The sequence below is a fragment of the Facklamia sp. 7083-14-GEN3 genome (assembly GCF_024742075.1).
Lineage (GTDB): Bacteria > Bacillota > Bacilli > Lactobacillales > Aerococcaceae > Facklamia.
In genome coordinates, this window is record NZ_JANSGD010000001.1 from 57672 (window position 1) to 115342 (window position 57671).

General features: G+C 34.4%; 52 protein-coding genes and 1 riboswitch. Of the genes, 38 read left to right on the plus strand and 14 right to left on the minus strand.

Annotated features, from left to right (window positions below):
- Positions 1 to 63 precede the first annotated feature (63 nt).
- On the minus strand, positions 64 to 1401 hold the full coding sequence (locus tag NW240_RS00225) for an MATE family efflux transporter (RefSeq protein WP_258435415.1): 1338 nt from the start codon (positions 1399 to 1401) through the stop codon (positions 64 to 66).
- A gap of 182 nt (positions 1402 to 1583) precedes the next feature.
- On the opposite strand from NW240_RS00225, the gene NW240_RS00230 reads away from it, so the two are divergent.
- The 17 genes from NW240_RS00230 (at position 1584) to NW240_RS00310 (ending at position 21562) form a co-directional block, all read left to right on the plus strand.
- A complete protein-coding gene (locus tag NW240_RS00230; RefSeq protein ID WP_258435416.1) occupies positions 1584 to 2822 on the plus strand; it encodes a peptidoglycan bridge formation glycyltransferase FemA/FemB family protein in 1239 nt (412 codons plus the stop codon).
- 100 nt (positions 2823 to 2922) lie between these two features.
- Positions 2923 to 4308, plus strand: coding sequence for a L,D-transpeptidase family protein (locus NW240_RS00235; RefSeq protein ID WP_258435417.1), 1386 nt, complete (start codon positions 2923 to 2925; stop codon positions 4306 to 4308).
- Positions 4309 to 4684: 376 nt separating this feature from the next.
- A complete protein-coding gene (locus NW240_RS00240) occupies positions 4685 to 5374 on the plus strand; it encodes a LysR family transcriptional regulator substrate-binding protein (RefSeq protein WP_258435418.1) in 690 nt (229 codons plus the stop codon).
- Positions 5375 to 5701: 327 nt separating this feature from the next.
- Positions 5702 to 6634: a nitronate monooxygenase family protein gene (locus NW240_RS00245; RefSeq protein ID WP_258435419.1), complete on the plus strand. Its 933-nt coding sequence runs from the start codon at positions 5702 to 5704 to the stop codon at positions 6632 to 6634.
- Between the two features lie 215 nt (positions 6635 to 6849).
- Entirely contained in the window at positions 6850 to 7479 is a 630-nt protein-coding gene (locus NW240_RS00250; protein ID WP_258435420.1) for a GNAT family N-acetyltransferase, read from the plus strand.
- A 181-nt stretch (positions 7480 to 7660) separates the two neighbouring features.
- Positions 7661 to 8611, plus strand: coding sequence for a metal ABC transporter solute-binding protein, Zn/Mn family (locus NW240_RS00255; protein ID WP_258435421.1), 951 nt, complete (start codon positions 7661 to 7663; stop codon positions 8609 to 8611).
- A complete protein-coding gene (locus NW240_RS00260; protein ID WP_258435422.1) occupies positions 8612 to 11845 on the plus strand; it encodes a pneumococcal-type histidine triad protein in 3234 nt (1077 codons plus the stop codon).
- A gap of 178 nt (positions 11846 to 12023) precedes the next feature.
- Positions 12024 to 12230: a hypothetical protein gene (locus tag NW240_RS00265; RefSeq protein WP_258435423.1), complete on the plus strand. Its 207-nt coding sequence runs from the start codon at positions 12024 to 12026 to the stop codon at positions 12228 to 12230.
- 177 nt (positions 12231 to 12407) lie between these two features.
- A complete protein-coding gene (locus tag NW240_RS00270; protein WP_258435424.1) occupies positions 12408 to 13235 on the plus strand; it encodes a sulfurtransferase in 828 nt (275 codons plus the stop codon).
- 13 nt (positions 13236 to 13248) lie between these two features.
- On the plus strand, positions 13249 to 14658 hold the full coding sequence (gene rlmD, locus NW240_RS00275) for a 23S rRNA (uracil(1939)-C(5))-methyltransferase RlmD (RefSeq protein WP_258435425.1): 1410 nt from the start codon (positions 13249 to 13251) through the stop codon (positions 14656 to 14658).
- A gap of 478 nt (positions 14659 to 15136) precedes the next feature.
- The gene (locus NW240_RS00280) at positions 15137 to 15883 is read left to right on the plus strand and encodes a GntR family transcriptional regulator (protein WP_258435426.1); all 747 of its coding nucleotides are present in this window, start codon (positions 15137 to 15139) and stop codon (positions 15881 to 15883) included.
- A 19-nt stretch (positions 15884 to 15902) separates the two neighbouring features.
- Positions 15903 to 16886, plus strand: coding sequence for a siderophore ABC transporter substrate-binding protein (locus NW240_RS00285; protein ID WP_258435427.1), 984 nt, complete (start codon positions 15903 to 15905; stop codon positions 16884 to 16886).
- 28 nt (positions 16887 to 16914) lie between these two features.
- Positions 16915 to 17877 (plus strand): ABC transporter permease, encoded by a 963-nt coding sequence (locus NW240_RS00290; RefSeq protein ID WP_258435428.1) that lies wholly within the window; start codon positions 16915 to 16917, stop codon positions 17875 to 17877.
- Positions 17877 to 18908, plus strand: a complete 1032-nt coding sequence (locus NW240_RS00295) for an iron chelate uptake ABC transporter family permease subunit (protein ID WP_258435429.1) — start codon at positions 17877 to 17879, stop codon at positions 18906 to 18908. The genes NW240_RS00290 and NW240_RS00295 overlap by 1 nt, the downstream gene beginning before the upstream one ends.
- Positions 18905 to 19657, plus strand: a complete 753-nt coding sequence (locus NW240_RS00300; protein ID WP_258435430.1) for an ABC transporter ATP-binding protein — start codon at positions 18905 to 18907, stop codon at positions 19655 to 19657. Before NW240_RS00295 ends, NW240_RS00300 begins: the two co-directional genes overlap by 4 nt.
- Before the next feature lie 702 nt (positions 19658 to 20359).
- Positions 20360 to 20809, plus strand: coding sequence for a GNAT family N-acetyltransferase (locus NW240_RS00305; RefSeq protein ID WP_258435431.1), 450 nt, complete (start codon positions 20360 to 20362; stop codon positions 20807 to 20809).
- Between the two features lie 237 nt (positions 20810 to 21046).
- Entirely contained in the window at positions 21047 to 21562 is a 516-nt protein-coding gene (locus tag NW240_RS00310; protein ID WP_258435432.1) for a hypothetical protein, read from the plus strand.
- Positions 21563 to 22099: 537 nt separating this feature from the next.
- Here the strand turns inward: NW240_RS00310 and NW240_RS00315 are convergent.
- Positions 22100 to 22711, minus strand: a complete 612-nt coding sequence (locus tag NW240_RS00315) for a hypothetical protein (RefSeq protein ID WP_258435433.1) — start codon at positions 22709 to 22711, stop codon at positions 22100 to 22102.
- Positions 22712 to 22809: 98 nt separating this feature from the next.
- Positions 22810 to 23556, minus strand: coding sequence for a metallophosphoesterase (locus NW240_RS00320; RefSeq protein WP_258435434.1), 747 nt, complete (start codon positions 23554 to 23556; stop codon positions 22810 to 22812).
- Positions 23557 to 23801: 245 nt separating this feature from the next.
- On the opposite strand from NW240_RS00320, the gene NW240_RS00325 reads away from it, so the two are divergent.
- Positions 23802 to 24713, plus strand: a complete 912-nt coding sequence (locus NW240_RS00325) for an EamA family transporter (protein ID WP_258435435.1) — start codon at positions 23802 to 23804, stop codon at positions 24711 to 24713.
- Positions 24714 to 24776: 63 nt separating this feature from the next.
- Here the strand turns inward: NW240_RS00325 and NW240_RS00330 are convergent, their stop codons facing one another.
- On the minus strand, positions 24777 to 25679 hold the full coding sequence (locus tag NW240_RS00330) for a haloacid dehalogenase-like hydrolase (RefSeq protein ID WP_258435436.1): 903 nt from the start codon (positions 25677 to 25679) through the stop codon (positions 24777 to 24779).
- Positions 25680 to 26084: 405 nt separating this feature from the next.
- On the opposite strand from NW240_RS00330, the gene NW240_RS00335 reads away from it, so the two are divergent.
- From NW240_RS00335 to NW240_RS00365, 7 genes are all read left to right on the plus strand, one after another.
- Positions 26085 to 27527, plus strand: a complete 1443-nt coding sequence (locus NW240_RS00335; protein ID WP_258435437.1) for a hypothetical protein — start codon at positions 26085 to 26087, stop codon at positions 27525 to 27527.
- 111 nt (positions 27528 to 27638) lie between these two features.
- Complete coding sequence (locus tag NW240_RS00340) at positions 27639 to 28535, plus strand: AbaSI family restriction endonuclease (RefSeq protein WP_258435438.1); 897 nt, start codon at positions 27639 to 27641, stop codon at positions 28533 to 28535.
- Between the two features lie 70 nt (positions 28536 to 28605).
- Entirely contained in the window at positions 28606 to 29019 is a 414-nt protein-coding gene (locus NW240_RS00345) for a GNAT family N-acetyltransferase (protein ID WP_258435439.1), read from the plus strand.
- Positions 29020 to 29186: 167 nt separating this feature from the next.
- Positions 29187 to 29687 carry an AAA family ATPase gene (locus NW240_RS00350; protein ID WP_258435440.1) on the plus strand — a complete coding sequence of 167 codons (501 nt, stop codon included), beginning with the start codon at positions 29187 to 29189 and terminating at the stop codon, positions 29685 to 29687.
- Between the two features lie 207 nt (positions 29688 to 29894).
- Positions 29895 to 31754 carry a hypothetical protein gene (locus NW240_RS00355; RefSeq protein WP_258435441.1) on the plus strand — a complete coding sequence of 620 codons (1860 nt, stop codon included), beginning with the start codon at positions 29895 to 29897 and terminating at the stop codon, positions 31752 to 31754.
- 13 nt (positions 31755 to 31767) lie between these two features.
- Entirely contained in the window at positions 31768 to 32985 is a 1218-nt protein-coding gene (locus NW240_RS00360) for an HNH/ENDO VII family nuclease (RefSeq protein ID WP_258435442.1), read from the plus strand.
- Positions 32986 to 33153: 168 nt separating this feature from the next.
- The gene (locus NW240_RS00365; protein WP_258435443.1) at positions 33154 to 33954 is read left to right on the plus strand and encodes a hypothetical protein; all 801 of its coding nucleotides are present in this window, start codon (positions 33154 to 33156) and stop codon (positions 33952 to 33954) included.
- A 101-nt stretch (positions 33955 to 34055) separates the two neighbouring features.
- On the opposite strand, the gene NW240_RS00370 is transcribed toward NW240_RS00365, so the two are convergent.
- On the minus strand, positions 34056 to 35450 hold the full coding sequence (locus NW240_RS00370) for a sodium:alanine symporter family protein (RefSeq protein ID WP_258435444.1): 1395 nt from the start codon (positions 35448 to 35450) through the stop codon (positions 34056 to 34058).
- A gap of 337 nt (positions 35451 to 35787) precedes the next feature.
- Between NW240_RS00370 and NW240_RS00375 the strand changes: the two genes are divergently transcribed.
- Positions 35788 to 36321 carry a GNAT family N-acetyltransferase gene (locus NW240_RS00375; RefSeq protein ID WP_258435445.1) on the plus strand — a complete coding sequence of 178 codons (534 nt, stop codon included), beginning with the start codon at positions 35788 to 35790 and terminating at the stop codon, positions 36319 to 36321.
- Between the two features lie 85 nt (positions 36322 to 36406).
- Positions 36407 to 36829: an 8-oxo-dGTP diphosphatase gene (locus NW240_RS00380; protein WP_396134551.1), complete on the plus strand. Its 423-nt coding sequence runs from the start codon at positions 36407 to 36409 to the stop codon at positions 36827 to 36829.
- Positions 36830 to 36889: 60 nt separating this feature from the next.
- Here NW240_RS00380 and NW240_RS00385 read toward each other — a convergent pair whose 3' ends face one another.
- Together NW240_RS00385 and NW240_RS00390 are read right to left on the minus strand one after the other, a co-directional pair.
- Positions 36890 to 37315 carry a DUF2871 domain-containing protein gene (locus NW240_RS00385; protein WP_258435446.1) on the minus strand — a complete coding sequence of 142 codons (426 nt, stop codon included), beginning with the start codon at positions 37313 to 37315 and terminating at the stop codon, positions 36890 to 36892.
- An 18-nt stretch (positions 37316 to 37333) separates the two neighbouring features.
- Entirely contained in the window at positions 37334 to 37756 is a 423-nt protein-coding gene (locus NW240_RS00390; RefSeq protein ID WP_258435447.1) for a hypothetical protein, read from the minus strand.
- 255 nt (positions 37757 to 38011) lie between these two features.
- On the opposite strand from NW240_RS00390, the gene NW240_RS00395 reads away from it, so the two are divergent.
- From NW240_RS00395 to NW240_RS00415, 5 genes are all read left to right on the plus strand, one after another.
- The gene (locus NW240_RS00395) at positions 38012 to 38662 is read left to right on the plus strand and encodes a DsbA family oxidoreductase (RefSeq protein WP_258435448.1); all 651 of its coding nucleotides are present in this window, start codon (positions 38012 to 38014) and stop codon (positions 38660 to 38662) included.
- A 14-nt stretch (positions 38663 to 38676) separates the two neighbouring features.
- Positions 38677 to 39120 carry a GNAT family N-acetyltransferase gene (locus NW240_RS00400; protein ID WP_258435449.1) on the plus strand — a complete coding sequence of 148 codons (444 nt, stop codon included), beginning with the start codon at positions 38677 to 38679 and terminating at the stop codon, positions 39118 to 39120.
- A 104-nt stretch (positions 39121 to 39224) separates the two neighbouring features.
- Positions 39225 to 39521 carry a DUF6110 family protein gene (locus NW240_RS00405; protein ID WP_258435450.1) on the plus strand — a complete coding sequence of 99 codons (297 nt, stop codon included), beginning with the start codon at positions 39225 to 39227 and terminating at the stop codon, positions 39519 to 39521.
- Positions 39511 to 41580 (plus strand): heavy metal translocating P-type ATPase, encoded by a 2070-nt coding sequence (locus tag NW240_RS00410; RefSeq protein WP_258435451.1) that lies wholly within the window; start codon positions 39511 to 39513, stop codon positions 41578 to 41580. The genes NW240_RS00405 and NW240_RS00410 overlap by 11 nt, the downstream gene beginning before the upstream one ends.
- A 183-nt stretch (positions 41581 to 41763) precedes the next feature.
- Positions 41764 to 42294: a GNAT family N-acetyltransferase gene (locus tag NW240_RS00415; protein ID WP_258435452.1), complete on the plus strand. Its 531-nt coding sequence runs from the start codon at positions 41764 to 41766 to the stop codon at positions 42292 to 42294.
- 78 nt (positions 42295 to 42372) lie between these two features.
- On the opposite strand, the gene rbsB is transcribed toward NW240_RS00415, so the two are convergent.
- Genes rbsB through NW240_RS00445 form a run of 6 tightly spaced genes read right to left on the minus strand, consistent with a single transcriptional unit; the run spans position 42373 to position 48020 of the window.
- Complete coding sequence (gene rbsB, locus NW240_RS00420; RefSeq protein WP_258435453.1) at positions 42373 to 43299, minus strand: ribose ABC transporter substrate-binding protein RbsB; 927 nt, start codon at positions 43297 to 43299, stop codon at positions 42373 to 42375.
- A gap of 13 nt (positions 43300 to 43312) precedes the next feature.
- Positions 43313 to 44266 (minus strand): ABC transporter permease subunit, encoded by a 954-nt coding sequence (gene rbsC, locus NW240_RS00425; protein WP_258435454.1) that lies wholly within the window; start codon positions 44264 to 44266, stop codon positions 43313 to 43315.
- On the minus strand, positions 44266 to 45747 hold the full coding sequence (locus tag NW240_RS00430; protein ID WP_258435455.1) for a sugar ABC transporter ATP-binding protein: 1482 nt from the start codon (positions 45745 to 45747) through the stop codon (positions 44266 to 44268). Before NW240_RS00430 ends, rbsC begins: the two co-directional genes overlap by 1 nt.
- 11 nt (positions 45748 to 45758) lie before the next feature.
- The gene (rbsD, locus tag NW240_RS00435; RefSeq protein WP_258435456.1) at positions 45759 to 46157 is read right to left on the minus strand and encodes a D-ribose pyranase; all 399 of its coding nucleotides are present in this window, start codon (positions 46155 to 46157) and stop codon (positions 45759 to 45761) included.
- Entirely contained in the window at positions 46132 to 47040 is a 909-nt protein-coding gene (gene rbsK / locus NW240_RS00440) for a ribokinase (RefSeq protein ID WP_258435457.1), read from the minus strand. Before rbsK ends, rbsD begins: the two co-directional genes overlap by 26 nt.
- Complete coding sequence (locus NW240_RS00445; protein ID WP_258435458.1) at positions 47040 to 48020, minus strand: LacI family DNA-binding transcriptional regulator; 981 nt, start codon at positions 48018 to 48020, stop codon at positions 47040 to 47042. Before NW240_RS00445 ends, rbsK begins: the two co-directional genes overlap by 1 nt.
- Positions 48021 to 48398: 378 nt before the next feature.
- Between NW240_RS00445 and NW240_RS00450 the strand changes: the two genes are divergently transcribed.
- Genes NW240_RS00450 through dcm form a run of 6 tightly spaced genes read left to right on the plus strand, consistent with a single transcriptional unit; the run spans position 48399 to position 57006 of the window.
- A complete protein-coding gene (locus tag NW240_RS00450; protein WP_258435459.1) occupies positions 48399 to 51146 on the plus strand; it encodes a Z1 domain-containing protein in 2748 nt (915 codons plus the stop codon).
- Complete coding sequence (locus NW240_RS00455; protein ID WP_258435460.1) at positions 51136 to 53136, plus strand: hypothetical protein; 2001 nt, start codon at positions 51136 to 51138, stop codon at positions 53134 to 53136. Before NW240_RS00450 ends, NW240_RS00455 begins: the two co-directional genes overlap by 11 nt.
- 2 nt (positions 53137 to 53138) lie before the next feature.
- Positions 53139 to 54065: a hypothetical protein gene (locus tag NW240_RS00460; RefSeq protein WP_258435461.1), complete on the plus strand. Its 927-nt coding sequence runs from the start codon at positions 53139 to 53141 to the stop codon at positions 54063 to 54065.
- A gap of 13 nt (positions 54066 to 54078) precedes the next feature.
- Positions 54079 to 54747: a hypothetical protein gene (locus tag NW240_RS00465; protein ID WP_258435462.1), complete on the plus strand. Its 669-nt coding sequence runs from the start codon at positions 54079 to 54081 to the stop codon at positions 54745 to 54747.
- The gene (locus NW240_RS00470; RefSeq protein WP_258435463.1) at positions 54744 to 55745 is read left to right on the plus strand and encodes a restriction endonuclease PLD domain-containing protein; all 1002 of its coding nucleotides are present in this window, start codon (positions 54744 to 54746) and stop codon (positions 55743 to 55745) included. Before NW240_RS00465 ends, NW240_RS00470 begins: the two co-directional genes overlap by 4 nt.
- A gap of 13 nt (positions 55746 to 55758) precedes the next feature.
- Positions 55759 to 57006: a DNA (cytosine-5-)-methyltransferase gene (dcm, locus tag NW240_RS00475; protein WP_258435464.1), complete on the plus strand. Its 1248-nt coding sequence runs from the start codon at positions 55759 to 55761 to the stop codon at positions 57004 to 57006.
- Between the two features lie 139 nt (positions 57007 to 57145).
- Here dcm and NW240_RS00480 read toward each other — a convergent pair whose 3' ends face one another.
- The gene (locus NW240_RS00480) at positions 57146 to 57454 is read right to left on the minus strand and encodes a hypothetical protein (RefSeq protein WP_258435465.1); all 309 of its coding nucleotides are present in this window, start codon (positions 57452 to 57454) and stop codon (positions 57146 to 57148) included.
- A gap of 69 nt (positions 57455 to 57523) precedes the next feature.
- A riboswitch (SAM riboswitch) is annotated at positions 57524 to 57622 on the minus strand.
- Between the last annotated feature and the right edge of the window lie 49 nt (positions 57623 to 57671).

The following is a 57671-nucleotide window of genomic DNA, read 5'->3' on the forward strand; positions in this document are numbered from 1 at the left end:
AAAAAATGTCGTAGCCATTTGGCTACGACATTTTTTATATCAATTGCTTGGTAACAGATTGAGTTAGATTTTTATCTGGGTCCATTTTCCTGCCTTAAATCGGTGGCGCATAAGAATAAAACGTGAAAACTGATCCGATAGCACACCAATCCAAATACCTGCTAGACCGAGTTGGAAAACATTTACTAAAATAAGGGTGACAGCTGTACGGATAATCGAGGCAGAAATAATCCCCACAAATAGTGTGTATTTAACGTCACCACCAGACCTTAAACATCCCGCATAGATTATTTGTGAGATTTGTAAGAGGACGATGACCATGGTGAACTGAATAACAATAATAGATCGCTCAATTAATTGAGGGTCTTTGAAATAGATTCCCATGATATCGCGTCCGAAGAAGAATAAAAAGGCTGATAATATAATAGAAATAATGAGACCGATTCTTTGGCAAATTTGCCCAAATTCAATGGCTACTTTAGGTTTTTCTTCACCTAGGGCTTTGCCAGCAAGAGCGACAGCCGCTACTTGCATTCCATCCGCAAACGAAAAACCTAAGCCAAGAATATTCATACCAGCATTGTGGATTGCGAAAGTACTAGTTCCTAAACTAGCAGCGGTTAATGCAGTGGCTAGGAAACCAATCCGCATCGCCAAGTTTTCGATGTACATAGATGATGAGAGCTTACTGATCGATTTAGCAACAGTGAAATCAAAGTGAACTTTGTTTTTAAGTAGATAGCTAACCTGAATCAAACTATGAGGTTTAAATAATGAGCGAACACTCATAAACATTGCTACGACTGACCCAAGAACAGTCGCAATAGCAGCTCCTTTTATTCCTAAAGCGGGAAAGCCGAACTTGCCACCAATTAATAGATAGTTAAAAAAGACATTTAAGACAGAAGAAGTAAGGTTAGTAACAAAAGCTATTTTGGTATTTCCACTTCCCCTTTGAGCGGCATTGATGGTCATGGCAATCAGGTTGAAAACCATCCCTCCCATGATGATCTGATAATAGAGCACTGCAGAAGAATGGGTATCGGGTTGACTACCTGCTAAATGGATAATATCACTGGCAAAGAAAACAGTAATAAAACTAAAAATCAAACATAGAACAAGGGTTAAAATCATGGCTGTAAGAAAGACACTATTGGCACCTATTTTATCTTTCTGTCCTCGGCGTCTCGCAACCAAAGACGAAACGGCAATATTGATAGAAATAAAGATTGCTAAGGCTAAAAATTTTGGTTGAGTGGTTAAACCAACGGCTGCAATGGCGTAGCTCCCCAGACTTCCCACCATCATCGTATCAATCATACCCGCTAAGGCAATAAAAAAAGATTCCAAGACCGAGGGCCAGGCCATTTTTAGGGCTGTTAAGTAATAATTTTTATTCATTCTATACATCCTTTAAAATCTATTCAGAAATAAGTTCATCTTATATGGTATTACTTAAGGGATAATATTACCAGAGAATCGCCTCTTTTCTTCAAGTATAGTATTTAATGAAAACGATTTAATATCTTAAGCTTTGAGAGGTATGGTATAATTATCTTGAATGGAAGAAAAGGAGAGACACAATGATTCAAACAATTCAAATTAGCGATCATGCCCACGATCAATTTGTAAAAACACATCCTCATGGCGATATGTGTCAATTAACTTCATGGGGGAGAGTAAAACAAGCGTTTGGTTGGCAATGGTCTCGTGTAAGTGTAGGGGAAAAAAATCAGATAAGAGGGGTAGCCTCTTTATTATATAAAAAAGTTCCTCTTATCAATAAAACTATCTGTTATATTTCGCGAGGTTTTGTTGTAGATTGGTTTGATGAGGCTTCAGTTCAAGCGTTATTAAAAGCGGTTAAAGATGATGCCAAGAAACATGATGCTTTTTTAATTAAAATTGACCCTGATTTACCAGAAGATACTCCTAATTTGCTCCATCAAATAGAATCTTTTGGGTTCAAGCACCAAGGATTTACGTTCGGCTTTAAAGAGGCTGCACAGCCACGCTTTCATATGGTAACGGATCTGGGTAAGAGTGAAAAAGATTTACTAAACTCATTACAAGGATTGACTCGGACCAATATTCGAAGAGCCAGTAAGTATGGTTTTACACTCGAAGAGGCTCCAGTGACTAAAATGGATATTTTTCATGAATTAATGAAAGAAACAGGTGAAAGAGACGACTTCTTGATACGCGATATCAGTTATTTCAAACAAATTTATCATGAAATGCAACCTAAAGGAGAAGCTAAACTGTTTCTGGTAAAATTAAATCCAGAAGCTGCTATTAAAGGGTTAGATGCCAATGATAAAAATCGTCGTAAAGAAATCAAAAGCCTTAAGAAGAAAGATTCAACTCCAGAATATAATCAACAAATCAAACAACTAGAAGAAGCATTAGAAAATGCTGCTCATCAGAAAGAAACAATTAAACAAATTGCCCAAGAACATCCAGAAGGTTTTTATTTGTCTGGAGCCATTTTTGTTCAATCTGGAAGCAAGGCCTATTATTTATATGGCGCTTCTTCTAATCAATTACGTGATTTATTACCTAATGATTTTATGGTATGGGAGATGATGCGGTATGCGCAAAAACAAGGTTGTCTTTCTTTTGATTTTGGGGGAGTGTCTGGATTAGAAGGGAAACCTGAAGATGATGCACCAGGTCTCTATATTTTTAAAAAGCGCTGGTCTGCGGTTAAACGTGCGCGAATTGGTGAATTTGATTATGAGTTATCTCATTTGTTATCTAATCTCTATCGTCAAGCTTTTAAATTACGTCAAAAGCTATTAGGTTGGCGAAAAAATAAATAGAGTAGTTATTTCTAGATTTTAAAAAGCAAATTGTAATAGATTTTTAATAGAAAATTCATAAATACATGATATACTAGAATCTCGAAAGGGAGGTTTCTTTGTGAAAACTATAAAGCGATTATTTATATCCGTAGTTGTATTAAGCTTAATCTTTGGTCTTATCTATGCTGGCGGAATAGGCTATTATTCAGATAAATTTCAAGCTAACACCAAAATTGGTCAAATTGATGTGAGTAACCTCACTCTGCCTCAAGCTGAAGAAAAAATTGAACAATATGTTTTAAGTCAGCAAATTGATTTTTTAGAAAATGATCAAGCTGTGACGAGTATAAAAATGGGAGACTTGAATCCTCAATTTAACCAGCAAGCTAAATTAGAAGAAGTCTACCAACACCAAAATCCAAATAGGTGGTTGAATAGCTATTTCAAAGGTGAGAATTACGAAGATACCTCGCTGATTGATTTAGAAATTGATTATCAAGCTTTAGAAGAAAAGTTAATGGAACAGGGATTAGATAATTCTGATCGCTCACCTTCTAAAGACGCCTTCATTGATTATAATGAAGCAGAAGGTTATCATGTCGTTCAAGAACAGCAAGGAACTCAGATTGATAATGAAGCCCTTAAAGACGGTATTATGTCACAAATTCAAAGTGGTAAATCAGCTGTAGAAATTAATGATTTCTATGCGAAACCTACTTTAACTAGTGAAGATGAAAAAATTAAAGATTTTCAGTCACAAATTGATGAGATTGTTAATACTAAAATCACTTTAACGATTGATGGAAATGAAGAAGTAATTCCTGCTAAAGAGATTGAAAAATGGATTCATTTTGACAATGAAAATCAAGTTGTATTTGATGAGAATATGATTATGGAGTTTTTGAAAGGGTACAACGATAAATACTCTTCTTATTTAAATCCAAGAACTTTCAACTCAACTTTACAAGGACAAGTAACTGTGCAACCAGGTACTTTAGGTTGGTCAATTGATCGACAAGCAGAAACTGCTCAGATTATTGCTGACTTGAAAAAAGGTGAAGATGTTAAGCGGGATCCAGCCATCGCAGGTACAGGTTATGGATCTGAAGGAAATGATATCGGATCTACTTATGTGGAAGTGGATTTAGCTAATCAAACGATGTTTGTGTATGTCGAAGGTCAATTGTTGGCTCAGACACCGATTGTTTCTGGTAAAGATGGTGCTGAAACGATTCCTGGTGCTTATGCAATTTGGGGCAAAGAAAGAGACCGTTATTTGACGGGATATGACTGGGTTAAAGAGGCCGATTATAAAGTCCACGTTGAGTACTGGATGCCATTCGATACAGTAGGTCAGGGCATTCATGATACAGCAGGACGATCTGCTTACGGTGGAAATATTTACCGTAATGCAGGTTCCTTAGGATGTATTAATACTCCAATGGCTGTAATGCAACAAATTTATAATACTATTGAAATCGGAACACCTGTCATTGTCTTCTAATAAATTGAAAACTAATATAAGTTAATCGCTACGATAACTTATATTAGTTTTTTTTTTGTAAAAAACTTTTAAATAAATTAAAGCGTTTTCTTTTTGGAGCAATGAATATCTGATATAATTAATATAAATATAAAAAAAGAATCTCTAGAAAGGTAAAACAATGGATATTAGACAATTAAAGTATTTCATTCAGATAGTTCAAGCAGACTGCAATATGACTAAAGCTGCTAAGCGTTTATTTGTTAGTTAATCAGCACTGAGTCAAATAATTTCATCCTTTGAAGAATCTCATAATTTAAATCTTTTCTATCGAGAAAGAGGACGTTTAGTAGGACTAACGCCTATTGGACACAAGTATTATAAGTATGCTTTAGAAATGATCAATCTTCATGATCGTATGATGACAACCATTCATAATGAGTCGCGCAAGCTAAACAATGTCGTACGTATTGGTCTGCCTTCAATTGTATTGCGAACTAGATTCGCTAATATCGTCTTAGATTTACGGGAGACTTATCCTGAAGTCAAGCTGGAAATTATAGAGGGAGGCTGCCAGTTCCTATACGAAAAGTTGGAAGAAGGCGATATAGATCTTGCTATTTTGATGGAGCCTATTCGTCGGACAGGAAAATTTCAAGATCAGGTTCTGATTCAGGATAAATTTGTTGTCTTTATGGATCCTAATAATCCATTAGCGAACAAGGAAAAAGTTACCTGGGATGAAGTTAACCAGATGCCTATTGCAATTTTTAATGAAACTTTCTCAACTAATCATTTAGTGATGGATCAATTTGCTCAAAGAAAAATGAAACCTGAAGTCTTCATTCACTCTTCTTCATGGGAATACCTTATTGATATTGTAAAAGGTAATGAAATTATTACTATTCTCCCTTTGTCTACCTATCATTTAATGAATTCGGAACAAATAATTTATCGCGAATTCAAGAAGGATTTACCTTTCGAAATCTATCTCTCACGAAAAAATTATAAAGCTTATCCTTCTAGTCAGGATCTACTTTATAAATGGATAAAAAATTATATCGATCAACAAGTAGTTAGTGAATAAAGTTTAAATATCCCAAAAGCATATTTCTAAATTTTAGAAATATGCTTATTTAGGGTGTCAAATAAATTTAATAGATTAAAAGGTTACTAATATCACCATTAAAGTAATAGATAAATGTTGATTTTAACTGTAAGTGAACGAATGATTGAGTCAGGGCATTATGGTCAAAAATCTGCTAAAGCCTCGTATGACTATTAAGAGTTGCTATAGCTAAAAGTTTACTTATGTTACACTAGAGCTAACAATTTGAGTCCCTCATTTGATCGGATCTAGATATTTAGATATAAGTGATTAAAGAGGGAGAACTATAATTTCGGAGGTGGAAAAATGGATAGAATTTGCCAATTATTGGGGATTGAATATCCTATTATTCAAGGGGCAATGGCGAATGTGTCCCGCTATCAATTAGTGGGAGCGGTCTCTGAAGCAGGAGGACTAGGCGTGATTGCATCTGGCGGTATGTCGGCTGAGGAGTTAAGAAGACAGATTCATGAAGTTAAAAAGATGACTCAAAAGCCTTTTGCGGTAAATTTGATGTTACAAATGAAAAATATTGAGGAACTGGTCGAAGTGATCATTGAAGAAGGTGTGCCGGTGGTGACTACTGGTGCAGGAACTCCTAAGAATTTTTTACCAGCTCTGCAGCAGGCAAATGTGAAGGTGTTGCCTGTAATACCTAATGTAAAAATCGCTAAAAAAATGGAAGCCCTTGGTGTTGATGCGATCATAGCCGAAGGACAAGAAGCAGGAGGTCATATCGGACAAGTTTCAACCCTGCCTTTAGTTCGCCAAGTGATTCGTTCAGTCGATATACCTGTGGTGGCAGCTGGGGGTATTTTTGATGGCGCAGGCCTATTAGCCATGGAAGCCTTAGGGGCGAGCGGAGTACAAATGGGTTCTCTTTTTTTAAGTTCGCAAGAGAGTCCCATTAAAGAAGGTTTCAGGAATCTAATCTTACAAGCCGACGAAACGACTACAGTGGTTACTGGGCGTCGTTCAGGCCATCCGGTTCGTGTGTTACCGAATAAAATGACTGAAAAATATATTCGCTTAGAGTACGAAGGGGCCTCAGATGAGGAATTAATGAAATTAACAGAAGGCTCCATGCAACGTGCGATTTATGAAGATGATGTCGAAGAAGGATCCTTGATGTGTGGGCAATCAATTGGGTTAATTACTGAAAGTCAAAGTGTGAACGTTCTTATCCAACAATTAATGAAAGAGTATCGTGCAGCAAGATTGAGGTTATTCCAAAAATAATTACTTATAAAGAGCCACTAGAAGTTTTTAAACTTTTAGTGGTTTTTGCAGACTTTAAAATATTGATTGCTAGTGAGTGAGTAATTAACATTATTGAAAACACTATGAAAACGCTTATTATCAACACTCTTTGACAAGATTGTAAGAGTGTGTTAAGTTGAGACTATATAATATTATGAGAATGTTAATATCACAATGAAATTATGGAGGGATTTATGACTTTAGAAATTAGAAAAATTAAAGAAGACGATATGACTCAATTAGTGGATTTAGTCCATGAGGCATGGTTCGAAGGGGTATACGAAGAGAAGAAATTTGAAAAGGCAGCATCTGCTATTTCCCTGAACAAAGCGCTTTATAACAGCTCATTAGGACGCGTTGCCGTTCTTGATGGAGAAATTGTTGGCATGATTCTTTGTTCAACGAAAGAAGCAGATTCGACTTTTAGAATGTTTCAATTAGACTTTATTGACAAGTTGATTACCCTATCCAACCAAGCACAGCCAGATGAAGTTGAACGAGTAATTCGCGTCTTCCAAAGTGAACGTCAAGCTTATAACCAATTGATTAAAGGTTATGAAGATAGCTTTGATGCTAGTATTGAATATATTGTGGTATCTGAAAGAGCACGTGGTAATGGAGTAGGTAAAAAATTAATAAGTGAAGTTTTTGATCATTTTAAAGAACAAGACTTAGAAAGTGTTTATCTTTTTACAGATACAGATTGTAATTATCGCTTTTATGATTACCTTAATTTTGACCGGATCAATGAGACACGTATTAAATTACCAACAAAAGAGGGCTTTAGATATCGTGATGAATTTATGTATGCCTATACACTTTAATAGAAAAATTTAAGACAGCTTAATCCTTTAGGATTAGGCTTTTTTTAATGCATAAAATTAAATAATCAAAAAATCATTTAATTTTTATTGACATGAAAATAAAAAGACTGTAAGATACACTTTGCAAATGATAATAATTACTATTTATCAATTGCGATAAAACTATTAAAAAGGAGAAGCTATGAAGTATCATCAATTAACAAAAAAATATTGCCTAGTTCTTTGCCTTATGGCTAGCTTTTTACTAACTATTTCTTCGATTCAACTTGTTCAAGCAGAAGAAGAGACAAAAATAGTCACTTCCTTTTACCCTATGTATGCCTTGACCAAGGAAATCGTTGGCGATAAACACCCTGTTTTTATGATTAATTCAGCGAACGGGATTCATGGCTTTGAACCCTCGGCCAATGATGTAATGGCCATTTATGACGCAGATATTTTTATTTATCATTCAGATATCTTAGAATCTTGGGCTCAAAAAATTAAGCACAATGTCGAAAAGCAAAAGCAATCTGATGTGATTATTATAGAAGCATCTAATGGCTTGGACATGGAAAAAGTGCCGGGACTAGAAAATCTAGAATTAATGGAGGGTAAAGACGGATCGACCCTTTACGATCCACATACCTGGTTAGATCCGATAGAAATAGGCGAAGAAGCTAAGTTGATTGCTCAAGCTTTAGGGGAAGTAGATAGAGACAACGAAGATTTCTATCAGCAAAGAGCGGAAAGCATTGTAGCTCAAGCTAAAGTTTTAACGGACAAATACACCCCTCTATTTAAAAAAAATAAGCAAAAGACTTTTGTCACTCAGCATACAGCTTTTTCTTATTTAGCCACACGCTTTGGTTTGACACAGTTGGGAATAGCGGGCGTTTCAGGACAAGAGCCCAGTGTGAAACAATTACAAGAAGTTAAAAAGTTTGTAGAAAAATATCAAGTCAAAACTATCTTTACCGAGCCGAATATTTCAGATAAAGCTTCACAACTGATAGCCCAAGAGACCGGAGCAAGGGTAGAAGTTTTGGATCCCTTAGAAGCGGATCCCCATAATGATTTAAGTTTACTAGCTAATTTAGAAAATAATTTACAAAAACTATTAAATGTTTTACAAGAAGAAGGAGAGAAATAAATGAAACCATCCAAATTACTGTTATCATCTGCCGCTTTATTGACCCTCTTAAGTTTGAATGGCCCAATAAAGCCAATTAATGCTCAAGAAACGAAAGACTCTGCCATTAATTATATTGAAGGTAGCAAAGATGAAGAGCAAAGTAATCATTCAAGCACCGAAAACCGCACCATGGAAGAAATTTCAATGGAAGAAGGCATTGCAGGCGAGCAAATAATTGTTCAGATCAATAGTGAGGGCTATGTAACCTCTCACGGTGATCACTATCATTATTTCAATGGAGAAGTTCCTAGTGATGCTATTTTTTCAGAAGCGGTCCTAGCTCCTGAAGACTATCAATTGAATGACGAAGATTTTGTCAGTCAAACGGATGAAGGTCAAATAGTTTTAATAGATGACCAATATTATCTTTATTTAGAAAATCCAGATCAAGCTAAGAACCTACGGTCTTTAGAAGAAGTGTTACTACAGTCATATAGTATAGATCCTGTCGATGCAAAGGCTATTTATGATTTGATGGAAGAATATGACCTTGGCGAAGATGCCATTATTACTTATGAATTAGAACGTACTCCTCAAGAGGTAGCTGAACAAAAAGGGATTGAAGGAGAGCATGTTGTTGTCTATCTAACCGAAGAAGAGTTTGTTACCAACCATGCTTTTGATTTGCATGTTTTTTATGGTGACGTTGATCCAGAGGCAGTTTTCTCTGAAAGACTTTTGACACCGGAAGATTATCAATTGAACCAAGAAGATGTAGTAGCAGAAATTAAGAATGGGTACATTGTAAAGCTTGAAGATAAGTACCAAGTTTATATAGCTCCTGAAGATCGGTCCCAAGCTGATAATATCCGAACTTTCCAGGATATCGAAGATCAAGTAATAAGCAGTCAAAAGGTTTTTAAACAAGCCGGTGGAGTACGTAAAGATGTAGCCAATACAGTAGCAGCTGGTGAAGTGTGTGGATCAGGTAGCCGCAATTCCAGTGGAGCTTATGTAACGGATGATGGATATGTCTTTAGCCCTTATGATGTTATTCAAGATTTAGGCAATGGCTTTATTGTTCCCCATGGCGACCACTTCCACTTTATTCCAAAGTCTGATTTAACGCCTCAAGAATTAGCCATTGCACAGTCAGTTTTATCAGCTGGTAAACATGCACAAGCTAACAACAAAAAAGATGATAAAGGAAACCATGATCATATTATTCATGACAAGCCTAATGATCATGAGGGGCCTTACACAACGGATGATGGATATGTCTTTTCAGTGGGATCCATTACTAAGGTAACGGATACAGGCTTAATTGCTGCGCATGGTAGTCACTTCCATTTTGTTCCCTTTGCTCACTTAAACAAAGGTGAATTAGCTCAAACTCAAGCATATATTCAAAAGAAATTCGGAATTAAACGCAATTTATTGGCTGAGTTTGGTTTTGTCAATGAAGACAACAAAGTGAAAAAACCTAAGGATAAAGAAGCTTCTCAAAGTGATGACAAGATACCTGACAAGTCAACAGGAAATGATCAAGGCAATAGAGATGAAATAAAATCAGAATATCAAAGGCTATTAGCCAAACTCTATGCTTTACCAGCCAACCAACGTCATACTGAATCGGATGGTTTGGTATTTGACCCGGAACTCGTTACGGATGAGATTGATGGAGACTTCGTTTTACCTCACGGTGATCACTTCCATGTTATTCCGCGTTCAAGCCTATCAGATTTAGAAATTAAATTAGCAGAAATGAAATTAGGCAAACGTCCATCAGTCGATGTGAAGCCAAAAGATCCAGAAGTTGATAAACCAGCTAAAGACGATAACGAAAAACCGGCTAAACCAGATCAACCAAGTCTACCTGACAAGTCTAGCCAACCGGACCAACCAAAAGCAGATGGGAAAGTTGATTTCTTAGCTCAAAATTATAAGAAGTCGGCTAAGGGTATGGACGGTAAACCCTATACAACGGATGATGGCTATGTTTTCACACCAGAAAGTATTCTAAACTATTCTGAAAAAGGGATTACGGCTGAGCATGAAGGACACACTCACTTTATTCCTTTTGCTGATTTAGATGATAGTGAATTGAAAGCAGCTGCTGACTTCATCAATCAGCGAAACATTAAAGAAGCCGAAGAAAGTAACTATACAGAAGAAGAAATTGCAGCCAAACTAGCCTATATTTCTTTGGAAAATGGGGTAGCCATTGAAGACCTGGAAGTCAACGGTAATGAAGTGATTATTCCCCATGGTAATCATTCACATACAGCCAATATGGATAAAATTCCGACTGAATTAAAGCAGTCTAACTTTACATCGAAAGAAGACTATCAAACGAAATTGATTACGCTTAAGATGAGTGAGGTATCACGCAATAAGAAATATATTGATGTTTGGCGTAAAGACGCTACCATTTATGCCTTAACGAAAGACTATAAAGTAGTAGAGTTACCATTAGATGAAGTAGAACTACCGATTAAATATGACCAAGTCCTATTAAAAGATGTTAAAACAGCAGATGATCCACTTTTTGAAAAGAAAGTCTATGTGGCTCAACGTTATAAAGTTAAGCCATCTGATATGTTTATCTTTAATGGTCGTATCAAAGTGGGTGACCTTAATTTAGTGATTGATGCTATTGATGTGACAGAAGCCTACGAAACAAATTCAAATGATTCGCCAGAAACTGAAGAAAAAGTTGATGAAGAATCTGCCAATGAAGAAGTTAGTCATCAATCGGTCATTGAATACATAAAAAACTACTATGGCAAGGCTGCTAAGTCCGTTAAGTACGGAAAAGGTTTTGGATATATCGTGACGCCAGCTTCAGGAGCAGAGAATGTATTAATTATAGAGTCTGAAGCAAGAGCAGCAATGGAAAAGAAAGAGGCATTGCCAGAGCTTGCTGGGAAAGCTGATGAAAAAGAGCCAGAGGCTGAAGGCTCTTCAAATAATGCACCTTCCCAAGAAATTTCGATGGAAGAATTGAAAAATTTTGTGGGTAATTACTATGGAGTAAACCCGTCAAGTCTTCAAATTTTTGCAGGTATGGTAATCGTTCCCAATCCTAATCCGGATTTTGCCAACCTCAATCTTACGATTGAACAAGTAAAGCTTGCTTATCAAACGAATGGTGAACTACCTGTTATGCCACAAGTTGATCCTTTTGCGGAAGAAGAGATTGGAGAAGGAAATGAATATAATTTAGATGATGCAGAAATAGCCAATCAATAAAACAAAGATTATAGCAAAGTAATGTTAAGAGTCCTTGGTAATGATCAGAGGACTCTTAATTACTTTAGTTAGAACAGTAAATGTAACTATTTATATCATGCAAATAAAAATGATAGACAAGAAAGTAGCCATATTTTATAATCGGAATGAAAAATTTTGATTATAAGGGGTAAAACTTATGGCTAAGAAATATCAGTGCATCTATTGTGGGGGAGAATTTTCCAAGTCTAAGATTGACTGGGAGGGTTCAGAACCTGAATTTGGCGATTACTACTGCATAGCATGTAGCGAATCCCTTGTACAAGCTGGTATTAATGCGATGAATCCTAATGGTAACGGATATGATGAAGATGGAATTTGGGACGAGGAAAGGTTAGGATTTTAAAGTATTAAAGCATTTCATTTAAATAAAAATAGGAAATAAGACTTCTATCTATAGGAGTCTTATTTTAATTGCCGACTACAAGCCATCTAAGTAGCTAAGGAATGTTTATTCATTCATGCTATAATATAGGAACAATCTTAAACCTTTACCTTAAAGTAGTAAGAAAAGAGGTATCTTATGAAGCACTTTATTGAAACAGATGAACTCAGCCAATATCCAGGAGCCATCCTTATCGATGTGACACTGGGAAATGATCTAGCCAGTGGCTATGACCGCTATTTAGCCGGACATTTAGCCGGCGCTTTTTATTTAGCTATGGAAGAAGACCTTTCAGGACCGGTGACGGATCAATCAGGCAACCATCCCTTACCCGATCGTCAGATTTTCCAAAAGAAATTGCAGGCTATGGGGGCTAATCAAGCTTCTTATTTTGTTATTTACGATGGTGGCGAAGGGCAAGGCAGTGCTCGTTTGTGGTTTTTATTGAAATATTTTGGGATTAAACAAGTTAAAATTATCCAAGGAGGACGCTCAGCCATCGAAGAAGCAGGGTTAGCTTATACGCAAAGCTTACCTAAAAAAGTTCAACCGGGTGACATTCAGTTAGAAGCCAATCAGGCTTTATTAGTAGATTTTGATCAAGTACAAGCCTTTAGTCAAAGTCCAGGTGAGAGACAGGTCTTAATCGATTCTCGAAGCCATGACCGCTATCTAGGACTGGAAGAACCACTCTATGATAAGGCGGGGCATATTCCGCATGCTAAGTCTTATTATTACGGCTTGGTATACGATGATAAGGGTTATATGAAATCACAGGAAAGTTTAAAAAATCACTTCAAAGATTTACAAGGCAAAAATATTATGGTGTCTTGTGGATCTGGCGTAACGGCTTGTAGTAATTTATTGGCCCTTGATGAAATAGGTCTTGAAGGAAAGTTATATCCCGGTTCTTATTCACAATGGTTGAAAAAAGACCGGGAAGTTGCTAAAGGAAATGATGAGTAGAAAGAGTGAGTGAATGAAAAAACAAATATATCCGACTGAAGTGTTAGAAGTTGAAATTACTGATTTAGACCATAAGGGAAATGGCTATGCTCGTTATGTCCATGCTCCCGATCGTGGTTCAAATGGCAAGGGCTTGAAACTATTCATTCCCAATGCGGTGCCAGGTGATAAAGTTCGCGTGACGGTACCCAATGCTAAGGGTAGAAAGCAAGCGGTCGTTCCTTTTGATGAACTCATTGAGGCCAGTCCGGATCGCAACCTTGATATTCCAATCAAAGAAGCCAATGCCGGCGGAACACCCTTGATTTCTATGACCTATGCGGCTCAATTAGCCTATAAGACCCAAGAAGTAAAAGACCATTTAGAAAGTCAGGGTTTCGATTCAACTTGTGTGCGTCCGATTATTGGCATGGATAATCCGACCCGCTACCGTAACAAGATGGAATTAACCTTCGGGGCTGAAGGGGCTATCGGTATGCATGAACAAGGTAACTTCACCAAAATCATCGACATGAAAGATTCCGTTCTTGCTCCCAAACTTTTTGTTGAAGTAAAGGAAGTAGTGGCTGACTGGCAAAAAGATTATCAATTATCTTATTATGATAAACAAACTCAACAAGGACTCTTACGCAATCTCTTATTGCGTCAATCCTTTGTCACTGGTGAATTGATGGTAGTAATTTATGCCACTGAGGCACCGGTCCAAATGCAAGAAGCAGTCGATGACTTGACTCAACGGTTAAGTCAGCGCTTTGACCAATTAGAAAGTTTGCAATGGATTCTCCACAAGGAAGCGACGGAACGCATTCAGGCCGACGAAACGTTTATTCTTCATGGGCGCGATTATATTAATGATGAATTAAATGGCTTTCGCTATCGCATTTGGCCGGAGACCTTCTTCCAAGCCAATCCGGTGCAAGCAGAAAAATTGGTGCAATTAGCCTTGGACTTAGCCCAGGTCAATGATCAAATGCGAGTGTTAGATCTTTTCTGTGGAGTGGGGACTTTTAGCTTACCTCTGGCTGAAAAGGCTAAAGACTTAGCCGGAATTGAGATTGTCGATCAGTCGATTCAATCGGCTATTCGTAATGCGACCGATAATGGCTTAGGCAACACCTTTTTTATGACCAGTGATGCGAGAAATGGCTTGAAACGATTGGAAGCAGAGTGGGGACACCCTGACTTATTACTATTAGACCCTCCACGTTCTGGAGCCGGTGGAAAAGTCATGCGTGCCATTGGAAGATTTGGTACTGATAAAATCGTCTATGTCTCTTGCTTCCCTAAAAGCCTGGCAGAGGATTTGGTTTGGCTGAAGGACTTTGGCTATGAATTAGTATCTGTTCAACCGGTTGACCAATTCCCCCATACGACGCATGTGGAGTGTGTGGTGTTGATTGAAAAGAAAAATTCAAATTTATAAGGTTTACATCAATTTTATATATTGAGAAAAGCTCCGAATAAGGAGCTTTTTTTTGGATTACTAAACATTGAGAAAATATGGGATTGAATGCTTGATGCATAAGATTAATCATTCGGAATTATTAATAATATTGTCTTGAGTAGGCAACTTAAAATTATAAATATATATTGATTTTAATAACTCAAATAAAAAGAGGTATGAGATGTTTTGAGATTGAATTTGAAATGAAAGAGAATATTTTTGAATTTAGCAATAATTCTATTTATAAACAAACTGAATGTTTACTTAGAGAGGAACTGTATTGAAAATAAGACAAAGAATACTAAAAATTAGTTTAATGCGAGTCGATAATCAATAAATTCCAACAGTCACCATAAAAAACATTTTTCGAAAAAATGTTTTTTTATTATGGTAATTTATTCACATTGTGTGTTAATCTATTTAAGTAAAAATGATTTGTCATGAGAGGAGGCTTGAGATGCCATTAGGAGCGGTGTCAAAAAAGGTCTATCAATATATTAAATCAGGGATTATTTCAGGGATGTGGGATAATCAAGAACGGATTAATGAGCAGAAATTAGCGAAGGAATTAGCTGTCTCTCGGACTTCTATCCGAAAAGCTATGAAAATCTTGGAAGAAGAAGGATTCTTGCAATCGATTGATAATCGAGGAATGATTGTTACTTATTTGACGGATAGGGACGTGGAGGAAGTGTATCAATGCCGCCAAGCTTTAGAAATGGCATGGTTCCAGCAGTTACAACAACGTATCTCTGAGCATGATGTAATAAGATTATTGAGTCAGCTTAATCAATTAAAAGCTTTGGAAGTATCCGGTAAACAGATAAATGTTTGGCAGGTAGAGGCTGATTTTTATAATCGATTATTCACTGCGGTAGAATTACCGGTCTATCAGGAGATGTTGACAGTGGCAATGAAGCGGCTTCGTTTTATGCAACAAGCAGGGTCGGTGTCTAGTCGTGATCAAGATATTTTTCTTCGTTATTATCGTCAAATTTTAGTGTGTCTTAATCATGCCAATCACCAAATTTTAAAAAGAATTGTCAGACAAACACTCGAATTTAGTCAAAGCCTGGCTATTGAATCACTTGGAGGAAAGCACGACCACCATCAAGGGGCAACTAGCTTTAGTACACATGGAGAAATGTTTGAGTGTCTAGAAGCGGACTGTCCGCTATTAACCGCATTTATGCGACCATCTTAAAATGAAAGAGGAGAATGATATGAAAAAATTTGTATGGGAAATAGTTGCTATTTTAATGTTAGTTACTGGCTTATTTGTAGGTCTAACGACTCAAGCTGTTTTGGCTCGAGAAACGGTGACTATCGAGGATATTCATGGAAAACAAGAGGTAATGGTTATGCCTGAGCGGGTAGCAGCTTTAGATAATCGTACTTTTGCTACCTTGGCAGACTGGGATGTGAAATTAGTGGCGGCACCCAAAGCAATCATGTCGAAAGATAATCCATATGTGGAGGATGAATCCATTGTAGATATCGGTAACCATCGAGAGCCAGACTTTGAATCCTTGGTGGCAGCAGATCCTCAAGTAGTGATTGTTGGTCAACGTTTCGCCAGTCACTATGACACCATTAAAGAATTACTTCCTGAAGCTGTGATTATTGACTTCTCATGGGATGTTACCCAGTCAGGCGATAAGACAGGAACCAACCTTATTAATATGTTGAAAGAATCGACCCGAAATTTAGGTCAACTATTCAATAAAGAAAAAGAAGCTGATCAATTAGTAGCGGATTTTGATGAAGCGATGGCGCAAGTTAAAGAAGCTTATCCAACAAATGCTAAAGTTATGGGATTGATTACAACAGGCGGTGAGATGGGGTATTCAGCAGCTGGAACGGGTCGCCTCTGGGGACCCTTATTCCAGATATTCAATATGCAAGAAGCATTGACCTTAGAAAAATCCGGATCTAACCATCAAGGAGAAGATATTTCCGTAGAGGCGATTGCGCAAGCGAATCCGGATATTTTATTAGTTTTAGACCGTGATGCAGCTTTATCATCGGTTGATAATGCTGTGCCCGCCCAAGAAATTATTGAACAAGCTCCGGCACTCAAAGAAGTAACGGCTGTTAAAGAGGGGCATATTCTCTATGCACCTCAAGACACTTATTTAAATGAATCCATTCAAACCTTTACTCAACTTTTTAAGGATATGGCTAACATGATGGCTACTATGAAATAATTTTGACGTTTTAAAGGAGTGTCAACCAGTGAATCGATCTAATCACAAAAAACAAAAAGGCCTCTGGCTATGGAGCTTAGCTTTTATTATTTTGGTTATCTTATCCTTAAGGACAGGAGCCTATACCGGTCAAGGCCAGGCAGTGACAATTGATATATTCTGGTTGACGCGGGTTCCTAGAACTATTGCCTTGGTCATTTCAGGAATGGCTATGGCCTTATCAGGATTAATCTTACAATTATTAACCCAGAACCGTTTCGTTGAACCTTCAACCAATGGGACAACGGAATGGGCAGGTTTAGGCTTAATGTGTAGCTATGGCTTTTGGCCAAATTCACCAATCTTTTTCAAGATGTGTATAGCCATTGTCTTCTCCTTGGGAGGGACTTGGCTATTTCTTTGGGTACTGAGTCGTCTTCGAATGCGATCCACATTAATCGTTCCTTTGGTGGGGATGATGATTGGATCTGTGGTCTCAGCAATTTCTTCTTATATAGCCTTAACATTGAATCTTAGTCAAACCTTGGAAGTTTGGTTTTCTGCCTCATTTGCATCAATGCAAGAAGGTAGGTATGAACTGTTATGGTTGATCTTAGTTGTTATTTTCTTCATTTATCGATTAGCTGACCGGTTGACAGTCACCTCTCTTGGCAAAAATATGGCAACCAATCTTGGTGTGGATTATGAAAAAATATTGTGGTGGGGATCTGCTCTAACAGCTGTTGCTGTAGGAATTGTAGCTACCGTTGTGGGGAATATTCCCTTTATAGGCTTGATCGTTCCCAATCTTCTGTTCTTGATGCGTGGAGATGATTTAAAATCCAATCTATTGTGGATTATGTTGATGGGTGCAAATATTTTACTTGCTTGTGATTTATTAGCGCGAACAATTGTGGCACCTTTGGAATTCCCTATATCAATCATCTTGTCATTAATAGGGGCGTCAGTCTTTTTATTTATTTTAATTAAACATCGTAGGAGGTTAACTTAATGCTAGACCTATCGTTAACTTCATTTAAAGCGAAACAAGCTGTTGCCTTTGGGAAATTAAGACATGCCAAACAGTTTTGGTTGTTAATAGGATTGATCTTGTTTGTAGCCGGTCTTCTTACCTATTTATTGTTAACTTTTAATAATCCTGTTCCGATGTCCTCACCGGCTTATACACGGATAGTGAGTCGAAGGATGAATGCGGTAATTTCGATGGCCTTAGCGTCCATTTGTCAAGGAATGGCGACGGTGGTCTTCCAATCTGTCACTGCCAACCGCTTAATTACTCCCTCATTACTGGGATTCGAGGCAGTATATGGTTTAATCCAGACTGCTGGTGTCTTTGTCCTCGGAATTCCCGTTTTAATGTCAATCGATCCTGTCGCCATGTTTGGCATAGAGATCATCGTCATGGTAGGGCTATGCCTTCTCTTATATACAACCCTACTAAATGGCTTTGTTAAAAATACACATTGGATGTTATTAGTTGGGATTATTGCTGGATCTGTTTTAAGATCTTTATCAAGCTTTATGCGTAAATGGTTAGATCCCGCTGATTATGATATCTTGCAAGCGCGATTGATGTTATCAGTCAACCATGCAGATCAAAATTTGATTCCTATAGCATTCGTATTCGTTCTTATAGCAGCTATATTATTATGGCGCCTTTCCCCTCAATTGAATGTATTGGCTTTGGGGAAAGATATGGCGACTATGCTAGGTTTAAATTACCGCAAATTTTTGATTGGAATCTTAAGTCTAGTAGCCATTTTGATGAGTGTTTCGACAGCCTTGGTAGGGCCGATTACCTTTTTAGGATTTCTAGCAGCAGCTTTAACCTATCAGGCTGTAGCTACCCATGATCACCGTTATTTATTACCAGTAGTGAGCGTAATGGCCTATGTAATTTTATCCGGTTCTTATTTTATTTTGTATCATGTGGTCGATACTCAAGGATCAGTTGCTATCATTATAGAGTTTATCGGAGGCCTGTCATTCCTATTCGTCTTAATAAGGAGGAAAAAATTGTGATTCAATTAGAAAATGTTAAAAAGGTTTACAATGACCAAGTCAGCATTGGCCCCATTAATGTATCCTTACCTAAGGCGAGTATTACAGCGATGATTGGCCCTTCAGGTGCTGGAAAATCTACTATCTTAACCATGATGGGACGCTTGTTGTCTCTTGATCAAGGGAAGGTGACGATGGGAGGGATAGATATTCATCAACAACCTTCGGATGAAGTGGCCAAACACCTCGCAGTTCTCCTGCAAGAAAATCATTTTACAGCTCGGCTAACCGTCAGACAGCTAGCATACTTCGGTCGCTTTCCCTCAAATAAGGGACGCTTATCTCAGAAAGATTATGAACGTGTCGATTATTATTTGGAATTTTTAGGCTTATTAGCCATACAAGATCGATATCTGGATGAGATATCAGGCGGACAACGACAGCGTGCCTTTATTGCCATGGTTCTTTGCCAAGAAACGGAATACATCTTATTGGATGAACCGCTCAATAATTTAGATATTGCGCATTCAGTGAATTTGATGAAACAATTGCGCTTGGCCTGCGATCAATTTGGCCGTACAATTGTCATTGTTCTGCATGATATCAATATGGCTTCACAGTACGCCGACTATATTTGCGCGATTAAAGATGGTCAACTCTTTCAGGCAGGTAAAGTGAAGGACGTAATGAAAAGCCAAACATTATCAGATTTGTTTCAAACACCGGTGGATGTAATGGAAACTGATCGAGGCTTAGTGGCTGTATATTAAAAAGCTTTGGCAATCATAAATGATAAAATGAGTCTTAAACACAGACAATATTTTTAATTTTTTTCTACGGCCTGTAGCCTATACTCGATAGGTGAAAGGCCGTTTAGTTTTCTCTTTCATATAATAATTATCAAGTTAGGCCTGATCTTATTTAGTATCACAAATATTTGTCGTGATCATTGATTAATAGTAGAAAGTCGATACATAAGTATTTCTATTATCAAAAAAATCCTAAAATTACATAGAGAGTGCTTATAGTTGTTTGAAAAAATAAAATAAAGAAGATGGTAAGAACAAAGTTCCTGATGTTTGTAGCGTTTGAGGGGCTTTTTAATTGTGAAATTATCTCAACTATTAGGGTGAATTTAGAGGTTGTATGTGTGAATGAATCTCTCCATTGAAGTAGGCTATTATATGGTTTGTAAAAATAAGCCCGAGTAATCATTAGCTTACTTTGATATAATAATTGATAGATAATTAGCCATATAGAAGGCGAGACTATGAAAAAGAATAAAAGAATAAAATATATTCTAGTTCTTACCAGTTCGATTAAGCGTATAAAGATATATTGTTGATTAACATTAAGTATGCCAGAAAATCGTTTAACTGTAGGAAGTAAAAGTGGGTAATAATGCGAATGTTTGGTAAGAATTCTGAAATGATATAAAGTTTTATTCGAAACAAAGAGATAGGGTGAATTACTTGAAATTAGCTAAAATTACAGAGCAAAATATCTATGATGTTATGGCACTTAAGCTTAAGTCGGATCAAAACCTTTTTGTGAGGGACCCACTCTTTTCTTTAGCTGAGAGTTATTATTATCGTAATGATGATACAGTGCTCTTATTTGCATTAGAAGAACAGGGTAAAGTTGTGGGATTCTTATCTTTGATAACAGAAATTGAGAAACAAACAGTTTATATTTGGCGTATTATGATTGGAGGTCAATATCAGTCAAAAGGATATGGAAGAAAAGCCTTAAGAGTGATTGAAGAATACATCCATACTCTTGAGGGATACGAAAAAATTGTATCTGATTACGCGGTCGGTAACTTAGCTATGAAGCATCTATTAGAAACAGAGGGTTATGTTGAGACTGGGAAACAAGACGATTGGAATGAAGTCGTAATGACTAAGAAATTAGTGAGATAAAATAGCTTAAATATTATTTAAAGGGCATAAAAACTGATGAGAGCCTTCTAATTTTTAAATAGTAGCCTTTTAAGAGATTAGTTTTTCATGACCAATTACCTCAGCTAACTCTGAATGAGTTGTGGTTTTTAATTGTAAAATAATAGTATCATGATTTAACGAATAAAACATCGAAACCTTGCCTTCAGTAATAATGAGTGATTTTAACAATGAACTACAAATAGAAAGATGAGAATTATGAACGTCAATTATAGAAATGAAATTTTAACGCAACTTGCTGAAACTTATTATAAATTTTTAACTTCATTAGATTATAATGATGAGAATTTTATGGTTGGTATTAAAGAAGGTAAAAGTAAGTTTCTATCTAATTTAAATATCTATCTAGCTTGTAAAATTATTCCAAATTCTAAAAATAATAAGTACTACACAACTGACTTTGTTACGGAGAAAGCCTTGCATCAATTAATGAAGGAGGATCATAAGCACTTAATTTATGAGCATATTATTCCAAAACAAAGATATATTCAGTCTGTTTGTGAAAATTTAGCTTCTAAGGGTGAGCTAAAACAAGAATTTGTTTTCAATCAATTAAATAAATATTTGTGGACTGCAACAGTAACAAAAGCTGAAGATAATTTACTCAGTAGGACTAAAATGCCAAAGGATTGGGATACTAGTAATCTTTTATCTAGATATGAAGCTGCCAACATTACTCTCATAGAACATGATAAATCATATCTACTTAATTAAGTTATCGGTTAAATTTATTTATAGTAACATTATATTCTCAATCTTTCTCGTAGCAAAATATACTGCAGCCAATTATTGATGAGCCACTTCAAGGGGGATTTTCCACTCTTATAAACAAAATTGCTTTAGAAGATTTTGGAATTGTTTTCGAGAAAATTATTAAGACATTTAGAACAAAGTGATAAGAAAATCGAGACTATAGTTATGATGTCAAAAATTGCATCAAACAAGTAAATAAAGTATTGAAAAATAAGGCTTATTCAATAGCTATCGTTAAATTGTTGGTATAGCTTGGAATAAGCCTTTTTTTTAATAAAATTTTTGGTGATAATTGGGTTTTTAAACTATTTTAGTGGAACTCAACCATTTGATAAGTTTTTCGAAAAGGTATCATAAACAAAAAAATGCTAGATTTTATATAATCAAAGAGAGAACTAAAATTTGCTACCATACTAGGATTAATTGTCCTCGGTTATTTTTTATTTCATTATTTTTTCTCAATACTCAAGACAGTTGTCAATTTATTTAAAATAAAGATTAAGATCCAAAAATAAAGGTTATATAGATTATTAAAGTTAAGAAGAATAAGAAAGTTTCAAGATTAACAAGCACTGTATTTGGCTTTATTTTTTTAAATAATGTGACTCTTTTGACTAGACTTGCATCTAAAATGATTATTAGATAATAAATGATGAACAGTCCAAATAAAAACATTATCATTGCCATTATGCCTTCTCCCTTCTGCCAAAAGCTTAGGCCCAAGAAAATAGCCCATAAACATTTGAAAACATTTACGAAACCTTCATAGGGATGGGATAATGTCGCCATCATATAGTTTGCTTGACTATCGCTTATTTTTTTATCTTCATTGTGTTTTGATATAAAAGCCAAATGACCAGTTTGTAGAGCCATTCCAGCAACTAGCAGAATTAAATAGACTGAACCAAACACACTTCCTACAAATAAAATATCTGAATCGAGTAATTGATAGAGAACTAAGGGTAAGGGGAGCCACATGGCATACATGATGGCTTGCATTAAATGCATTAGAGCATACTCATTATTCTTTGCCATCTTCTTAAAGTTAAAAAGAATGAGTAGAAATATCAAAATTCCTATCCAACCAAAAATCACTGTTGAAAATAACATCATAGCCTCCATATCTATACTTGTTTAGTACCAATTTTTTATCTCTTCAAACGAACTATTTATCTTGTTTTAATCGCTCTCGACTATCAACGAACTAGTTAACTGTTCTTCAATAATTTTTTATCTTGATTGCCATGAAAAATACTTAATAGACTTTCTTTAGCAGGTACATCATATTTGTAATAATTCAACAGGAACTCATGGTTATCATAAGGAATTTCTTTAAAAAGGCAATTAATGCAACCATTATTTTCAATGTTGATGATGACGTAATTTGCAATCGGTTTTGAATGGCACCCCAAGGCTCCAGGGTTTATATAAATCCTATGCTTTCCTCTAAAGTGATGCAAAACATGATGGTGCCCAAAACAAACCATATCAATATCTTCATCTTGATAGAGTGAATCCAGTTTTGTAGTTGAAGGTTCAGGATCTATACTTAGAAATTGATACTGATCATTTAGATGGTAATGCACAAATAAAAACTTTTTGCCGTTAATGGTCGTTTCTATTCTTTTAGGAATTTTTTCGATAAATGAAAGGTATTGTTCATCCATATGTTTTGCAATCCAATAGTGATGCTCTCTTTCTTCTCCGTGGCTTCCAGGTTCCACTCCGTTAAAAATATTGACTATATATTCATCGTGGTTGCCTCGAACATATGAAATATCGTTTCTTGAAATCAGCTTTTCAAGGACCTGATTCGTTTCATGACCAATGGCAACTAAATCTCCTAGGCAATAAATATGGTCGATATTTCCTTGTTTATCAATATCTTTCAGTACTGCATTCAGTGCAGTACTATTTCCATGGATATCCGTTAATACGGCAATACTTTTGGACATGACTTTTCACCTTATTATTTAAAAACAGCTCATTTATGAATTGATTCTTATTATATCAAATACTAGTTCAAAATATTAAAACTATAATTAAAAAGCGTTCAAATTTCACTTATTTCTTAAAATGAAAAATGAAGGTTCAATCTTCTTCAGATGACAGCAGCTGTTTGTGATAGAATTGATGAAGAATATTTTAAAACCTTAAAAATTCATTGATAAAAAGATAAGAAAGACGGAGTGGTGAGTCTATGTTTTACCTCTTTTTAGCGACTGTTTGTAGTGCTTCGATTGCCTTGCTATTTAAGTATGCCAATCAATTTAATGTCAATCAGTATTTAGTGACCTGTGCCAACTATCTTACGGCCTTTGCCATTAGTCTTTTTATGATTGTGTCTAAAGACTTACTAGTAGGTTTAGAAAAAACAAACAATTTTATGGCGGAGTTCAGCCTCTTATTGACCCAAGAATCTTACAAGCTATCTGCTTATTCCAGTGTGATATGGGCTATTTTAGTAGGTTGTATTGCAGGAGTCTTTTTCTTTTCCTCTTTTATTTATTACCAGAAAAGTATTAAAGAAAATGGCGTGGCTTTATCAGGTACCTTTTCCAAGTTGGGTATTTTAATTCCGATGCTTTTTTCGATCCTTATTTGGAGGGAGTATCCAACCAATCTTCAGTGGATTGGAATCATTTTATCCATTATATCTATTTTAATTGTCAATCTATCACCGAAAACGCTTGATAAGTTCGATCTTAAGCCCACTATTATTCTGCTCTTTCTTCTGAATGGGATGGCAGAGTTTTCGAATAAAATTTATCAAAATTACGGCTTAATTGAATATAAAAATGTCTTTTTGCTCTTTGTCTTTCTAATCGCCTTTTTGATTAGTCTGTTCTTTATCATAAAAGAGAAGGTTAAGTTTAAATTAAGAGATTTTCTGATTGGTCTTGCGGTGGGGATTCCCAATCTGTTTACTTCTTATTTCTTAATTCAATCCTTAGAAACAGTTAAGACCTCTGTTGCATTCCCCATTTTTAGTGTGGGAAGTATCGTCATTATCAACTTAGGCGGCTATTTTATATTTAAAGAGCAATTGGCTAACAAAAATAAGTTCGCTATCGGCTTAATTATTGTTGCTTTAGTCTTGATGAATCTTTAAAAGTTAAATAAGAAGGACACTATCTCATTTTAAATAAGATAGTGTCTTTTTCACGTTATTCAATTAACGATTGATTGAACGAGCGATTCTGGAAATGGTGTGTCTTCTTCCTCTGATAGCTACACTTAGGGTATAAATATTTTCAGGGAGAGACATACCATGGTAACCTGCATCTCCAATATGTTGGATATCTACTCCAGCAATTTTGTTATCGATAGCTATTCGTTTAATGGTATCGGAATCACTGGATTCTTGACTGGTTCCAATAGTCGACATAACTAAAGTCTCTTTTGAATGAGCATAGTCTACGATCTTATACAAATCATCAGGTCGAACACCAGGAACGGAGCCAATGGAAGGGACTAGTAAAACATCTGCACCAGCCGAAATAATAGCTTCAGCCACCTCTTCAGTAAGTACCGGCTCATTGACGCCAGCTCCGTGCATTTTACCGGCAATGATTAAACCTTTGAAATGATCTTTAGCCACTTTAATACTTTCCACAATCATTTTATTAGTAACCCCCACACCAGGGTTGCCTGTTAAACAGATGAAGTCCATACCTAACTCATTGGCTTTTTGGAAGGTTTCCTTATTAGCTTGTCTACCAATAGCAATTTCATTTTTACTTTCTAACATGGTTGCTTGTTGATCTACTGGTTCGAGATTGACACCGATTAGTTTGCCCGTATATTTCTTTAGTGTTTGAACAAAATCTTTTTCTTCTTCCTCGGTGAGTCCTTTAATAACAGGATTGAAAACATCCACACCATTGAGGAGAATCATATCCGACCCAAAAGCGCATGCCACTTCTGCTCCCGTTACATCTGTAATATAGGTGTCTTTTTGAGCAATGACTTCTGTTAAAACCACTCGACCTTCGCTAGCTTTAATACTTTGTTTTATCTCTTGTGCAGTCATCGTTTTAATATCAGATGTATTCGTACTGATTAATCTCTTTTTCATAATAGGTCCTTTCTAAACTTGATGTTGAATAAATTTTAAAATATTCGCTATTATTTAGCAAACGACTACATACTAATTGCGTATTAAAATATACTCAAAACAAGCACGCCATAAGTTTTTATAGTTCCACATCTATATAATAGATCTTCAATTTATTAAAATGTTTGATGGAACAGATAGATATCTCAAAGCGGGAAACGATTAGTAAAAGAGCAACATTTTTGAAAATAATTTTAATTATGAATTTATTTTGAATCTTATGAGATCAATTATATAAAATTTTTAATTATAATTTTAATCTTTAAATTTTTTGGTATAATAATTGTAACTTGATTTAAATTTTTTTAATATGCGTTTCGAATTAATTTTAGTTTTTGAATTTGTACCTTATAGGAGGATATTTGAATGAAAAAAGTGATTAGTAGTTTGCTTGTAGGGGCAATCGCTTTATCTGTGTATGCATCAAAATTTTCATTAGAAAACGTTGCAGCGGATGAAAATACAACAACGACAAGTGAAGTTCTGAATGAAGAGGAGACTCTTAACCCATTCATTGGGGTTTGGACTAATGAAGAGGGGAATGAGATCACACTGACAACACAAAAAATGTTCGTTGATGGATGGGTCCATAAAGTTGAGACCCTGGAAATTGATGACAGCGAAGCTATGAAAGTGGCTTCTATTGAGTTTGAAGAGTCTGAAGAGTTAGAAAGTCAAGAGATGACCTATTCTTCAACAGCTGACCAATTAAGTTACATGGGAAGGGAATATGAGCGAGAAGTTAATGCCAATATTGTCAATTATGTGAAGGACCAATTGAGCACTTTAGAGCCAGTTAATTTGGAGCAATTGTTGGAAGTGGATGAGAATTACTTAATGGCAGCTTATTATCAAGCTCAAGAGGACTTTGATGAGAAAGAAGATCCAATCCATGCCATTTACCTAGCTTTATCTCAAGATTATGCTGAATTAGAACTTTTGACAGAAGAAGACTATGAAGATTATTTAGTTTTAGCAGAAGATTTAGAGGATACGACTTATACGTTTGCAGAATTGAACAAAGCTCTTCCGCGAACTATTTTAGAAAACTACCGTCAATTAAAAGAAGATGAAGAAAAAAATGAAACGCTGGTTAAAGATCAACTCAAAAAGATGATTGATGAAGCCATTAAAGCCTATGAGGAACGAAAAGCTGAGTCATCAGAAGTTTATTTAGAAGATAATGAGTGGCCAGAAAAAGAAGAAGTAACCACTGCTGATAATACAGCAGCTAATAATACAGCAGCTGATAAGACCCAAGATGATCCGCATTTGCTCAAAGAGTCCGAATATGAAGTTCGTGATGGTAAGTTTAGCCAAGAGGAAGCTTATACTATTTTAGTAAAAGTGACTGGATTACCTGTTGATTATAATACTGGTTATGCAATTGCTGGGGGATATAAGTTTCCTGTCGATGGAGTCAAATACTTTGTGGTGGGAGATGGTGAAATCAATACCAGTGAAGGCGATGTTTTCAATCGTAATGAGGAATCACGTTTAGCAAGAGTAAATGAAGCCAATACGACACCGACACCAAGTTACATGGATTTGTTTCCGGATTGGTTTGATATTTATCCGGAGAATGCAGTCATCAAACCTTTTTTCCCCGATATTGCTTATAATTATTTATTGGGTAAAGAGGACTTCCCAGCCGATGCTTATATGTTTGACTTCGAGTTCAATGATGATGGTTCTTATACTTTGACCATTGCATCAAGAGATAAGATAGTTGATCCAAATATATCGGAAAAAGATGCTATCATCGATGTATTTGTTGTATATGCGGATGGGACATATTATAAAAAATAGAGATTAAAAAAATATAAATGTATGTAAAAAAATTAATGAATAGAAGGAGCAGTTGACTATAAAGTTATCTGCTCTTTTTATCTCGTTAGCAATAGTAAAGGAGTAGTATCTATGGATAAAAAAGAATATTTAGTTCGGACTTTCTCTCGGACTAAGAGAAAAGACTATGAGAATTATATTTTGAATGCGGTATGGCAACAAATGAACTATCCGCAACTTCGACCAGTCACTCAGCAATATGTTAAAAATGGTAAGAATGAATATTATTTAATTGATCTTTATTTCCCTCAACTCAATATAGGAGTGGAAGTGGATGAAGCCTATCATTTAAACAATCAAGAAAATGATAAGTTAAGAACATTAAATATCATGCAAAAGTTGGCTGCTATTCCTGAAACGGGAGATTTCAGAGTTTTTAGAATTGATGCAACCTTAAGTATTGATGATTTGCATCAAAGAATCAAAGAAGTGGCTGATGCTATCAAAAGACAAGCCATTGAAAAAGAAATCAAAATATGGGATACAGATGTCTCTATTAAAGAGTTAATTCAAGCAAAAGGTTTTCTTTCAGTAGCTGATAACTATCAATTCGACCGCATAATTGACTATGCTAACCAAGTCTTTTTGAAAGATTATCGCGGTTATCAGCAAGCAGCATTTCCAATAGAAGTCGATGGAAAACATTCGACCGCATGGAGCCCAGTTATTTCAGCAAATGGTAACGTCGAACATGCAGACTGGTATAACACTTTAAATGAAGATTGGACGGAAATAAAAGAAATCAATACCAGACACGATGATAAGTTAATCATAGTTTCTGCCAATGAAATACGTTGTGTCTTTGCTAAAATGCGTGATCCATTCGGCAAAATGAAATATCGCTATATTGGTAATTTTCAATTGATCAGTTGGACAGAGGATTATTTGGAAAGAACCTATCGTAAAGTGAGCGATCGTATTTATGTGGATTATGAGAAGGGATTGGTTTCGTTCAATCCTTTCAACTAAAGTGCATAATGATAATATGGATAATATAAGATTTAGTTAAAACATATTTCTGAGGTGTAGGATGAATATAATGTTTGAGAAATCTGCTAAGTTAAAAATTAATTTAACTAATGATCAACGAAGACAGCTTTCTTCAATTGAAAAGATTAAGAACGGATGCATGCAAGACAATGTAATTGCTTATGATATTTATAACGAGGGTGAATTGGTTGGTTTTGTCATGGCTAGACAATATAGTAGGGAAGGTTGGTTTCTTTGGAATTATGCAATTGATAAAAATTATCAAGGACAAGGTATTGGTTATCGAGCATTAGTTGAACTATTGAAGTTGATAAAAGAAAAATTTAAAGCTTCGTTGATTTCTACTACATATATTTATGGAAATGAAGCGGCAAGAAAATTATATGAAAAAGTAGGCTTTGTCGAAACAGATGTTGTTGAAGAACTCGGCTGTCACGAGGTGAACATGCTTCTTAAACTTTAATGTATCAGAACAATACAAAAAATAAGATTGATTTATTTTAAGAAATAAATATAGTGAAAATGAATTTATAATGACTATGCTTTATATGATGCATATGCAGTGAGGAGAGATATGAGTGGCTAGCTTTAAGGATTTTGACAAATTCAATATTAGAGTGGGAGAAAGTCATGCCAAAATTAATAGTAATTAGAGGAAATTCCGCCAGTGGGAAGACGACTTTAGCTAAAAGATTACAAAAAGCATTTGGCCCAAATACATTAGTGCTATCTCAAGATATCGTCCGTAGAAATATGTTATACGTCCGTGATGAAGTCGATACGGAGGCTATAAAATTATTGACTACTTTAGTAGAATATGGCTTTGCTAATAATAAAATTACCATTTTAGAGGGGATTCTAAATTCTGAATGGTATCAAGCGCTCTTTGAAAAGGCTTTGGAATTATATGGTCAAAAGAATATACATGCCTATTATTATGATTTATCTTTTGAGGAAACGCTTAGTAGGCATCTGACTCGAAACGAGCGCTTAGAATTTGGTGAAGCAGAATTAAAAAGATGGTGGAATAGAAAAGATTATATTGGCTTTATAAAAGAAGAAATATTCACTGAGGAGATAGGAATTGAAGAAGCAGTAGAGAGGATTGTTCTTGAAGTAAAGAGTGATTAGGACAACAAATTTAATATAGATAATAATTGTCAGTTTATTTGATCAACTTAAGTGGTATCAGATAAACTGACATTTATTTTTGTATGAATATATTATTAATAAAAATAAATAAAGTAATGGTTACAAACATTGAAATCTGATAAAATTATTACTAATAATTATCCCAATTTAATTCTTCACTACACTAAAATGAAAGGTGAATTGTCTATGAATCATAAAAATATATATTTTCAATTTTGGATATTACTGTTAGTTTTTTTCTCATTGTTTACTTTAGAGACTAATATTTTTGCAAAAGAAAATAGCGTAATTGAAGGTCAGGTCTATCAACAAGAAGATATAAAAAATTATGACTTATCAAAGTCAAATGACATTCATCCCGATAATGAATTAGAGACTATTGGGCAATTCATTTTAAATGGTAATACTGATAACCAGAGCGATAATCAATATTATATTAAAGAGGGTCATTTAAATTTCCTTTACGAGTTAGATAAGGAAAAACTAACAGCTTTAAAAGATCAATGGCAAGTGGTAGAAGATAAAAATAAGAAAATTGGGAAACTGAAGTTAGATCAGCCAATTATGAATGGAGCTATCATTGTTCAGTCTTCCTTTGATGGAGAGGATTGGCAAACTGATAAAATAATTACGGATATTCTGTCCAAGGATACTGATTTATCTAAGCCTTTTTTTACAACCAATCAAATGCATGAAATAAATGGAGCTTATTACCGTATTTTAGTTACTTATAAGTTGGAAAGAGAAAGTGAACCTACAGATTTGATTATCTTTGATATAGATAATACTGAAACTAAATATCAATTTGAAGAGTATAAATTTTATGCTATTAATAAAAAAACAGTTGAAGAGGGGAATGCTTCACCTAGCGATAAACCTCGAAGAGAATTTAAATCTAAAGTCAATACCGGCTTAGACAATGGGTATAATTTAAATGAAGCTGAAAAAATTGATAAAGAGGACCCACATTTTGGCTGGGATCTTGGTTTCTTCACTGTAAATGGTTACACCAGAGAGGCTAAAGAATCCAATGGAAAACCAGTGTTTTTAAAGACTGTTGGTGATGAAATAAGACTGTGGTTTACTTTGAATCAAGAAATTGATCAGCTTGATAAAAATCCAGCCCTCAGGATTTCAGAGGACAAAAATGGCTATGATGTAGCTATGGGAATCAAACAAACGAACTTTAAACGGGGAACTCTAATTGTTAAATATACAGATGATGAAGGTCACAATTATGATCCGGTTATTTATACAGACTTTCTAGCTGCTAATGCGTCAACATATGCAGATACCCGCATTCAACTTTTTGAAGAGGGAGATTACGAAGTAACTTTAAATTATGAAGTGAGTAATAGTCCGCGTCGATATGCTTCCGTCGATGTACTTCCTAAATATTATAATTATAAAATGAATTTTGAATTTGCCATTAGAAATGGAAACACCATGGCTTTTCCAAGAGATATGGAGACAGGTTCAGAATTAAAAGATAGGGCCTATACAAGAAGTGGTTTTATAGTCGATTTTACACAATCGAAATATTTAACTTTAGATGTTGTGAGAAAAGAAGTGATAACGAATGATGATGGCAGCCTTTCTAGCAGTGTACGTTCCAATACAGTTGGCAATGGGCTCAATACTTATGACAAGCCAGGCATCTATGAACTAACTGTTAAAAATCAATATTCAGAATCTTTACCAACAACCATAACTATTTTTGTAGGTGAAGATAAAAATATTATGGCATTAGCGAAAAACAAATTAAGTATCGAAGAATTTAACCAATCTTTATTAGCTGGCAAAGAAATTGATGATAGTGGTGAAATAGTCGATCAGATCGAAAATGATTCCACAGAGGAAAAAATAATAAAGACAGAATCGTCAGTCGAAACTTCAGCAGATAAAAATAAGGAAGTTGACACTGAAACAACGCAATTGGAAGTCAAAGTAAGTGAGAATAAAGAGAGCAACATTTTTCTTCCTACAATAGGTATTGTTGGCTTAATGATTATCGGTTGGATGATTTTCCAAAAGAGAAAGTTTTAAGGAGGAAGCACCTATGAAAAAATTAATTACTTTACTTTTATCTTTTGTTTTCTTAATAGGTAGTTGTTTGACTCCTTTCGCTAACATAAATTTTTTAAATACAGTAACTGCTTATGCTGTGGAGGAATTGGATGATAATGACCAAGAATATAAAAATATCATACCTGACTTCACTGGGATGGAAGATCCAGATTTACAAAGATATATTGAAGATAATTTATATACTGAAATAATTAAAGAGCTTAATAATGATGAAGTGTTTATCGAAAATGTTGAGGCTGTCTATTTATCACAAGAATATCTTGAAGAACTCGCCTATAATTCAAAAGAAAATATTTATTTTGGGTATTCATTGAATGATTTGGATGAGATGTTAAATGATCAACGTTATGTTTTCACTTTAGGAGATTCAAATGAAACAGCCGTTGAATTATTTGAAGACTATGATGACACCTTCACTAAAGTTGCGACGAATGTAGCGATGGGTTCAGGAGTCATTATAGTTTTTATTACAGCTTCACTTGTGACATCAGGAACACCTGTAGTTAGTTTGATGTTTGCTACGGGTGCTAAATCTGCTTTAACTTTGGCATCGTCATCTGCTGGATTAAGTGGTTTAGCGGCGGCAGCTATCACAGGTGTTCAAACTAAAGATATGGAAAAAGCGATAAAATCCGGTCTGGTAACAGCTAGTAATGAATTTAAATGGGGAGCTATTCTTGGATCCATAACGGGTGCAGGGTCTGTAGGTTACAAATACAATAAAGCGTTAAATAGTTTAAAGGGTTCTGAATTATCTGGTTTAAACTTAAAAGAGGCAGCTTTCCGACAAGTAGAGTCTGGTTATCCAGTAGGAATAATTAAAGAAATAAAGACTGTAAAAGAATATAATCACTATCGAGACGTTGGATTAAAGGCTAAAATGATTAATGGGAAGTTAAACATGGTACAAAAGATTGATTTAAACTATAAACCTAAGGGAAGCAAATTGACAAACCTCCAACTAATGGAGTCAGGAAAAGCTCCGATTGACCCTGTTTCTAAGTTGCCTTATGAACTTCATCATGTTGGTCAAAAAAAAGATGGTGTATTAGCTGTTTTGACAAAGAGTCAGCATCGTGACGACATGACTATTCTTCATGAAATGGGAAAAACAAGTGAAATTAATCGGACTGAATTTGATACAATAAGAAAACAGTTTTGGAAGAAGTACGCAGCATCTTTTAAGTAAAACGATTAATTAGAAATAAATTTTATTAAAATTGAAAGATTTCTTTGGTACAATTTTCTTAATCATTAATAAGACTTTTAAATCAACAAATAAATTATCGTAAAAAAAACAGAGCCTATTATAGAAGTTTATTCTATAACTTCAAAAAATTATGACAGGGGTAAAAATATGGAAAATATTAACTTTGAAATGTTGCTCGTTGAATCTGCGAAACTTCCTATGGTTAAGATCGATCGTGAGTTGTTCTTAAGAAAAGAACTTCGCGGTAAATATCCTAAAGAAATTATCGAAAAGGCAATTGAATACAATCCAGCTTATGCTGGAATCAGTGTTGAAGATATCAATAAGATTGCTAAAAGCTGTATTATTGCTGAGAGAAATAAAGTGACCGCTTTATCTGCAGCAGCGGGGCTTCCTGGTGGCTTTGCTATGTTGGGAACAGTTCCGGCAGATTTGACACAGTATTTTGCGCATGTCCTTCGTATTTTACAAGAATTGATCTATCTTTATGGTTGGCAAGAGTTAAGACTCGATTCTGAGGAAATTAAAGAAGAAACGAAAAATCTACTTATATTATTTGTGGGTATTATGTTTGGAGTCAATGGAGCAGTTACTACTATTAATAAATTGACTGGACAAGTTGCTAAACAAGTGGCTAAAAAACTTCCTCAAAAAGCCTTAACGAAGGGTATGATTTATCCATTTGTAAAAAAAGTAGCTGCATTATTAGGTATTAGAATGACTAGACAAATTTTTGCAAGAAGTGTTTCGAAGGCTGTGCCAGTTATTGGTGCAGTTGTATCAGGTGGTTTGACCTATGCTACATTTACACCAATGGCTGAAAAGCTTAAAAATCATTTAGCATCTAATGAATTAGCAAGTGTGACTTACTACCAAGAAAATAAAGAAGATGATGTTATAGAGATTATAGATGCTGAAATTATTGATGAAATTGATGAAAATTTTTAATTAGTTAAATATATCAATATTATCTATGATTTTCACTTAAAACTCAAAGACCCCTGAAGCTCGGCTTCAGGGGTCTTTTATTGTAGTAATGTATATTATGGTTAAACCATTTCTTCTCGATTATATTCTCTACCAGCTTTAAAGCTATCTAATATACGTTTAACTTGTGGGGCGAGGAAGATAAGGGCAATCATGTTTGGAAATACCATCAGACCGTTGAAGAAATCAGCCATGAGCCAAACAAAATCTACTTTTTGTGTCAGAGACGATCCTAGAATAATAAAGAAAATAACGATGATACGATAAGGTAAGAGACCCTTGTGACCAAATAAATAACGGATGTTAGTTTCACCAAAGTAGTACCAACCAACAATAGTGGTAAAGGCAAAGAAAGTTAAACATAGAGCAAGGAAAGAAGTTCCTATGGTACCAAAAGCTGTAGAAAAGGCTTCTTGAGTAACTAATGGACCTGCTAAACCTTTTTCGTGAGCACCTGTCACTAAGATAACCATAGCAGTTGCTGTACCTACAACCAGTGTATCAATGACGACACCAACAATCGCAACTAAACCTTGTTCAGCGGGGTGTTTTACGTTAGCAACCGCGTGAGCATGTGGTGTAGAACCCATACCGGCTTCGTTAGAGAAGAGACCTCTAGCTACACCAAAGCGGATGGCTTGCTTGACGGTAGCCCCGATGGCACCACCCATCATAGATGTTGGTTTAAAAGCTTCAGTAAAAATAGATTGAAAGGCAGGAATTATTTGGTCATTATAAACAAACATCACAACAATTACACCTAGGATGTATAATACTGCCATCACAGGTACTACAAGTTCAGCAAAGTTTGCAATACGTTTCATTCCGCCCATAAATACTAAAGCAGCAGCTCCGGCGATCACTATCCCTACAATAATTGGATTGATACCAGTCGCTTCAGTCACAGCTGCGGAAATAGAGTTCGATTGAACCAGATTACCAATAAATCCTAAAGCTATAATGATAGCTACTGAGAAGAAAGCAGCTAAGAATTTAGCAAATTTTTTATTATTAATCCCTTTACTGATGTAGAAGGCAGGTCCCCCTACATAATCTCCTTCACGCACTTCGCGGTATTTTTGAGCCAAGACAGCTTCACCAAAGATGGTCGCCATCCCAATGAATGCAGACATCCACATCCAGAAAATAGCACCAGGACCGCCGGCCATAATGGCTGTAGCGATCCCCGCTACGTTACCCGTTCCGACTTGTGCAGCAACCGCAGTTGCTAAAGCTTGGAAAGAAGACATGGTTCCTGCTTCATCTTTTTCTTTCTTTCCAAATACTCCTCCAAATGTTTCTTTAAAAGCTTTGCCAAAAAAGCGTATTTGTGGGAAACCGAGATAAACAGAATATAAAAGACCGACTGCAACGAGAAGATACAAGAGCACACTAGACCACATCTTATCACTTAGTTCTGTCATTACTTCGACAAAAGTGTTGAGAAAAGACTCCATAAAACCCCTCCTAAATGTTTTGTTAAATTAATTTTAATTTAGTAGAGAACTATAGTCAATAAAATATTGTAAGCGATAACATATTTTGTTTATAATGCTAGATTAATAAATATAATTGTACACTTTGACCAATTAAATGAGATTTTTTATTTTAAAATTGACATTTAAAAACTTAAGTATATTCAATATTATTCTCGTGAGTTATAAAGTATAATAGGATTAGATAGGTTCTAGAAACATAATAAAGTAAAAAATATTTTTATACATTCAGCACAGATTTTTTTATCTAATTAAGTTGATATTGAACAGATGAAAACAAAAAGAATAGGAGAAAGTTATGCAACTATTTACAGAACGCCTAATTATTCGCCCTCTTAAAGATTCTGATTACAAATCGTGGCTAAGGGGCTTTAACGGACGTGCCGCATCATTTAATGAATTTGATGAAGGAAAAATCGATATGTCTATTTGTACAAAAGACTGGTTTAACATGTTGATCGCTAAGCACAAAAAAATGATGGATGAAGACTATCAGTACATATTCGGTATATTTGATAAAAACCTGGAGCATTTGGGTATGATTAATCTAGTAACTTTAGAGCGAGCAAATTTCCAATGGTGTGAATTAGGTTATTCTATTCATAATCAATATTGGCGCAATGGATATGCCTATGAAGCCTTGGACAGCTTTTTAGGATATGTTCAAAGTGATTTGAAGTTTCATCGAGTTGAGGCCCATGTGAAAGAGGGGAACACACCTTCTGCAAATTTACTCATAAAATTAGGTTTTAAAAGTGAAGGCATTCGTAAGAAATTTATTTTAGAAGAAGAATGGACTGACCGATTAATTTTCGCTAAAGTATTAGAATAAGGGGTGTTATCTATTCAATATTGGTTGATAGATAGTAGAATAAAAGTTTAAGGAGAATATAATTGTGTCAGAAACAGTTAATTTTATGAATATGTGTATGATTTGTCACGAGGACAAAGTGGTTGTTATGGACCGAAAAAGCCAAGATTGGCCAGGTATAACTTTTCCTGGCGGAAAGGTCGAATATGGTGAATCATTTATCGATTCTGTCATTCGAGAAGTAAAAGAAGAAACAGCTTTAAATATTTCTACTCCTCAGTTATGTGGGATCAAGCATTGGATGAAAGATAATCAAAGACATCTTGTGTTTTTTTATAAGACCAAAGAGTATGAAGGAAAACTTATCTCTTCTGAAGAAGGTGAGGTTTGGTGGGAAAGATTAGATAATCTCTCCTCTTTAGATTTAGCTCCAGACATGCTCGATATGGTTCGTGTATTCACTGAGGATCAAATCAGTGAATTTCATTATCGAATGGAAGGCGATAAATGGATTAGTAATTTGAAATAAGAAAAAGCAGTAGCTCATAGAGCTACTGCTTTTTAATAGGATAAGTTATTAGATTCTATTTTATTGCTTACTATCATTAATTACTGCTTTACGAATAGCAAGTAATAAAATGAGTAGGCCAATCGCTAGAATAATATGAGAGATACCCGCAACTCCTGATAAAGAGCTATTAGCAGCCGAAGATAAAGAGATTTCTTTTACTTGAACAATTCCTCGAGCTGTCAATGTAGCCACCAGCATCAATAAGCCTAGGTTATAAGTAATCATAAACCATTTCATCTTTTTATATTGCTCAAGATTAAAGAGTTTATTAAGAATAATTAGTAAAATAAAGACTAGCATTCCCAGAACCATCAAATGAACATGCAGTGTGGATAAGGATGTATCTGCTGTAAAGTTCATGTGTTTGGTGAATTCTCTATAAAAGACCCCGCTAATCATGGCCAGCACAAAATAGAAAATGGCAAAGTTTATATATTTCTTCATTGTTTACTCCTTTTAAAATTAACTTTTGAAGTGATCTGCCTTGTTAAAATAATTCCACAAGAACATAACACCAGCTAGAAAGAGAGCAGCGCCTAAACCAAGATAAAAGATGGCAATCCAAAGACTTGGCCATAGATTAAATCTACGAATAGATATACCTAAAGTCATCATGAAAGCCATAATGATAAACGATTTCATGTCAAAGAATTTTAAGAAGAAAGTCTTTTCTTCGACATAGGATAGGATTCGTTTGGTGTGCTTTTTGACTAAGTTTTTAAAAACCATAAACCAAAAGAGAGAAAAGATTACTAGTGAGAGGACTAAGTTAACCAGGCTCCAATTGCCTTCGTAAGCTATAATTCCTATTCTTAAAATATTAAAGCCTGCAATGGCCCAAACAATTGCTGCTATTAATAACAAAGTTCTATTTTTTACTTTCATAATTTTACTCCTAACCAAAATGATTGTGATGTAGTATATATAATAACTTTCTTTATGACGAAGCTAGATTTTTTCTCCTTCTTAAGAATTACCACACTTTAATTGTAAAATCTTCTCGTATAAAATGTCAATTTTAGTGATTTAAAGTTGTGTCACTTTTTATTGTATAATTTAATAAATGCTTTAATGATTAATAGATGTTAAATGCAGTTACTCTATTAATCAATATATTTTAATTAAAAAAGGAGCGAAAGTATGAAAATTAATTATTGGGCGGATTATGCATGTCCCTATTGTTATATTGGTGAAGTGAGAATCAAACGAGCGATAAAGGAGTTGGGCTTATCAGATAAAATTCATTTGAATATGTTTGCCTATCAACTGGACCCCAATGCTGGTCAAGTTGCAGAAGGTGATATGGTAACACGTCTAGCTAATAAATATGGGATTACTAAGGAAGAGGCTGCAGAGAGAGTTTCAGGAGTTAAAGAATATGCTAAAGAGGACGGCTTAGATTTTGACTATACGAAGGTTCATTTTACTAATACTCTTGACGCGCATCGTCTAACCAAATTTGCCATGGAGCATTTAACAATTGAAGAAGTAGATGTTTTAAGAATGGCTATTTACAAAGCCTACTTTGAAGAGCATTTAGAGTTAGCTAATCATCAAGTCCTATTAGATATTGCAAAAAAGGCTGGACTAAAGGTGGATCAAGTAGAAAAATTTCTAAACAGTTCCCAATACAAAGACGAAGTGATCGAAGATCAAAAAGAGGCCCGTTCAAAAGATGTAAAAGGCGTACCTTGCTTCGTAATCGGTCAAGTAATGGTTCCAGGAGCAATGTCAGTTGAGACCTTTAAAGATATTATTAAGCAAGAGCTAGAAAATAATCATTTGTATTAGGATGAAGAGTAACAATGTTTTATGATACAAGCTTATTAAAAGATCAAACAATCTATTTAAAGTTAAAGAAAACGAGTGAAGCTCAAGCTGAAAAAAATTGGGTACCTGCTTATTATTTTGATATTTGTCTACTCAATGGGACAAAGATTGGGTACTGTGATCTGCGTATAGGGCACAATAAAAACACATATATTGGTGGCAACATTGGCTATGGCATTGATGCGGACTATCGAGGAAATCACTATGCTGCTAAAGCCTGTAGGTTACTCTTTAAATTAGCTAAACAACACAATATGTCCTATTTAATTATTACCACTGACCCAGCTAATATTGCTTCTTATCGTACCTGTGAAAGACTAGGCGGCGAATTAATTGAAATCGCGGATATCCCTAAGAATCATGATATGTATCAAAGAGGGATGCGAAAAGTTAATATTTACCAATTTGATTTCTCTTGAGACATTGATATTTACGTTTAACAAAAAAACAGATTCTTATTTGAAATACATAAATGACAGGTATATAATAGAAAAAATAAATATAAGGAAAGAAGGATGGTATTATGCTAAAGAAGCTAAAAAAAGCCACAGAAATTAGTAAATCATCAGGTTTGTTCTTAGGAGGAGCTCTTTTTGGAACACTGGGCTTAAAAGTTTTGACTAGTAAGAAGGCTAAAGAGAAATATGCTGAAATGATTGCTAGTTCTTATCAATTTAAAGATGAATTAGATGCCAGTGTATCTTCTATCAAGCAACATACAGATGATGTTTTAGCAGATGCGCAAGAAATCTATCAAGCTCGCAAGCAAGAAGAACAGATTAAGAGTATTGATGTCGTAGAAGGTCAAGATGAAGTTTAATATCTGTCATCAGAATCAAAGCCGTTTAAGGGTTAAAAGTTCCTTTCTTTTAACCCCAACTATTTGCGATTACTTAAAGGAAAAGAGCCATTCAAATGCTGCGATTCAAAGAATTGTTTTTTATAGTGATCAGAAAACATTGGCTATATCTGTTAATAAGGACTATGAGATTTCGCAGGCTATTCAATTTTTAAAAAGTATTGAGAGAGAAAAGATAAATCAATTACTAGAAAAACCCTACTATAAGGAGAAAACACCTTATGCGATTATTTCGAAGGAATTGAGTTTATTTGCACTTAGACGTCTTTTATTACCGAACCCCATTCAATATTTTTATACAATCTATCAATCATCGAATTATTTAAAAAGAGCAATCAAGGCTTTAATAAATAAAAATGTGAATATGGATGTGTTGGATGGAGCGGCAATTATTACTTCTATTTTAATTGGCCAACCTAAAACAGCGAGTTCTATTATGTTTATCATGGGACTAGGCGATCAATTAAATGATTGGACCAATAAAAAATCGATTGAAGACCTAGAAAACAGTCTTAAACAACAAAAACAAATGGTTTGGGTCCTGGATGATAAGGGTGTTAAAGTAGAACGCGATACTAAACAGATTAAAATGAATGATATTGTAGTGTTTACAGAAGGCAGTGAAATTTTATTCGATGGAGTTGTTCATTCTGGATCAGGAATGGTCAACGAAAGCTCATTAACGGGTGAGTTTTTCCCGGTTATGAAGCAAGACGGCGATGAAGTATTCTCTAATACGATTTTAGAAATGGGTGAGCTTTATGTTCAAGTCACCAACACGACTCTAAACAATCGTATTCATGAATTGATGGAGCTAATGAGGAAGTCAGAAGCTAATAGTAATACCCAACAAAATAAATACATTGCTTTAGCAGACAAACTGGTTAAGTATAACTTTTTAGGGGTAGTAATTACTTATTTATTAACCGGTTCGCTACGTAAGGCATTATCTTTTTTATTGGTCGATTTTTCATGTGCCTTGAAACTTTCCATCCCTATTTCTTATTTGTCTGCCATTAAAGACGCAGTTGATAAAGAAATATTAATTAAAAGTATGGCAGTGGTCGAAAAATATAATGACATTGATCTGGTTGTTTTTGATAAAACAGGCACCTTAACAATCTCTGACCCTAAAGTGGTTCAGACTATTTCTTTCCACGATTATAGCAAGGATGAAGTCTTGAGAATTGGGGCTTGTTTGGAAGAACATATCTACCATCCTTTAGCTAATGCGGTAGTTACTGAAGCAAAAGTCCAATCAATCGTTCATGATGAAATGCATGGACAATTACACCACATTGCTTCACGCGGCATTTTATCGACCATCGATGAAAAAGAAGTGGTTATTGGTAGCTATTTGTTGATGAAAGAAAAAAAGATTGCTATTACACAAGAACAAGAAGCAGTCATTGAGCAATATGAGCAACAATATAACTTACTTTATTTAGGTTATGATGGAAAATTAATTGGTTTGTTCTTAATTGATACGCCTTTAAGAGAGGATACAGCGAAAGTTATTCAGTGGTTACAAGACAATGGGAAAGAAGTGGCTCTTCTAACAGGAGATACGCAAAAAAGGACGCAAAGTCTAATCGATAATCTTTATTTTCACCATATAAAAACTGAAGTGTCACCAAGTGAGAAGTATCAGTTTATTAAAGAGCAAAAAGATGCCGGCAAGAAAGTGATGATGCTTGGAGATGGCCTTAATGATTCTGCTGCTCTGTCTTTAGCAGATATCGGGTGTGTGATGAATGACGCTGCCGATATTTGTAAGCAAACCAGCGACCTAGTATTATCCAACAATCAACTAGGTGGTTTGATGGAACTCCAAAAAATTAGTAGCTTGCTCGAAAAAAGGATCAAAAAGAATCTTAAAGAAACTATAGGTATTAACAGTTGTTTAATCATATTGGGGGTATTTGACTTATTATCTCCAAGTGCATTATCGATTCTTCATAATTTAACTACAACAGGAATTATATTGAGAAGTATGTCGGGCTTTAAAGCTCATAAATAATTTCTTCAAGAATCCCTTAAAGTGAGCATATTTTCCTCACTTTAGGGGTTTTTAATTTTTAAGGTTCCAAAATAAATAGGTTCGATGTAAAAAACCGCGTCTATACATGATCAAAATGCATGGGTCAACGCTAGTTATGATAAAAACATATGGGAGCTCAGCAGTCTAACAGGAGGAAAGACTATGAAAATAAAATATAATAAACTGTTGATACGTAATGCAGAAGCGTCAGATGCGATTCAATTATGTCAATGGTGGAATAGTGGAGAAGTAATGAAATGGGTTGGTTTTCCAAAAGGTCTAGGGAAGACGGTTGAAGAGGTGCAATCAAAAATTGAGAGCTATTCCGATGAGAAAGGTCGTCTTTTGTTGATTGAATATCAAGGTGCCCCTATAGGTGAATTATACTATGACAACTTGGGCCAGCAAGTAGCAGAAATCCATATAAAAATTTGTGTTTCAGACTTCCGTGAAAAGGGCATAGGTAGATTAGCGTTAAGTTTATTGGTTAAAGAATTATTTAAGAAAGCTTATAAAAAAATATTGATAAGTGTTGATTTAAAAAATACAAGAGCTCAACATGTTTATGAATTGTTAGGTTTTAAGATGACAGTTATTAATTATGATTCTTGGATGGATCAATTAGGTGAGAAACAATCGAGTATTGATTATGAGTTGATTGAAGAAGAGTTTAATGATTTTTCTCTACAATAATGAAGGATAGAAATAGCTAAAAAAGAAGGCCTCCTATCACATAATTAGTGATAGGGGGCCTTTAGATACTTTAAGAGTCTATTGTTCTTCTAATGAATCTTTAGTCACTAATTCTAAAGGTGAAGCAATGGATTCTTCAACTTCTTCTTCATTTAAATGTTTGATAGCTGCCTCAACAGCTAATTTACCCATTTCTTTAGGTTGTTGTGCTATAGTTGCTGCTAATTCGCCTTCTTTAACAGCTTCTAAACCATCATCATTACCGTCAAAACCAACTACCAAGATATCTTCTTCTAAGCCAGCTGCTTTAATGGCTTCAATGGCACCTAACGCCATTTCGTCATTTTGAGCAAAAACAGCTTTAACATCAGGATGTGCTTGAAGAAGGTTTTCCATAACAGTAAGTCCTTCTGAACGATTAAAGTTAGCTGATTGACTAGCTACGATGTCTAATTTATCTTTAGCGCCTTCCTCAAACCCCTGACCTCTCTCGTTAGTAGCAGAAGCACCAGGAACGCCTTCTAATTGGATAACTTGAGCATCTTCTCCGACCTTTTCAATAATGAAATCAGCTGCCATCTTACCACCTTCAACGTTATTTGAAGCGACTAGAGAGATAACTTCACCATCTTCAGCGTTGCGGTCAATAGTTATCACTGGAATGTTTGCTTCGTTAGCATTTTTGATTGCTGGAACAATAGCATCAGAGTCAACAGGGTTGATTAATAGAATATCAACACCTTGAGTAATTAAATCATCTAAACCATTAAGTTGAGTGGTTGCATCGTCTTGAGCATCAACAACTTGAACACTCGCGCCCATTTCTTTTGCAGCCTCTTCCACGCCTTCTTGTAAGTCCACGAAGAAGGGATTGTTAGTTGTTGATAAAGCTAAACCAATTGTGTATTCCTCGTCAGCAGCTAATACAGAAGTAAAATTAAAGCCTGAGAAAACAAGAGGGAAGATAGCTAATAGAGTGATAATAATTTTTTTAATAGTTTTCATAAATAGTCTCCTTTTATTTATCTTTACGATCCAATAAGACAGCGATTAAAATAACGACACCTTGAACAATTTGCTGATAAAAACTTGAAACGCCTAATAAGTTTAAACCGTTATTTAAGGTTCCAATAATTAAAGCTCCAACTAAGGTTCCAACAATGCGACCATGTCCACCAGCCATACTAGTACCACCAATCACCACTGCCGCAATAGCGTCCATTTCATAGGCTACTCCTGCTGTTGGTTGTGCAGAGTTTAAGCGTGAAGTTAAGATTAAACCTGCAATGGCAGCTAAAGCACCTGAAACAGTATAGACAATAATTTTTACACGATCACTATTAATCCCAGCGATAAAAGCTGCTTTCTCATTGCCACCGACCGAGAAGGTCTTGCGTCCGAAGGTTGTTTTATGTAATAAACAATAAAGGCCTGCAAAGACGATTAGCATGAGAATGACAGGCACTGGAATTTTAAATAAATACCCCCTTCCTATAGATTCAAAAAATTGCCCCCCTTCAAATTTAGTTAGGGGATTCCCCCCAGTTAATACCAAAGTTAGACCCCGATAAATCGTCATGGTAGAAAGGGTAGCAATAAAAGGTACAACATTACCCTTTGTAATAATTAAACCATTGACTGCCCCTAAAAGACCACCAAGCAAGACGCCTAATAAGACTGCTAATATCGGGTGAATGCCATACATCATCAAATAGGCAACAATCGCACTTGAAAGAGCTAAGACCGATCCGACAGATAAGTCGATCCCCCCAGTAATAATAACGAAAGTCATACCAAAAGCGATGAAAGCATTAATAGAAACCTGTCTGAGTAAGTTAAGTAAGTTATTTACTTTAATAAAATTAGGGTTTAAAGCCGTTACGAGTATAAATAATACAATTAAGGCTAAGACCGGACCTAATCTTCTTAAATTAAATTTTTTTGTTGAAGCTTTTAATTCTCGTTTATCCATTATTTCCCTCCTGTAGCTAAAGTCATGATGCGTTCTTCAGATAATTCTTCTTGTTTCAGACAACCATTTAGCCTTCCTTCATGAACAACAAGTACTCGATCACTCACACCAATAATTTCAGGCAAATCGCTTGATACCATAATAATTCCTACTCCACGATCTGTTAACTCGCGCATTAACAGATAAATTTCTCTTTTGGCTCCAATATCTACGCCTCGAGTAGGTTCATCTAAAATTAATATTTGTGTTCCAGCTGCTATCCATTTAGCAAGTACAACTTTTTGCTGGTTACCTCCTGAGAGCGAGGAGACAGGAAGGTGCATACTCGCTGTCTTAATAGCTAAACGTTCAATTAGTAATTGAACAAACTCTTCTTCCTCTTTATTGTTGATGAGACCGTTTTTAGCAAATTCATTGAAAGCTGTAATCCCAATATTGTCCTTAATAGAAAAATCTAAAAGGAGTCCTTCCTCTTTACGGTTTTCAGTCACATACCCTATGCCATGTTTAATAGCATGAAGCGGGGAAGTAATTTTTACCACTTGATCGTTTATAGCTATGGTTCCACGTTCAATGGGGAGCAATCCGAAAATAGCTGACATAATTTCTGTTCTTCCAGCTCCCATTAATCCTGAGACACCCAGTATTTCGCCTTGCTTTAAACTGAAAGAAATATCTTTAAACTTGCCGCTAACAGTTAAATCTTTAACTTCTAATAGCGTTCGACCGACTTCTGACCGTTCACTTGGATAATAATCACCAATGTCACGTCCAACCATCGCACTTACAATTTCTTTTTCATTAGTACTTCCGGCTTCTTTAGTCATGATGGAAATCCCATCTCGCATAACTGTAATTCGATCACTAATTTCAAAGATTTCTTTTAAGCGGTGAGAGATATAAACAATAGCGACTCCTTTTTGTTTGAGTTTTTGAATAATTGAGAACAAAGTCATAATTTCATTATCGGTTAAAGCGGCAGTGGGCTCGTCCATAATGATAACCGATGCATCGTTCATTAAGGTTTTGGCAATTTCAATTAATTGCTGTTGTCCAATACTCAAACTTTTCATGGGAGCGTTAAGATTAATTTGAATGTCCAGTTGTTGTAGAATGGACTCTGCTTTCGTTTTCATAGCTTGCTGATCACAGAGAATACCGAATTTTGTAATTTCTTTCCCCATAAACATATTCTCTAACACAGTCATTTCCGGCCAGGTAATTAACTCTTGATGTATAAAACTTACTCCATTATTTTCAGCATCTTTAGGATTATCAAATAATGATTCCTTACCATCTATAAGAATTTGTCCCTGATCAGCTTTCAGCAAACCCGTTAAGATATTCATTAAAGTGGATTTGCCAGCCCCATTTTCGCCCATTAAGGAATGGACCTCTCCGGCTTTTAAGTCGAAGTTTACACCTTTTAAGACATGATTGGCCGCAAATTGTTTATGGATATTGTTCATTTGTATGTCCATAATCATTCCCCCTAGAATACGACGCCTGATTGTAAGATAACATTAGCATATGGTGTGGCTTCACCGGTTCTGATAACTGCTTTACTGTGAGCCGTTTGCCCTTTAAAAGATTCATGGTCAATGAAGGCAATCTCAATTTGAGAATCGAAAATCTGCTGTATTTCCACTAGTAAATCTGGGTTGTGTTGCTTGATTTCTTCAGCTAAAATGATACGTTCAATTTTCATATCATCGATTACTGCTTTTAAGACACTGATAAACGAAGGTTCTCCTAGGCGAATGGCCAAATCAATTTTTTCAGTCCCTTGTACAATCGGAAGACCGCAATCGGCAATCGTCAACTGATCTGTATGGCCCATATCCGACAAAACTTTGGAAATATGACTATTCAAAATGCCATGCTGTTTCAAAGGCTTCACTCTCCTTCATTTGGTTGATAGTTGGCATACCACCTTGAGCGCCTTGTTTGCGAATAGATAGAGCAGCAGCAAGGTTCGCAAAACGTATCGCTTCTTCAAGTTCTAATTTTTTACCAATGGCCAATGCCAGAGCTCCATTAAAGGTGTCACCTGCGCCAGTCGTGTCTACAATTTGACTGACTGGAATAGAGGGTACACTCACTAATTTTTCTCCGTTATGGAAGAGAGTACCTTGAGCTCCTAATGTTACAATCATTTTATTAGGATATTCAGCGAGGACTGCTTCCATCTCTTGGCCAGGAAACATCAACTCAAACTCGTGTTCATTCGGTGTGATATAGTCGATAGCGTCCATATATTGGGCATTAAATTCTCGAGCGGGTGCTGGATTATAAACAATTTTACAATTTTCACTTTTCATTGTTTTAAAGACTTTTTCGACTGTTTTGATAGCACTTTCGTTTTGAATGAGTATTAAATCACAAGTTTTAAGAAATTCAAATTCTTTAACCACATCATTCACCGAATAGGCATCATTAGCTCCAGCCACGTAGATGATAGTATTTTCTCCTTCTACAACATTAATAATGGCTGATCCCGAAGGAAGTTGGTCTTTATTGATGACATGGGAAACATCGATGTGATTTGTTTGTAAGTTATTTAGTAAGTTCTTAGCGAAAGTATCATTTCCTACGGCTCCTAACAGATAGGTCTCTGCTCCTAATCGGCTGGCTGCAACCGCTTGGTTTGCACCTTTACCTCCAAAATAAGTTTCAAAGTGTTCACCATAGATTGTTTCACCAGCCTTTGGTCGACGTTTTGATGTCACAACAAAGTCTGTAGAAATACTTCCAATAACAGCTATTTTAACCATTATTCTACCTCCCTTAATGAATTTCGTTGTAATAATTGGGGTTTGATTTGGATAATTTTTGTTGTTTGATAATTAATTTCTTGGTTAATAATAGATAATAATAATTCTGTTCCTTGATAGCCAATTTCATAAGCGGGTTGTTGGATAGTTGATAATCCAGGTTGAGCATAGGAACCAAAGATAATGCCATCATAGCCAATGATCTGTACTTCTTTTGGAATTTTTACGCCTAATTGGTTCCACGTCTGCATGAGAGCTAAGGCATAAACATCGTTGGGGGCAATAACTGTTTGAATAGTTGGATATTTCTGAATAACCTCTCTAGCGACTTGGTCGGCAAATTCCATTTGAAAAGAATTTGTCGTGTAGATATGATAGTCAATTTTAGCAGGATCAAATACAGATTGGATTCCCTTTAGACGAAGCTGTGAAACATTCATATTCATTGGTCCAGTCATAATTAGAACGGAACCATGATTCGTTTTTCGAATCGCTTGGCCAATTAACTGCCCGCCATAAAAATCATCAGCAATCACTGCAAAACGATCGTTTGCATTCATCCGGTCTAGCGAAACGGTTGGAATATCTTCTGGGGTATCTAAATGTGTTCCATCTACTTTGATTATTCCAGCAATATTGTATTGCTTAAAGAAGTTAAGATAATTTTCTCCATTGGTTTCCTTGCCTTCAGTATTCCCTACAATTAACATATATCCATTTTTCATAGCGCATTTTTCCACACCTTTAATTATAGAAGGGAAGTAGGGATTGGTTATATTAGGAACGAGCAAACCGATAATCATTGATGACTTTCGGTTGAGAGATCTTGCGATTTCATTCGGTACATAGTTCAATTTTTTAATTGCTAAGAGAATTTTTTGTTTAGATTGTTGACCGACGTATCCACTGTTGTTGATTAAGCGTGAAACAGTTGCCACTGAGACACCTGCTTCCTTTGCCACATCACGAATTGTTGTCAAATAGTTCACGTCCATTCATGTGTAAACGGTTACACATGATAATTATATTAAATTTGCTCGGTTTGTCAAGATGATTTTTATAGCAACATTAGATATTTTTGTTCAAATCTCTTATGATTAGATCTAATATTATTTTTAAAATTTATGGTCATAGAATGATTCATTATAAAATCTAATTTCGTAATCATTACCTCTTATATTATTTACTAAAAGATTAAATTTAAAAAGTAATATTAAATAAAAGTAATGATTAGAAGTATATGATTATTAAGTAGGTAATAACTTTGCATTGCGAGTTTAACGGTACTTAGGTATTATTAAAGATAAAGATTTTATGTTTTAATATATTTACAGTTATTATCTACATTTGGAGGAATTATGAATAATTATAATGATGTCAAATATAATAAAGTTAAACGTTTAATAGAAGATTTAATAGATAATGGAAACTCTATTGAAAAAATTAGAAGCTTCACGATTTTCTCGGATGATAATCCTGAAGAATCATTTGAAAAACTTGGAAGTGTTCTTTTTGGTTTGGATATAAACTCTTTTGCATTAGATAATTGGAAAGAATTAGTAGATTTTATGACTAAAGAGCCAGAAAAACCAAAAGGGCTATTTAATGGAGCTATTAATGATTTTGAGGTTTCACATATTGAATCCTCCCAATGGAAACAGTATAAAAATCTCTTAATTAATAAAAATTTTACAACTGACGCTATCAATGAAATAGAGTGTTCTTGTAAAACGATTGTCCAGCAATTAAGTAAAAACACTCTAGAAACAGAAGCTACTAAAGGACTCGTAGTAGGAAATGTCCAGTCTGGTAAAACCGCTAATATGGTGGGAGTTATATCAATGGCTGCTGATTATGGTTTCAATTTTTTCATTATTTTCACAGGAATCATTGATAGTTTAAGAAGACAAACTCAATCGAGGATTTTTAAAGATTTAAATTTAGACAGCAAACATTCCTGGGTCAGTTTAAACAATCCATCTTTAAGAAGTGATGATGATGAATTAAATTGGGAAAATATTAAGGTAGGATTAGGTAGTAATAAAAAATATTTTACTGTTGGTTTAAAAAATAAAAAAAGAATGGAAGACCTACTGAAATGGTTATACTCCGATGAAAATAAAACTAAACAGTTGAAGGTTTTAGTGATTGATGACGAGGCAGACCAAGCGAGTATAAATACTAAAGATATCAATCAGAATGAAAGAACAACTATTAATAATTTATTGTTAAAAATAGTAAATGGTTATAATGATAACAAAATTTCAGCAATGAATTATATAAGCTATACCGCTACACCATTTGCAAATGTCTTAAACGAGACAGAAGGATTATTTCCAAAAGATTTTATAATCTCTTTAAAAGCAGCAAGTGATTACATTGGTCCAAGAGAAATATTTGGTTTGCAAGAACCGGAATCTACTCCTAGAATTCCAATAATATATTCTTTTTCTGACAATGAGAATATAATGATAGATTCGATCCATAATTTTAAAAGTCAAAGGATTCCAAATAAATTAAAAGAAGCATTGACTTGGTATATAATTGCCGCATCGATCTACAGATTATATGGCATTAGAAAACCAGTGTCTATGTTAATTCATACCAGTTATAAAATTGATCATCATGAAGCAATATACAACGTTGTTAAATCATTTTTGTTTGATATTAAAAACAATCAGCAAGTTTTTTTAGATTATGCTGAGGGAGTGTATGACCGAATCACTTTGGATTTTACTATTGATGATTTCAAACTTGGCATGGAAAAATACTCTAGCAAAGATAAAATCAAAGATTATCCTGAGTTCAAAAAGATTAAGCGACAAATAATTAATATTTTAGATGAGAGTGGCAATGAGTATTTGAGTAATATTCCTCTTGACGAAGATGGAGTTCCTAAATATCATAATGGGTTTCATTTAGTAATGGATAATAGCAAGTCTGAATCAATTGAATCCGATCAAGAAATAAGACTAATTTACCCATCAAAAATTTCGAATAATAGAGCACCAATGTTCATAGTTATAGGTGGGAATACATTATCACGAGGATTAACTCTTGAGGGGCTAGTGTCAACATATTTCCTTCGTAATACTAAACAAGCTGACACATTATTACAAATGGGAAGATGGTTTGGTTATCGAAAAGGGTATGAGTTATTACCAAGAGTATGGATGGACGGACTTACTCGTGACCGCTTTCAATATATAGCTCAGATTAATGAAGAACTTTCTGAAGAGATTGAGATGATGAATATGAGAGGAGAGAGTCCAAAAGACTTTGGAGTTCGAGTCAGAAACTCACCGGATAATGCTTTTCTCCAGTTAACCGCTGCCAATAAACGACAAAGTGCATCGGGAATTGAATTAGATTTTTCAGGTATTGATAAGCAAACCACTATCTTTAAAGATGATTATGAGGAGTTAACTCATAACTTAAATTTAACTATACAATTCATAAAAAGTTTACATACTCCTAGAGAGTCAGTCTATGGAGAAAACAATTTGGTTTGGGAAGGTATTTCTTTTAACAAAATAAAAAACTATTTGAAAAATTTCAAATTTTCTAATCGAGCTATATTTTTTAATAACATTGAGCTCATGATAGAGTGGTTTGAAAAAAATCAAGAACAGTCGAAGAATAATTTTCCTGATTTCAATGTTGTTTTAGTTTCCAAAGGTAGTAGTGATAGTAATTATTTATTTGAAGTAAATGGAACTCAAATATATCCAGTCACTCGTAGTAAAAAATATGATGTTGATCAAACTTTAAAAGTAGTTTCTATTGGCAATTTAACTTTATCTGACAATATCTTACTAGATATTGAGAATAAAGTTATAAATAAAACATCGAAAAAAAGCGAATTATTAAAGATAAGAAGACAAAGCAATTTGGGAAATGTACCGCAATTAGCTATTTATATTATTGATAAAGATAGTAAACCGCAGAAGAGTAACAAAGATAGGCGAGATTTAGAGTTTTCACAACATATAGTTGGAATCAATATTTTCATACCTGGGGTTACTAATAAAAGAAAGAACCTGGCACAATACTTAAAAATACCAATTCGATCTATTGATATGGAGGAAAATAGTTTTGAAGAATAATCAGATGAGCATAGAAATTGCTAGACCTGATGAGAGAATGTCTCCCTCTGGGAAAGCGCTATTGAAGTCATTAAGTAATGAGTCTTTACCAATTATTGATCTAGTAGTTAGAGAATCTTTTCAAAATAGTTTAGATGCTAAATTAAACATTTCGGATCAGGTCAAAGTAGATGTGACAATTAACGAGATTCAAACAAGTAAGATCTCAAAATTTTTCGCTGAGATTGATCAAAGACTAAATCAATTATTTCCGTCGAAATCAAAATTAGTAGCAATAAGGGATACTTATACTACAGGGTTAACGGGTGAATTTAATACTGATAATGTCGATAAACTTTCTGAAAGTAATATTTATAAGTTAATTTATGGAATAAATATGAATCAGGAGCAAAGCGATGCAGGAGGTTCTTGGGGACTAGGAAAAACTAGTTTTTACAGGATTGGCTGTGGTATTGTTATTTATTATACTAGAATTAAAACCAACTCAGGAAGATATGAAGAAAGGTTGGCGGCTTGTTTAATTGAGAATTCAGACTTAAAAAATGCAATTATGCCTGAAAATAATCGAGGAATAGCTTGGTGGGGAGAAAAATATTCAGATAATCCATTTGATAAATCGTATCCTATTACAGATAAAAAATTTATAAGACATTTCTTAAATACACTTAATATTGCTTCATACGAAGGTGACGAAACAGGCACTACTGCTATTATTCCATTTATAAATGAAGAAAATTTAATTTATGGAACTCAAGAAGCTAAGGATACAGAAGAAGATGTTTATTATTGGGAAAAAGATCTGGAGAAATCTTTCGATTTAGCAATAAAAAGATGGTATTTTCCAAGATTAATGAATATTAAATATAAGAAAAAATTTAATCAAGCCTATCTAATTTCATTTGTAAATAACAACTTAGTTCAAATTACAAATAGTAGACATACCTTTTCATACTTTAAGAAGCTTTATGATTCAGCTTTAGTGGGTGAAAGTTTAGAAGAGGGCATCATAGTAAAACCAATCTATCTTAAGTCAATGGGGATGGCTAACACTTCCATTCCAACAGGGTATTTAGCATATACGAAGGTTTCTACAGAAGATTTAGGTATGTCTACTAAAGGAGAACTGTCACCTTTAGCATACATAGGTATGCCTAACAGCTCTAATCGAAGATCAGGTAAAATACTAGCTTATTGTAGAAAACCAGGGATGGTTGTCGAATATGTGACTGATAATGCAGATTGGTTAAGTGGATTCAATGTGGAGAACGAAAAATTTGTTTTTGCTATGTTTGTTCCAAATAGTGATGGACCACTTCATTCTAAATATTCAGATACTTATGAGACACTAGAAAATTATTTGAGAGATACCGAGAATGCGGATCACGCTAACTGGGATGATAAACGATTAAATAAAAGAAAAATCACAATTATTTCGCGAATAAAAAAACAAGTAGCTAAAGATTTGTCAGAAGAATATGGGGAACAGCTAGAAGCTATAAGTAGTGGAAGGGCAAATTCTCTGAGTAGAAAATATGGGAAAAAATTTCTTCCAAATATAAACTACGGTAAAGCTGCTAGTGCTAAAGTAAAGAGTAAAACCAAAAAGAAAGATCAAACAGCGAAAAAATCTGTTGGAATTATATTAAAGTCATTTCAACAAATTAGTCAAGACGTTTATAAAGTAGAATGTAATTTAAAAATTGCTGGAATGACAGTAGTAGATATAAAGGCTAATGTCGTATCCACCGACAGAGAAATTAACCAAAATCAATGGATTAATACTTTTGGCTCGAATATTCCATTTCCTTTTGAAATTGATAAAGTAAGTTCTAAAAATATTATAGGTATCAGAGTTAAGGAAGATAGAATTTATAATATTACAAAAAATTTAAAAGAGGTACCAATTAGCTTATCCTTGAAGGTTTTAGATTCAAGTTTACAACCAACTCTAACTACTACAGCCAAGAAACTCGTATTGAAGGGGGATTAAAATTGAAGCTTTCTCTCTATAAAACAATAGATGAAGATCTCTTTAAAAAAGCTAAAGTTCATGTCTCAGAAGTTAATTTTTATTACGAAAATAATTATGATCAAATAAATAGCCACAAAGTTATCAAAGAAGTAAACGGTGATAAAAATATTGTTATAAATGAACTTATTGAAGATTGGTCACCAACAGAAAACGACTTCAATATTACGCAAAAATTTATTATTGAGAATCCTAAAATATTATTCGGATCAAGTGGTGTTACTCATCAAAGCAACATTATAGGTATGGCTTGCCACGTTTATTCAAAAACATCTAACTATCAGAAAACGATAAGTTTTGCAGACTTTAATAGTTATGACTCAAAAGTTGAGGCAGAATTTAATTATACGTTTCCGCCAGGAAATTTGTATGGATCAATTTTTTTTGATTATTTTTTCTACTTAAAAGAGTCGAATGAAATTTTAAAATTCACTACTGATCTTGTAGGAATAAATTTGTGTGAAAATTTTATTGATTCTTATAATATTATAATTGATGGAAATGGTTCAGAATTTCCTATCGAAGAGATTAATGATCCATCTAAACCTCTATGGATGGTTAAAACCAATTGGACAGATATATATCAAGACACCTTTAGCAATAATTCTTTTAGATTGATTTTAAATCAAGGACATCCTTTATTTGAACAATTTGTAGGCACTAGATATAAAGTTTCTCAGCATTTAATGAGTGAAGCAATTTCTTCAGCCATAACTCTTGTTGTACAACAAGCTATTATTATTGAAAAAAATAATTTAGAAGATAGCAGTGAAATTGTCCCAGGTAGTATTGCCCAAGTAATTAAATACTGGATTGACGTTTTTTCTATAGAAACCGAAAGTCTAGAGTCAATTGCTAATTCTGTACGAAAAAGCATAACAAGTAATTAAGGAGATTTTTTAAATGTTAGATTGGCCAACATATAGCTATAGTGATGCAGCTAATGATATGGAAAAAATTGATAATAATACACTTACTAAGCCAATTTTAAAAGGGGAGTTTTCTATTCTGAGACAAAACCTTTTGAAAGCTAGAGATGAAATTTATGAAAAATATGGTTTTGATAGAGGTATAGACAAAAAATATATCTTTGACCTTGAATTTGGCTTAAAGTTTTACGAAGCACTTTTACCATATTTAGATAATAGAAGATCTTCAATAGACGATACTTGGAGATATCTATCAGTTAAAGTTATACCAGATATAGTTCACGGCCGCTTTGGATTAGATGAGAATAGGTTTTACAAGCAAAGTAGAAGGATATATTTAAAACAGATTTGGTGGTATATTCATCTTGGGTGGTCTGAAAATACTGAGAAAACTTATAATATTTTAAAGGACAACACTACTGATACTATTCAGTCAATTGTGGAAAGGCCAGGCTTAGGCTATAATATACCTGTATATCGTGAAATTTTAAATCAACATTCAACATACAAAAATAAGGATGCGCATTTATTGCGAAGAGTTATGAAATTAAACACAGCCAGAGTAAAATTGACATCTCCAGAATTATTTCCAGGTGGGGTTCAAGGTTATGTATCTAAACTATTTAGCGATGTGATTGAATGATACATTATAGTGACCTATTTAAAAAAGTGTTTATAAATAACAGGGAGTTTGTCCATTTGAGGATTATAACTGGGTATTGCTCGCCTAACATGGTAAAGTTACTTTCAGATTTAAATTCGGAGAGTAGTATTGAGATATTCATTGGAATGGCTTTAGAAGGCATCTCTTATCAAGAGCACTCTGAATATCTTGATATTATGTCTAAAAGCAATGGTAAAATAAAAATTTATTATAAAACTAAACGCCCTTTAAACCATATGAAACTTTACTGTTTTAGTTTTTTAAACAATGCTCAAATTTCATATTTAGGATCTGCCAACCTGACTCAAAATGGTTTTATAAAAAACCAAGAAATACTTACAAATATCGATGGAAATTTTGACAAAATATTCGAATTAATTTTAAGGGATTCTAAACTATGTAATGAAGAAGATATAGGAAACTATATTAAATTTTATAATCAAGTCTATGAAAATGAAATTTTTTATCCTCTTCAGGAAGAAGAGGATAATGATTTTGTTAATGAAGACTTTTCAATATTTTCTAATGATAGACAATTTCAAAATCCATCAATTAAGATTCCTAGTAATCTCAAATTAAGTCGATTATATAATTATTATCAAATTAAAATCCCGATATTAATTCCTGATAGGCAACAGTCTAAATCACGGAGTATAAATGCTTGGGTTAGAAACCAAGTCCCCTATCTGACAGATTATAATTCACAATCTTTTTATAAGTTTTTTCCTATAAACGAGAGATTCAAAATTATTACCGATTTAGATGAAGAACTTATTGGATATATTAATGGTTCTGAAGATAATAAATTATTAACCTCACCAAATATATATGACTATTTAAAATTTAGGTTAGGAATTAATGAAAACAGAATAATTGAGTACTCAGATATACTGGATTATGGAAATAATGAAATATATATTCATTCTGATAATGAAAATCAATTTTATTTTTATTTCTTTAATATGCTAAGTAGATAGAAAAGAGGATAAGATGTTAAAAGTTGTTGAAAGTTTCAGTGGCTTGGGCGCCCAAACTCAAGCCTTAAAAAATGCAAAAATTGATTACCAAATATTGAACACTGTTGAGTGGGAAGTTGGAGCAATATTCGCATATGACATCTTACATAATGGTCCCCAGGACTTAAGTATATACCGTCATCATACTAAGGAATCTCTAGTTCAAGAAATTAGTAAATATAATATAAGTTCTAATGGTAAAGATTTAATCACCTTAACTGGTATTAGAAGTATGTCGATGATCTATCTCAAATCGATATTGTATTCTATTGAGAGGAATCATAATTTAATTGATATTAATACTGTAGGATCCAATAATTTACCAGATAATATTGATTTATTTACATACAGTTTTCCTTGTCAAGACCTTTCAGTTAGTGGTCATTTTTGGAATAACAAAAAGGGAATTAACCGTGATTCTGGTGGACAATCGAGTCTATTATGGCAAGTAGAGCGAATCATAGATGAATTATCCCAAGATTCAAAGTCCTTACCTCAATTTCTTTTAATGGAAAATGTTAGTGCTATATTATCAAAGGCGCATATTAAAAATTTTAATATGTGGTGTGAATTTTTGAATCAGAAGGGATATTATAATAAAGTTTATACTTTAAATGCTAAAAATTTTAATATTCCACAGAATAGAGAACGTACATATATGATAAGTATATTTACAAATGGAGACTCAGCACTTAACGACAAATTAGATTATTTTTTCTTTGAAAATAATTTAGAAGCTATTCAATTGGATACAACTCAAACAGAGTCTTTGAGAAATTATTTAAAACTTGATTACAGTGATGCTAAATACAGAGCTGAGGCAATTATGGCTACTCCTGAATTTACTCCTTCAAGAAAAAAAATCTATAGAGAAAATGTATGTTTAGCAATAGATGACCAAGTAATCGAAAATGAGATTGCACGAACTATAACCACAAAACAAGATAGGAACCCGAATTCAGGTTTGATTCATTATAGCGATAATAATCAATTAGTTAGTGGGAGACCTTATAGAAACTTAACACCTAGAGAGGCCTTTCTATTGATGGGCTTCTCAGAAAAATCATACGACATGTTGTTGGACAATAATATTGAGGTATCAAAAAATAGACAAATACTACCTAATTCAAAGCTCCTCAAACTGTCAGGAAATAGTATAGTTGTCAATGTTTTAACTAAAATTTTTGAGCAAATGCAGCAAATTAGAAAAGAAATATTTTAAACAAGGTGTATTAATTTCTATAATTAATTAAATTATACTCATATTATCTATTTTAATTTTTATGCTATATTTTCTGAGAAAAATTATTCAAAATAAAACCCCTATTATGCTCATAAACATAACAGGGGTCTTTTTTATCTTACTCTACTTCTAAAGCACCAAAAAATTGAGACTCAATCTTTTCAATACTCTTAAGTAACTCTTTAGAATCAAGACTTTTATTTTCTTTCAAGCTTTTAATTTCTTGATAGCATTGCAAAGGTAATTTCAAGCGGCGGTTAACGACGTTGGCACTGGTTAGAAAACGTGGATTAATTTTCTTCCTTAGCTGTTTAATGCGCATTTCAATCGTAGCTTGTAAGAACTCCAACCTTTCCTCAATTGACCAAGCCTCAAAGTCATAATGGTTAAAAAGTTCTTTGCCATGCTGATTAATCATTTTAGACATACAATCACTCCTTAATTTTTTCCAATTAAAAAGGCACAACTTCAAGAGTCGTGCCCAATAACTGGTTAAGACTCATCTTTCTCTTACGAGTTGGAAGTAGCACCTTGCCTGGGGGTAGGTTGCTGAAGCATCTTCGGGCCAATTCCCTCCGCTTACTCTGGATAAGTTGTGATTTTTAATTGTATATCAATTATACCGTCTATTTGTAAGACAGTCA

Bases quoted from the DNA above. Each gene is read 5' to 3' on its own strand.
- NW240_RS00400 (WP_258435449.1), top strand. From the start codon at position 38,677: ATGTTTTATGATACAAGCTTATTAAAAGATCAAACAATCTATTTAAAG.
- NW240_RS00320 (WP_258435434.1), bottom strand. From the start codon at position 23,556: ATGTCCAAAAGTATTGCCGTATTAACGGATATCCATGGAAATAGTACT.
- NW240_RS00330 (WP_258435436.1), bottom strand. From the start codon at position 25,679: ATGAAAAAGAGATTAATCAGTACGAATACATCTGATATTAAAACGATG.
- NW240_RS00385 (WP_258435446.1), bottom strand. From the start codon at position 37,315: ATGAAGAAATATATAAACTTTGCCATTTTCTATTTTGTGCTGGCCATG.
- NW240_RS00405 (WP_258435450.1), top strand. From the start codon at position 39,225: ATGCTAAAGAAGCTAAAAAAAGCCACAGAAATTAGTAAATCATCAGGT.
- NW240_RS00270 (WP_258435424.1), top strand. From the start codon at position 12,408: ATGAAGCACTTTATTGAAACAGATGAACTCAGCCAATATCCAGGAGCC.
- NW240_RS00260 (WP_258435422.1), top strand. From the start codon at position 8,612: ATGAAACCATCCAAATTACTGTTATCATCTGCCGCTTTATTGACCCTC.
- NW240_RS00345 (WP_258435439.1), top strand. From the start codon at position 28,606: ATGTTTGAGAAATCTGCTAAGTTAAAAATTAATTTAACTAATGATCAA.
- NW240_RS00230 (WP_258435416.1), top strand. From the start codon at position 1,584: ATGATTCAAACAATTCAAATTAGCGATCATGCCCACGATCAATTTGTA.
- NW240_RS00315 (WP_258435433.1), bottom strand. From the start codon at position 22,711: ATGTTATTTTCAACAGTGATTTTTGGTTGGATAGGAATTTTGATATTT.
- NW240_RS00415 (WP_258435452.1), top strand. From the start codon at position 41,764: ATGAAAATAAAATATAATAAACTGTTGATACGTAATGCAGAAGCGTCA.
- NW240_RS00390 (WP_258435447.1), bottom strand. From the start codon at position 37,756: ATGAAAGTAAAAAATAGAACTTTGTTATTAATAGCAGCAATTGTTTGG.
- NW240_RS00250 (WP_258435420.1), top strand. From the start codon at position 6,850: ATGACTTTAGAAATTAGAAAAATTAAAGAAGACGATATGACTCAATTA.
- NW240_RS00335 (WP_258435437.1), top strand. From the start codon at position 26,085: ATGAAAAAAGTGATTAGTAGTTTGCTTGTAGGGGCAATCGCTTTATCT.
- rbsK (WP_258435457.1), bottom strand. From the start codon at position 47,040: ATGGTTAAAATAGCTGTTATTGGAAGTATTTCTACAGACTTTGTTGTG.
- NW240_RS00470 (WP_258435463.1), top strand. From the start codon at position 54,744: ATGATACATTATAGTGACCTATTTAAAAAAGTGTTTATAAATAACAGG.
- NW240_RS00380 (WP_396134551.1), top strand. From the start codon at position 36,407: ATGAATATGTGTATGATTTGTCACGAGGACAAAGTGGTTGTTATGGAC.
- NW240_RS00340 (WP_258435438.1), top strand. From the start codon at position 27,639: ATGGATAAAAAAGAATATTTAGTTCGGACTTTCTCTCGGACTAAGAGA.
- NW240_RS00450 (WP_258435459.1), top strand. From the start codon at position 48,399: ATGAATAATTATAATGATGTCAAATATAATAAAGTTAAACGTTTAATA.
- NW240_RS00240 (WP_258435418.1), top strand. From the start codon at position 4,685: ATGATCAATCTTCATGATCGTATGATGACAACCATTCATAATGAGTCG.
- NW240_RS00395 (WP_258435448.1), top strand. From the start codon at position 38,012: ATGAAAATTAATTATTGGGCGGATTATGCATGTCCCTATTGTTATATT.
- NW240_RS00325 (WP_258435435.1), top strand. From the start codon at position 23,802: ATGTTTTACCTCTTTTTAGCGACTGTTTGTAGTGCTTCGATTGCCTTG.
- rbsC (WP_258435454.1), bottom strand. From the start codon at position 44,266: ATGGATAAACGAGAATTAAAAGCTTCAACAAAAAAATTTAATTTAAGA.
- NW240_RS00365 (WP_258435443.1), top strand. From the start codon at position 33,154: ATGGAAAATATTAACTTTGAAATGTTGCTCGTTGAATCTGCGAAACTT.
- NW240_RS00255 (WP_258435421.1), top strand. From the start codon at position 7,661: ATGAAGTATCATCAATTAACAAAAAAATATTGCCTAGTTCTTTGCCTT.
- NW240_RS00465 (WP_258435462.1), top strand. From the start codon at position 54,079: ATGTTAGATTGGCCAACATATAGCTATAGTGATGCAGCTAATGATATG.
- NW240_RS00280 (WP_258435426.1), top strand. From the start codon at position 15,137: ATGCCATTAGGAGCGGTGTCAAAAAAGGTCTATCAATATATTAAATCA.
- NW240_RS00360 (WP_258435442.1), top strand. From the start codon at position 31,768: ATGAAAAAATTAATTACTTTACTTTTATCTTTTGTTTTCTTAATAGGT.
- NW240_RS00245 (WP_258435419.1), top strand. From the start codon at position 5,702: ATGGATAGAATTTGCCAATTATTGGGGATTGAATATCCTATTATTCAA.
- NW240_RS00430 (WP_258435455.1), bottom strand. From the start codon at position 45,747: ATGGACATACAAATGAACAATATCCATAAACAATTTGCGGCCAATCAT.
- NW240_RS00375 (WP_258435445.1), top strand. From the start codon at position 35,788: ATGCAACTATTTACAGAACGCCTAATTATTCGCCCTCTTAAAGATTCT.
- NW240_RS00350 (WP_258435440.1), top strand. From the start codon at position 29,187: ATGCCAAAATTAATAGTAATTAGAGGAAATTCCGCCAGTGGGAAGACG.
- NW240_RS00480 (WP_258435465.1), bottom strand. From the start codon at position 57,454: ATGTCTAAAATGATTAATCAGCATGGCAAAGAACTTTTTAACCATTAT.
- NW240_RS00370 (WP_258435444.1), bottom strand. From the start codon at position 35,450: ATGGAGTCTTTTCTCAACACTTTTGTCGAAGTAATGACAGAACTAAGT.
- NW240_RS00295 (WP_258435429.1), top strand. From the start codon at position 17,877: ATGCTAGACCTATCGTTAACTTCATTTAAAGCGAAACAAGCTGTTGCC.
- rbsB (WP_258435453.1), bottom strand. From the start codon at position 43,299: ATGAAAACTATTAAAAAAATTATTATCACTCTATTAGCTATCTTCCCT.
- dcm (WP_258435464.1), top strand. From the start codon at position 55,759: ATGTTAAAAGTTGTTGAAAGTTTCAGTGGCTTGGGCGCCCAAACTCAA.
- NW240_RS00225 (WP_258435415.1), bottom strand. From the start codon at position 1,401: ATGAATAAAAATTATTACTTAACAGCCCTAAAAATGGCCTGGCCCTCG.
- NW240_RS00310 (WP_258435432.1), top strand. From the start codon at position 21,047: ATGAACGTCAATTATAGAAATGAAATTTTAACGCAACTTGCTGAAACT.
- NW240_RS00285 (WP_258435427.1), top strand. From the start codon at position 15,903: ATGAAAAAATTTGTATGGGAAATAGTTGCTATTTTAATGTTAGTTACT.
- rlmD (WP_258435425.1), top strand. From the start codon at position 13,249: ATGAAAAAACAAATATATCCGACTGAAGTGTTAGAAGTTGAAATTACT.
- NW240_RS00265 (WP_258435423.1), top strand. From the start codon at position 12,024: ATGGCTAAGAAATATCAGTGCATCTATTGTGGGGGAGAATTTTCCAAG.
- NW240_RS00410 (WP_258435451.1), top strand. From the start codon at position 39,511: ATGAAGTTTAATATCTGTCATCAGAATCAAAGCCGTTTAAGGGTTAAA.
- NW240_RS00355 (WP_258435441.1), top strand. From the start codon at position 29,895: ATGAATCATAAAAATATATATTTTCAATTTTGGATATTACTGTTAGTT.